The sequence below is a fragment of the Reyranella humidisoli genome (assembly GCF_019039055.1).
In the GTDB taxonomy this organism is placed as follows: domain Bacteria; phylum Pseudomonadota; class Alphaproteobacteria; order Reyranellales; family Reyranellaceae; genus Reyranella; species Reyranella humidisoli.
Map to the genome: position 1 here is coordinate 783,360 of NZ_JAHOPB010000001.1, position 54,240 is coordinate 837,599.

Sequence of the window (54,240 nt, forward strand, 5' to 3'; positions counted from 1 at the left end):
ATGGACGTGCTGAAGCACGGCAATGCCGCCGGCACCTCGCCGCATGGCGGCGTGATCGCGCTCGCGGGCGACGACCACGGATGCCAGTCATCGACCCTGCCGCACCAGAGCGAGCAGGTCTTCGCCGCGGCGATGATCCCGGTCGTCAATCCGGCGACCGTCCAGGAATATCTCGACTTCGGCATGCTGGGCTTCGCGCTGTCGCGCTACTCCGGCTGCTGGGTCGGCTTCAAGGCGATCTCCGAGACGGTCGAGAGCGGCGCCTCGGTGTGGGTCGATCCCGAGCGCATCCAGATCGTGATGCCGACCGACTTCCAGCTGCCGCCGGGCGGGCTCGGCATCCGCAATCCCGATCCGCCGCTGGAGGCCGAGCGTCGCCTGCACGGGCCGAAGATGGCGGCCGTGAACGCGTTCGTGCGCGCCAACGGCTTCGACCGCACCGTGATCGAGCCGACCGAGACCGGCACAAAGGCCCGCATCGGCATCATGACGACCGGCAAGGCCTATCTCGACACGCGCCAGGCGCTGGAAGATCTCGGCATCGACGACGCGCGCGCGCGCGCGCTCGGCATCCGGCTCTACAAGGTGGGCGTCACCTGGCCGCTCGAATCCGAAGGCGCGCGGCGCTTCGCCGAAGGGCTGCAGGAAGTGATCGTCGTCGAGGAGAAGCGCTCCAACCTCGAAGACCAGCTGTTGCGGATCCTCTACCACCTTCCGGCCGACCGCCGCCCGACGGTGATCGGCAAGGCCGACGAGACCGGCCGCATCATCCTGCCCAGCGAGGGCGAGCTGACGCCGACCGGCGTCGCCATGGTGATCGCCTCGCGCCTGATGAAGCACCAGGGCGAATCGCCCGAGCTGCGCCAGCGCCTCGCGCGTCTCGAAGCGAAAGAAAAACTCCTGTCGGCGCCGCCGCCCAAGGTCGCGCGCACGCCGTTCTTCTGCTCGGGCTGCCCGCACAACACCTCGACCAAGGTGCCGGAGGGCAGCCGCGCCATGGCCGGCATCGGCTGCCATGGCATGGCGATCTGGATGCCGGAGCGGCGCACGTCGCTGATCAGCCACATGGGCGGCGAGGGCGTGGGCTGGGTCGGGCAGGCGCCGTTCCATTCCGACAACCACATCTTCCAGAACCTGGGCGACGGCACCTATTACCATTCCGGCCTGATGGCGATCCGCCAGTCGGCCGCCGCCGGCGTCAACATCACCTACAAGATCCTGTTCAACGACGCGGTCGCCATGACCGGCGGCCAGCCGCACGACGGCCCGCTGACGGTTCCCGAGATCACCCGGCAGGTCGAGGCCGAGGGTGCCAAGAAGGTGATCGTCGTCACCGACGAGCCGGACAAATATCCGATGAACGCCGGCTTCGCTCATGGCGTCACGATCCGTCATCGCGACGAGCTCGACGCCGTGCAGCGCGAGCTGCGCGAGATCCCGGGCCTCACCGTGCTGGTCTACGATCAGACCTGCGCCGCCGAGAAGCGCCGCCGCCGCAAGCGCGGCACTTTCCCCGATCCAGATCGCCGCGTGTTCATCAACGACGCGGTCTGCGAGGGCTGCGGCGACTGCTCGGAAAAGAGCAACTGCGTGTCGGTGAAGCCGCTCGAGACCGAGCTCGGCCGCAAGCGGCAGATCGACCAGAGCAATTGCAACAAGGACTTCTCCTGCGTGAACGGCTTCTGCCCGAGCTTCGTGTCGGTGCGCGGCGGCGTTCCGGCCAAGGCCCGGCGCCCGAAGCTGGCGCTGGTTGCCGAGGATCCATTCGCGTCGCTGCCGATGCCGACACTGCGGCCGCTCGACGAAGCCTACGGCATCCTGGTGACCGGCATCGGCGGCACCGGCGTCATCACCGTCGGCGCGCTGATCGGCATGGCCGCGCATCTTGAAGGCAAGGGCTGCACCGTCCTCGACTTCACGGGCCTCGCCCAGAAGAACGGCGCGGTGATGAGCCACGTGCGACTCGCGCCCAAGCCTGAAGACCTCCACGCCGTGCGCATCGCCGCCGGCGGCGCCAACCTGGTGCTGGGCTGCGACATGGTCGTGGCCGCCTCACCGGCCGCGCTGTCGCGCATCGAGCAGGGCATCACCAAGGCGGTGATCAACGGTCACGTCCAGCCGGTCGCGGCGTTCGTGATGAACGGCGACATGGATCTTGGCGCGGAATCCATGATGAAGGCGATCCGCGAAGCTGCCGGCGACGAGGCCACTTCGTTCATCGACGGCACCGGCCTCGCCACGGCGATCCTGGGCGATTCGATCGCCACCAACCTCTTCATGCTGGGCCATGCCTGGCAGAAGGGCCTGGTGCCGCTGTCGTTCGAGGCGCTGATGCGCGCCATCGAGCTGAACGGCGTCGCCGTCGAGAGCAGCAAGCGGACCTTCAACTGGGGCCGCCTCGCCGCGCACAACATCGCCGCCGTGCAGGCGGCCGCCAAGCCCGCGCTGCGCATTGAGAAGCCGGTTGCGCGCACGCTGGCCGAGATCGTGTCGAAGCGCGTCGAGCTGCTGACCGCCTACCAGGACAAGGCCTATGCCGAGCGCTATCGCGCGCTGGTCGACCGCGTCGCCCAGGTCGAGAAGGACAAGGCGCCCGGTCGCCGCGGCCTGGCCGAAGCGGTCGCCAAGTCGCTCTACAAGCTGATGGCCTACAAGGACGAATACGAAGTCGCCCGCCTCTACAGCGACGGCGAGTTCCACAAGAAGCTGAGCCAGCAGTTCGACGGCGACTACAAGATCACCTTCCATCTCGCACCGCCGCTGTTCGCCGACCGCGATCCGGTGACGGGCGAACTGAAGAAGAGCGAATTCGGCTCGTGGATGATGCCGGCCTTCCGCATCCTCGCGTCGCTGAAGCGCCTGCGCGGCGGCACGTTCGACATCTTCGGCTACAGCGAGGAGCGTCGCATGGAGCGTCGCCTGATCGGCGAGCACGAAGCCACGGTCGCAACGCTGCTGGCGACGCTCAGCCAGGACAATCACGCGCTCGCGGTGCAGATCGCTTCCGTGCCGGAAACGATGCGCGGCTTCGGCCACGTGAAGGAGAAGAACGTGAAGGCGGCGAAGGAGCGCGAGGCATCCCTGCTGGCCGCCTACAGGAGCCCCGCAACCCAGTCGATCGCCGCGGAGTAGATTCCGGCGAGGATGGGACGCCCGTGTTCCCTATTGGGGTTGGGGAAGGAACGCGGACGTCCCGGGTACGCGCGTCGTCCGCGAAGGGAGGCAGGCGGGCGACGTACCTGCCGCTATAGGCCGGTTGCCCTGGGGAAGTGAACTACAATCCAGGCGCGAGGACGCACACCTGATTCACCGCAATGCATACGGGTGTTCGCGGCCGAAAGGTCAAGCTCGTCCGGACTGAGGCGAAAAGGATGCGAGGTCGAACTTGGCGCCCGGGCCGCCGCGGCCCAGCCTGTCGAGTGCGCGCTGCCACTTGGCGGCCAGGTCGATGTCGAACACGAGCGCCGCATCGCCGTCCACCACCAGCCAGGCATTGTCCTGCATTTCGCGGTCGAGCTGGCCGGGCGCCCAGCCGGAATGGCCGAGGGCGAGCCAGGCATTCTTCGGCCCGCTGCCGCCGGCCATGTCCTTGAGGATCTCGAGGGAGGCCGTGAGCGCCATGCCGCCGTCGATCAGAAGGGTTTCGTCGCGCTTGTAGTCGGCGGAATGCAGCACGAGCCCGCGCGACGTCTCGACCGGTCCGCCGAACAGGACCGGCCAGTCGGCCACGGTCTTCGGCACGGCGATTCCGAGCTGCTTGTAGACCTGTCCCAGCGGCAGGTCGTCGACCTTGTTGTTCACGATGATGCCGAGCGCGCCGTCGTCGTCGTGCTTGCAGATGAAAACGACACTCTTCTGGAAGCGCTCGTCGGGCATCGACGGCGCGGCTACCAGGAAGCGGCCAACCAGTGTGGCGGCGGGGGAGCTAGACCCGGGCATGGTGAATCATCTCCTGAATCCATGGGGATTGTCCGGTCAAAACACAAGCCCCGACCTGGAACTCGCGCGGGCCGGACACGCCTCGCATGGACAAAAACCCCACCCCGGCCTAGGGTCCGCCGGTCTGAAAAGCCGCGGTTGGGCGGCGTATATTAAGGAGCTAATAATGGCGAAAGTCGGAGACAAGGTCCCCAGCGCCACGCTGCGCACCATGGGCCCTGAAGGCCCCAAGGCCGTGACCACCGAAGAGCTTTTCGCACCCGGCAAGAAGGTCGTCGCCTTCGCGCTGCCCGGCGCGTTTACCCCCACTTGTTCAGCAAAGCACGTGCCCGGGTTCGTGGCCGAAGCAGCTGCTCTGAAGGCGAAGGGTGTCGACACCATCGCCTGTATTTCCGTGAACGACGCGTTCGTGATGGGCGCATGGGGCAAGGACCAGAAGGCCGGCGACTCGGTGATGATGCTGGGCGATGGCAATGCCGAGTTCACGCAGGCGATGGGTCTGACGATGGACGGTTCCAAGTTTGGCCTCGGCACGCGCAGCCAGCGCTATGCCATGGTCGTCGAGGACGGCGTCATCAAGCACCTGTTCGTCGAGAAGCCCGGCGCCTTCGAGGTCTCCGCAGCCGACTACGTGCTGAAGAACCTCTAGCGCCGCACCGCTCGCGCGGCCAAGATCGACGGCGGAGCTCAGGCTCCGCCGTTTTCTTTTGAGGGTCCCATGAACCCGGCCGAACCCCAGCTCTTCAACGGCCTGTTCCAGGTCAACGGCGCCACGCGCCTCTACGGCACGATCGGCGATCCCATCCGCCAGCTCCGCATGACCGGCGTGATGCCCCAGGTCTTCGCCGCCACCGGCGCCAACGCGGTGTGGCTGCCGTTCGAGGGCGGCGCGGACCTGCTGCCGCTGATGCTCGATGCGCTGACCAAGATGCGCAATCTCGGCGGCTTCACCGTCACCATCCCGCACAAGACCGCGATCATCGACCTGCTGGGCCGCGCCACGCCGCGCGCCCGCGCGGCCGGCAGCGTCAACCTCGTGCGCCGCGATCCCGACGGCGTGCTGGCCGGCGACAATGTCGACGGTGTGGGCTTCGTGCGAGGGCTCGAGGCGCAGGGCCATCGCGTGAAAGGAGCCAGCGTCTGGCTGGTCGGCCTGGGCGGCGCCGGCGGCGGCATCGCGGCCGCGCTCTGCGAGGCCGGCGTCGGTCGCCTGCTCGTCACCGAGATCGACGACGCCCGCGCGAGCACGGCGATCGACAGGCTGCTCGCCCACTATCCCAACGTGCCGGTCGCCGAAGTGCAGACCCCACCCAAGGGTATCCACATCGCGATCAATGCGACGCCGCTCGGCCTGCGCCCCGACGATCCGCAGTCGTTCGATCCGGTGACGCTCGACGCCGATGTTGTCGTGGCCGATGTCATCATGAGCCCGGTCGAGACGCCCCTGCTCCAGCGCGCCCGCACGCACGCACGCCGCATCCATCACGGCCGGCACATGCTCGACCATCAGGTCCCGCTCTACCTCGACTGGTTCGGCATCGACGCCAAGGGCGTCGACATCATCCGGCTGGTCCGCTCGATCGGATGAGTCTCTCCGCAGGAAGTCAAAATGCCTTCCTTCCCATTCGAATGGGGAGGTGTCGGCGCAATCGCCGATGGAGCGGTCATAGTGGTCCGTCGCTCTTCGGCGCTCCCGGACATCGCTTCGCGTGGCGGCTTGTAATCAAGCCGCGGCCTGACGCTATCAGGCCGAGCTGCGCTCGGCCTACAAGGTGACGCCGCCGTTCACATGCACCGTCTGGCCGGTGATGTAGCTGGCGGCCGGCGAGCAGAGGAAGGCGATCAGCGCCGCCACTTCCGCGGGCTTGCCGTAGCGGCCCATCGGGATCGACTGGTTCACCTTCTCCATGCCGGTGCGCGGCACGGCGGCGTGCGCGTCGGGATCCTTCTCGATGAAGCCGGGCGCGACGCAGTTCACCGTCGCCCCAGAGCCCGCAATGTCCACCGCAAAGGCCTTGGCGAAGGCTTCGACGCCGGCCTTGGCCGCAGCCGAGGCCGGGAAGGTCATGAGGCCACGCGCGAAGGCATGTGCCACGAAGGACGAGACGCCGACCAGGCGGCCGGCGGCGCCCGCCTTGAGCAGCCACGGCTTGGCGGCCGTCGCCAGTTCGAAGAAGGCCGCCGTCATGGCGTTCTGGCTGGCATCCCACGTCGCGCGGTCGAGTTCGCCGACCTGGGTTCGGTTGGCGAAGCCCGCGTTGCTGACGATCACGTCGAGATGGCCGAACTTCTTCACCGTCTCGTCGACCAGGCGCGCCGCCGTACCGGTTTCGGCCAGGTCGCCTTCGAGCAGAAGCGTCTGGGCACCCGCGCCGGTCGCGAAGCCCGAGACCCGCTCGAGCCCCGCGCGATTGCGGCGCGCATGCAGGGCGAGCCCGGTGTCGGGCGCGGCCAGTGCGCGGGCGGTTGCGGCGCCGATGCCCGACGAGGCACCGGTGATGAGGATGACGCGGGACGGAGAAGCCATGCGACAGGAGTAGAATTCCGCGCCGCTAGCGGCAAGTCTCCCGCACGACGGGCGCCAGGAGCGCCGCGAGGCGACGCGCGCCGGCGGCGGAGAAATGTCCTTCGTCGACGAAGTCGGCTGCTCCGAAGGCATCGGCGGGCAGCGCCACATAGGTGTCGCCCAGCGCCTTCGCCGTCCGTTCGAGCAGGGCGTTCGATTGCTGCAGTAACGGCCAGAGATCGCGATCGCGAACACGGGGCAGCCAGCCGTACAGGCCATCGCCCTTCAGCCGATCGCGGTTGACGACCTGTCCGACCCAGAGGGTCGGCGTGCCACGCGTGCGGTTGATGGCAGAGATCGCGCGGATGTTGCGCTCGAAGATCGCCGCCTGCGCGGGATCCGACCCGCCGGCGGGCTGCAGCGCGTAGGGATCCTTGGCGTAGCGCACCGTGTCGACCTCGGCCGAGACGAGGCGCGCCAGTACCGTGAGCAGCGGTGAGATCGTGACGTTGGAGCCACCCACCCGGCGCACCTTCAGCGAATCGACCTGGCTCGGCAGGTGGAAGTCGGCATAGGCCGGATCGAGGTTGGGAATGTGCGCGTTGCGCAGGTCGTTCCAGCCCACGAAGTAGATCGCGCACCGCGGCGCCTTGCCGAACTTCTCCGGATAGAAGGCGGTCTGCAGCACATGCTCCGCCGTCGTATAGCCCGGCACACCGTGATTGACGACGAGCAACCGGTCGTCGCGCAACGCCTCGTCCAGCCGCTCGGGCCAGGTATCCCCCTCGCCGTTGCCGATATCGTAGGTCGCCGAACCGCCGAAGGTCGCCACGACGCCGCTCCCCGCCAGCCGCGCGGGATCGGGATCGCGACCGCGCGTGCCCTGCGATGAGTGACGGATGGCAAGGCCGGTCGCGCTCTTGAAGGAGAGCCCCGGAACGGGCGCTGCCTGCAAAACGGGATGCCACTCGAAACGCGGAGGTTCGTGGCTGACCGAGGGCAGCAGCGAGGGCGATCCCGGGGGCGATAATGCCCATGAGCCGAGTCCCCAGGCGAACTCGACACAGGCCAGCACGAGCAGCGTTCCCGAAAGGCGCGGCCAGCGGGCCACGAGTATTCCGGCCACCAGCAGGGCGACGAGATAGAGGAAGTAGTCGGTGCGCGGACCAGCAGCCTTCAATTCGTCGATCCGGACCAGCCAGAAGGCGGCGCCGGCCACGACGAGAAGGCCCAGGAGGCCAAGGGAACGGAGGAACTTCGACACGCTGGCCAAGTCTAGGCCAGGCCAGGGCGTTTGGGCAGGCTCGCCGCCTGTGCCAGAAAGGCGGCATGTCTCTGTGGCAACGCCTGCTTGGTGCGACACTGTCCGGCCGCCGCCGGCATGTCTTCTTCGATTACAGTTACCAGGCCCGCGAGCGGGACTGGAGCATGTCGCCCGGCGTCAACACCCTGACACGCAAGGCGTACGAGCAGGCGGACGAGTACAAGGCGCTGCTCGCCCGCTTTGCGGGCCATCGCGCCTGGCTCGAGAAGATTCCGGTCCGCGCCGGCGCGAACGATCCGGCGCCGCGCTGGATCAACGGCTCCTTTCCGGCCCTCGACGCCGTGTCACTCTACGGGCTGCTCGCCCTGCACAATCCCTCGACCTACGTCGAGGTGGGATCGGGCAGCTCGACCAGGTTCGCCCGCCGCGCGATCCAGGATCACGGCCTGCGCACCCGGATCGTCTCGATCGATCCGCAGCCACGCCGCGAGATCGACGCAATCTGCGACGAGGTGATCCGCCGCCCCTGCGAGGATGTCGACATGAGGTTCTTCGCCGACCTACCCGGCGACACGCTCCTCTTCGTCGACAATTCGCACCGCTCTTTCCAGAATTCCGACGTCACCGTCTTCTTCATGGAGATCCTGCCGGTGCTACGGCCCGGCACGATCTGGGGCCTGCACGACATCTTCTTCCCGCTAGACTATCCGCAGGCCTGGCGTGGCCGCTTCTTCAACGAGCAGTATCTACTGATGAGCTACCTGATGGGCGGCGGCGGCGCCGACCGGATCCTGCTGCCCAATGGGCTGATCTTCACCAGTCCGGCGCTTCGGCCTTCGGCGCTGGCGATCTTCGAGGGCCCCCGATTCGACGGCATCGAGAAGCATGGCGGCTGCTTCTGGATGCAACGCACGTGAGGCACTCCGGCGCGGTCTAGGAGACGTTCCGGTACGTCCCGACCGACGGATCGAGGAACTGGTTGTTGGCCTCGCGGATTCGGGCCGCCGCCTCGTCGTACAGGAACGGGAGGAAGGCGTAGCGACGCCCGCGCGACACCGGCGAGACGGCATGCATGAGGGAGCAGGAGAACACCACAGCGCCACCGGGCGGCGGCTTGAAGCCGCGTGGGCCATATTCGGGGAAGCTCACTTCGCCGCCGTCGAAATCTTCATTGAGGTTGATCGAGACTGCGAAACGACGATGCGCCGTGCCCTTGGTCGTGTTGTCGCGATGGGCGGCGAAGTGCCCGCCATCCTCGGCCGTGTAGCAGCCGACCAGATAGCGTTCGATCCGCGTCGCGTCGAAGAAGTGGAGGCGCGCGATCTCTGGCACGATCCGCCGCTTGATGCGCTGCTGGATGGCCAGGATGATCTTCTGGTCCTCGACGAGGCAGTCGCGCCGCCGCTTGCGTGCGGGATCGACCCTTTCCACGGTCTTCCCGTCGACTTCGTTCATGAAGCCCGTGTCACGGCCGCCCGTCACTTCGTGCAGAGAGATGAGGCCGCGGCAGAACGCCGGTTCGAACACGTTCGGCAGGACGAGCACGGGCGCCTGCAGCGCCCCGCCCGTGTGCAGGTGGGGCGGCGGCAGGGCGTCGAGAAAGGCGAACAGTTCGGCGCAGTCGGCGCCACCGGGCTTGAAGGGAATGATCTCAAGCACCCTCAGGGTCGGATCGAGCACGACCCAGAATTGCCGCACCTCGACCTGCGTGCCGGCCGCCGCCTCGCGCGGCAGCGCGCCATAGGCCTTGGAAACCTGGCCGTCGAAATCCCAGAAATGGCGGATGCCCGGCAGGTCCTGCCGGACGCGACCGGTATCGCGGTCCGACGGATCGAGGGACACGCCGAAGAAGCAGATGCGCTCGTCGTCGAACATTTGCCGATGGGCGGCCACGGCGGCGAGCGCGGCGGCGCCGCCGGGCGTCCCACCCGACACATGGAAGCAGAGCACGACGTACCGCCCCGCCACCGTGTCGAAGATGTAGCGCGGATTGCCCTCGGTCGCGGCCTGGAAGCGAGGCGCGGGATCTCCCCGCAGAAGCGTGACGAAGCTGTTTTCCATCCGGGCGCAGGCTATTCGGCTTTGATGCCGGATTCAAAAGCCGCCGCACGAAGCCTTGACCCACATCAAGGTGGAACGCGTGTTCCGCCCGCACAGTCCGCCGCGAGAACGGGAGCACCAATGACGCACAATCACGCAATCGTCTGGATGGACAGCAAGGAAGCCCACGTCTTCCACTTCAACGCGGTGGACGTCGAAAGCGAGGTGCTCAAGGCGCACAATCCCTTCCGCAAGGTCCATCACAAGGCCGGCGCGATCGGGTCCGGCCATGCGGCGATCGAACTCGATTTCCTGGATCGCATCGTCGACGCCGTTCGCGGTACGACGAGCTGGCTTCTCGTCGGGCCCGGGCAGGCCAAGCTGGCGCTCGTCCGGCACCTGGAGGCACACCTTCCCCACGACCTGAAGCGGCTGGCCGGCGTCGAAGCGATGGATCACCCGACCGACGGCGAGTTGGTCGCCCATGCCCGGCGCGCCTTCAAGGCCATCGACCGTATGGGCGGCCCCGTTGCCGAGGCCGGTCGCACACCGCAGTGAGCGGGCCCGGATCATGAAGATGCGCTCGACGGGTCATCCGTCGAGCCACGCGTGCGCGAGCAGGAACAGCGCGCCGAGCATTCCCGAGAAGATCCCGATCATCCACACGAACGCCTCGAACTCGAAGCGATAGAACAACAGCAAGCCGAGACCGAAGGCGATCGCGCCCAGCCCGTCGAGCGACACGACCCATCCCCGTTCGACTGCTCCCCGGATCTTCAGCGCGATCCAGAGCTGCAGCAGGCCGGTACACACGGCCCAGGCCGAAACCAGCGGCACCAGATAGCGGCCCACGAGTTCGGGCGCCACGATCACGGAAGCGGCGCAGGCAACGCCCGCGCCTCCCATCAAGCCCAGCCAGACCCGCGGCGTACCCGGTCCGCCCCTGATGGCCACTGCCCACGTGAGAAGACCATCGACGAGGGAGTAGCCGCCCCACAGATAGACCAGGTGGACGGCCGCCAGGTGCGGCCAGAAGAAGACGAGCGCCGCGAAGGCGATGGCCGCGATCCCCCGCCACTTCAGCAGCGGAGGATCGTCGGTCGGCACCGCCGTCGGTACACTCTCGTCGCGATCCGGAGACACGAGCCCCGCCGATCTCCGGCTACTTCGCGGCTCGTAGCTCCACCTCGGCGATGCCGGCCGCCACGTTCAGGCCCACGCTTCCCTCGACACTGACCGGTTGCAATGAAACCTGGTTGTTGCTGCCCCCGACCAGGACATTGGCGCCGACACCCGCTCCGACCGCGGCCGAGGCGGTCGCGCCGGCATAGACGCCCGCCAGCGCGCCGGCCGAGAGGCTACCGGGGGCGAACACCAGCCAGACGATCTGCGCCTCCTTGGTGAAACCGACGTCCAGGCCGAATTTCTTGACGGTACCCGTGTAGCGCTCCGCCACGCCGTTGCTGCGGCTGAACAGACAGGTGAGGTCCTTGGACGAGCCGAACACGAAACCGACGCCGCCGGAGACGGTGCAGGTGAGCGATCCGGCATTGACGCCGGACTTCGTCTGCGCCGAGGCCGGAGCAGCGAGAGCGGCGAGAACAGCTATTGCGGCCGATACACCGAAAGTGCGGGCGAACATTGTGGACTCCATTCCAAGGGTGACCTGATGCGGCGAGCCTAGTCGATGCTCGCGCGGTCGCCTTGAGACACATCAAGAAAAGCCGGGTCTTCCTCGTGACCTACATCAAGGCCGGCTTCTTCCTGCCGTGCGACCAAGGCCGGGACGAACTGGGGAGGTGGCCATGGGTTTCAAGACCATTCTCGTTCACTGCGATGCGGCCCCCGAGGCCGGCAGGCGCCTCGCCCTTGCGGCCGGAATGGCCCAACGGGAGTCGGCGCACCTGGTCGGCGTGCATGCGCGACCGCCCCTCCAGGTATCCGCCTTCTTCGAAGGCGGCGTCGCCATGGACGCGCTGTTCACGAGCTACGATGCCGCCCTCAAGGCGGAGGCCGGCACCGCCAAGGCCGCCTTCGAAAGCACCGTCAGGGGGCGCCAGCTTTCCCACGAATGGCGGGTCGCCGACGGTTACATCGACGCCGTTCTCGCCAGCCAGGCACGATATGCAGATCTTCTGGTCATCGGACAGGCTGATCCTGATGCCGGAACATCGACCCCGACCGACCTGCCGGAGGCCGTTGCCCTGTCGGCCGGACGGCCCTGCCTCGTCGTTCCGCGCGCCGGTGCCGAAAGGACACCGGGTACGAACGTCCTGCTTTGCTGGAACGCATCGCGCGAAAGCGCGCGGGCGGCGGCCGATGCGCTGCCTCTCCTGCGCGGTGCCAAGAAGGTGACGATCCTGGTCGTCGATCCCCGCAGTTCCCCCGATGGCCACGGCGCCGAGCCGGGCGCCGACGTCGCGGCATGGCTGGCGCGCCACGGTGTTGCGGTGACGGTGCTGCGGGAGGTCGCCGCGGACAATGACGTCGGCGGCGTGATCCTTTCACGGGCCTCGGACGTCGATGCCGATCTGATCGTCATGGGGCTCTACGGGCATGGCCGGATGCGCGAAATGATCCTCGGAGGCGCCAGCCGGGCGGTGCTCGCCCGAACGACCGTTCCGCTCTTCGTCTCCCATTGAGCCCGCCGGCGCCGCTGGGCGATCTTGCCCGCCGCGAGGGCGAGCGCGGGTTTGCTCTGGATCAATGCCCGGCCGCGCCCGGTGGAGAACCATGCGACATGGGAATCGAGGCGCCTCTTGTCCTGGTGGTGGACGACGACGATGCAGTGCGCAGCGCACTTTCTTTCGCTCTGCATGCGGAGGGCTTCTGCGTCCGCAGCTATGCCAGCTCCGCCGGACTCCTCGCCGAATCCATTCCCTGCCGGAACTGCCTTCTGATCACCGACTACAGGATGCCGGAGGTCGACGGGCTCGAACTCATCGAGCGCCTGCGCGGCAGCAAGCCCGACCTGCCGATCATCCTGATCAGCGGCCTGGTCAACCGGGCGCTGCGAGGCAGGGCCGCCCGGCTGGGCGTGAGTGCCGTGCTCGAGAAGCCTCTCAGCGGGCCGGGGCTCGTCGAGACGATCCAGCACATTTTCCATGGCAGCGCCTGAGCCCGGCACCTTGCTGCCGCGGCGGGTCGCCGGATACGTCGTAGCCTACTCGGGTCGCCATCAGATCGGTCTGGCCGCGCTTTCGGTGGCGGTCTTCGCGCTGGCCGCCCTGCCGCTCGAACTGCAGCGCCGCCTCGTGAATACGCTGGTCGACCACGGATCGTTCTCGACCGTGATGTGGCTGGCGGGCGGCTATGCAGGGGTCGCGCTCGCTGAGCAGGTCCTGAAACTCCTCCTCAACGTCTACCGCGGCTGGGTCGCCGAGGACTCGGTGAGAAACCTGCGGAGCAACGTGTCGCTGGCCGCCGAGCGGACCGATCGCACCGGCTCGACCGAGGAGATCGGAGCGCAGATATCGATGATGCTGGAGGAGGCCGAACCGATCGGCGGCTTCACCGGCATCAGTCTTTCGGAGCCGCTGTTGCAGGCGGGCATCCTGGTGAGCCTGATCGGATACATGGTCATGCTCGACTGGCGGCTGGCCCTGCTCGGCCTTGCGTTCTTCCTGCCGCAGACCGTCTTCGTGCCGCTCCTGCAGGCCGGTATCAACCGCAGGGCACGCGAGAGGATCCTCGTGAAGCGGAGCATAAGCGCCGGCGTGGTGGACCATGTCGTCGCCCGGACGGCGGGATGGGCCTGGGCCCGCGGGCCAATCGGCCGCGTCTTCACGCTCAACATGGGAATCTACCGGCGGAAGTTCACGCTCAACCTGCTGATGAACATGATGCACCACCTGGGCGTCGCCTCCGCCCTGTGTCTGGGCGGATGGCAGGTGCTGGCAGGCCGCATGGAGGTTGGGACCGTCGTGGCCATCGTCGGCGGCCTCGGCAAGCTCAACGATCCCTGGGGCGACCTGGTGAACTGGGCCCGCGAGTTTGCCGTCGTCAGCGTGAAATACCGGCTTTTCTCAGAGTTCGTGAACGGTCTTTCGCGGCGGACTACGTAGAATCCCTTAGTCTAAGACCCGAATAGCAGCCGCCATGAACTCAAGGTACCCAACTGACAGTTCGATCGAGATCACCGTCAGGGGGACAAGATGCAAACAACCGCCATTCGTCCGCAGCACTCGACCCCAGCGATCGTCTTCAAGCGCTCAGCCACCCCCGCATGTCGCTCCGGCGCGATCGGCCTCACGCAGCATTTCGCCAAGGGCGACGAGCTGTTCGCCGAAGGCGACGAGGCGGACTACTTCTACAAGGTCGTTTCGGGTTCGATCCGTTCCTACAAGCTGCTCAGCGACGGCCGGCGCCAGATCGACGCCTTCCACCTGCCCGGCGACATCTTCGGCCTGGAGGCCGACAGCGACCACCGCTTCACCGCCGAGGCCGTCGAGGCCACGTCCGTGATCGCCTTCCGCCGGTCCCGCCTCGTCGAACTGACAGCCGACGACCCCGCCTTCGGCGAGCAGGTCATGATGTCGATGATGCGCAGCCTCGAGCGGGCGCAGGACCACATGCTGCTGCTCGGCCGCAAGACGGCGCAGGAGAAGCTCGCCAGCTTCCTGCTGGAAATGGCGGAGCGGCTCTCGCAGCAGGACGGGCATGTCGTCCTGCCGATGCAGCGCGCCGACATCGCCGACCACCTCGGCCTCACCATCGAGACGGTGTCGCGCACCCTGACCCAGCTGGCGCGCAACCACCTCATCGGGCTGCGCTCGGGAAGCCGCGACGTGGACCTGTGCGACATCAAGGGACTGCGTCACCTCCAGGGCTGCTGATCGGGCCCGGCTTTCCCACGCGGCACGCCGCATCAAAGCGCGCCGGAACAGTTTTCCGATCCCTGATGATCGCCGGCGGCCTGCGTGAGCGTGCCGCGTCCATAGACATCCGGATGATCGATCAGCCGCCCCGCGGCATCGGGAAAGCGCGTCCGGTAGACGAGGCGCGTGGGGATCTCGGCGGCCAGTGGCACACGTCGTGTCGCGCCTGCGGCAATCGACGAATCGATTTCCTGTCGCGTCATATCCAGGGCCCAGCCGGCAAGCTCGCGCGCCTGCTCCACGCGGATGCATCCATGGCTGAAGGCACGGCTGGTCTTCTCGAAGTACGACCGGTCGTTCGTATCGTGCATGAAGATCAATTGATCGTTGTCGAGTTCGAAGAGCACCCGGCCGAGTGGGTTGTGCGGCCCGGGCGGCATGAAGCGGGCGCCCTCCCATCGCACCATCGCGGGCGTGGGGGTCCAGGACGGATTGAATTTCACCGCGACGATGGCCGTCGCCAGCTCGGGCGTGGGGGTGGCGCGCCTGCCCACGACCACACGGCTGCGCAGAACGGGGGTGCCGTTCTCGAACGCGACGAGCTCGAACGACGGGATGTTCACCACGACGAACTTGCCACGGACCGGGACATCGACACCGACCGCCCGCAGCGCGGCATTCCTCTCGTCGCGCTGCGGCGGCGCCGCGCTCTCGGCGGGCACCGGCTGGTTGCCGCCGCAAGCCGCAAGCAGGAGCAGCGCAGCTCCGGCGAGGATCAGTGTGAAAGAAAGGCGCATCGCTCTCCCGTCAGAAGCTCTGCCGTGACGCCGCCCAGCGTCCATTTCCCTTCGCGGCTGTATCCGTAGGCGCCCGCCACGATCAGGTTGGCATCGCCACCCCGCGCAATCTCCAGAAGTTGCGACGCGTTGGCCTTCATCGTGGGAACGACCAGGGTTTCCGCCTTGATGTCATGGCGTGCCAGCCAGTTGGCCACGCGCGCGACGCTGGTGCGGGCAAGCGCCTGGTCTTCCGCCGCGTCCATCGTGACGACGGTCACTCTGGTGGCTGCCTTCAGCAGGGGCAGCGCGTCGGCGATCGCCCGCCGGGCCTCCCGCGAGTCCTTCCACGCCACCAGAATGCGGTCGAAAGACGCCGGGTCGCGGGATTGCGGCAGAAGCAGCACCGGTCGGCCCGCCTTCATGACCAGATCGCAGAGATCGGGCTGTCGGGTGGCGTCGAATGGATCGCCCTTCTTGGCCGTTCCCGCGATGATGAGATCGGCGGCGGCCGACTCTCCCGCAAGATGGTCCGCCAGCGGCTCAAGGCAGCTGCGCCCGCTCCAGTCGGCCGGCTGCCTCAGGCTTGCGGTAGCCGTCCGGAAATCCGCCTCCGCTTCCAGCAGATGCCGCTCCCGTTGCCGGCGGTCCTCTTCGAAAAGGCCGGCGGGAACGGGATAGTCGTGGCAAAGGCAATGGATCGGCCGACACGCGGCGCGCCCGAGAAGGACGGCGTCGAAGCGCTTCGCCAGATCCACCGACGCCGCCATCAGCCGTCCGTTCGCGCGGCCCGGTGGCAACGACACCAGTATCGTCCGGTAGTTCATGGGATTGCCTCCGCCGCTTCCGATTGCCGAAGCCCGTTCAGCGGCTCGATCGTTCGCGCCGGTCACCCGACTGGAGGATCAGGGCGAAGACGAGCGCCGCCACGAGATAGACCGCGCCGAGAATCAGGCCGGCATACGAACTGTCGAGCCAACGCGCGAGGAAGCTGAAGGCGGCGAAGCTGAAGAAACCGACGCTGACCGTGCAAAGCATCGCCACCACGCTCCACCCGCCGATTCGCCGGGCGGTCCTGCGGGCGGCGTTGCCTGCCATGGTGGCAGCCATCAAGCCGAGTATCCGCAGCGCCACGCTTATGACGGACGTAGCGCCCGGCAATGCCGCCTTTGTGTCGCTCACCGGCGCACCAACAGGACACCCAGCAGCAGGCCGGCAGCCGCGGCGCAGGCCACCGACGTCCAGGGCCGTTCACGGATCGACCGTTCGAGCTCCTGGCGCCCATCCCGAGCGAGGGCGGCCGCTTGATCCACATCGATCTTGTCGGCGAGCGCCCTGGCCTTGGCCAGCAAACCGCGGGCGGCCTCGTCGGCGCTGTGCAGCGCCTCCTTGCTCTCGGCGTTCACCATGGTCTCGAGGGTCGCCGCCAGCTTCTCCAGCTGCTCGCGCAGCACACCCGGTTCGACGCCGAGATAACCGTAGGTATCCTTCGTCACGGCAGCCTCCCCTCATGGACGCATCATCGTCGCATGCGCGGCAAGCCGGCCCCTTGACGTACATCAACCCGCGATGCCGAACGCTACCGTCGCGGAGCTGCAGGGCCTGCAGCACGGGGATACAGGACCGCAAGCCGGTCGATCGCCAGCAGCAGGACGCCGACGCGGCTGGCGGACGAGGCCCATTCGGCCAGTCTCGGATAGTTGTCGACGAGCCAGTTGAAGGCGATCTGGACCGCCGCGAACGCCGCCGCGGCCTGTGTCACCTCCCCCAGCGACAAGGATCGGTCGATGTACTTCGGTACGCAGAGGATCAATCCGATGATCGGCGCGAGCAGCGTGTTGCCATGCGAGACGAGCGTCGTCCGCACATGCTGGCCGCACAGCGAAGCCCAGGTGCGCAACACCTCTTCCAAGGCGAACCCCACGGGCGCGGCCTGGGCGATCGCGCCAGGTGCCCGTTGGTCGCCCTGTGCCGCGCGGAGCCGGGCCACGGCGAACTTCAATTCCGATTCCGCCTGGTTTTTCCGCTCGATGACATGCGCCATCCGGCGCCCCACGAGGATCATCATTCCCGTCGTCAGGGCTGCATAGAAAACGCTGGCGAAAACCAGGTACCCCGGCAACTCGAAGCCCAGCTCGCGGGGACCGACCGGGAGGCTGCCGCCGATCGTCCAGAGGACGACCACGAAGGTCGACGCGGTCAGGACCGACGACAGGAGTCCGGTGACCAGATCGATCGGCGCATCCGTGGCGATGCGTGCGTCCTCGGCGATGCGGTACTCCGGCAGCTGCGGTTCGTCCGCGCCGGCATCGAGCCGACGGCAGTTGTCGTTGTCGAGCCAGAGCTCGAGCAGGCGATTGGTCAGCCAACCGCGCCACCGCCGCTGGAAGGTCATGCGCGCCCAGACCGCGAAGGCGGCCAGCGCGATGCTGGCGGCCGCGAACTGCGGCAGGAGGTAGGTCTGGTTCCGAATCTCCAAGCCGTTGCGCTGCTCCAGCGCATCGAAGAAGTCGCGGTTCCAGATGTTCAGTCGGTATTGGACGAGCAACTGGGCGATCACGCAGACGACGAGCGCCCCGATGAGAAGCCAGGGCAGCCAGCTTCCCGCGCCGATTCCGAAACCCGCGGCCGTACGCCAAAAACGCCGCAGCGATCCTCGCCCCACGGCGGAGGGCGCGTCTTCCCTCACGCCCCGCTTCTCGTCGCCAGGACTTTGAGACCGAGGAAGGTCGGCTCCGGACGGACGATGACTCGGGTCGCGATCCGGGTGGCGTAGGGCTCGAATCGGCCCTTGCGAACGAACTTCGCCCGGAACGCCGAGTGCTGAAGCACCGAAACGAGGCGAGGCCCGATGCCGCCCCCAAGCAGGACGCCGCCTTTGGCGCCGAACAGAAGCGCCAGATCGCCGGCGAACGACCCGAGGAAGCCGCAGAACATGTCGACCGCCTTGGCCGCCTGCGGGTTGTCACCCTGCAGGGCACCCCGAACGATCTCCTCGGGGGTGAGCACCTCGGCGCCGCCCTCGTGGCCACCGAGCGCCTGATGGAGATTTACCAGCCCGCTTCCCGAGAGCACACGCTCGGCGGACACGTGATCGAAGCGATGGCGGAGGAATTCGACCACCGAGGCTTCAGCCGCATCGCTCGCAGCCAGGGTCGCGTGCCCGCCTTCGCTCGACAGGACATGCGGGGCTTCCGCGCCGGGAATATAGCAGGCCACACCCAGTCCGGTGCCGGGCGCCAGCAGGACGACCGGACTGCCCGGATCGCAATAGCCGTCGCCGATGGTGACGACTTCGCCGTCCGTGAGGTTCGGCACACCCCAGGCGAGAGCGGCGAGATCATTGACGAGCGTAACGTCGCGCAGCGACAGGAGGCGCTGGAGTTGCTCACTCTCCAGCACCCAGGACGCGTTCGTGAGCTTGCAGCGTCCACCCGAGACCGGACCCGCCACCGCGATCACGGCCTCCTCGACGACGACGCCCTCCGCCTGGCCGTTGAGAAAGTGACGGAACGCATCGACGGCGCTCGAATAGGCGCCCGTCGGCACCGATTCGATGGCTCCCAGCCGGTCGCCGTCGAGAAGCGCGAACCGGGTGCGCGTCCCGCCGACGTCAGCCAGGAGACGGCAGGTCACGCCGTCGCCTTCGCGCGGTGCGACGCGATTCGCGCCGCGTACCATCTGGCCGACGCCTTGGGGGTGCGCGCCTGTGTGGCGTAATCCACCCTGACGATGCCGAAGCGGTTCGAATAGCCGGCGCCCCACTCGAAATTGTCGAGCAGCGACCACACGAAATAGCCTCGAACGTCCGCACCGAGCACGGTCGCTTCTTCGAGCGCCTCGAGATACGCCGCGAGATACGCGATGCGCTCGCGGTCGTCGATGGCGCCGGAGGCATCCGCCAGTTCGACCGCGCCCGCGCCATTCTCGGTGACGTAGATCGGCAACCCGTAGCGGTCGCAGGCATCGAGCAGGACGTCGCGAAAGGCGGCGGGGTCGATCTGCCATCCGATGGGCGAGCGCGGCGCGTCGGCCGGCGCGTCGCTCCACGCGAAACCCAGCCTCGACGCGGAATCGGCCCGCGCATAGACCGGCGAATAGTGATTGATGCCCAGCCAGTCGACCGGGCGATGGATGCGCTCCAGGTCGCCGTCGCGGCAGAACGGCGCCATGCGGGACGCGATGGCATCTGGATAGGCGCCCAGCATCTGCGGATCCGCGAACGCGCGATTCCAGTAGCAGTCGAGCATCCTCGCGGCTGCCCTGTCTTCAGGCGTCGCCTGCACCGGACGCGCCGGCTGCATGTTGTGGATGGCGCCCAGCGACGCGCCGATCACGTAGTCGCGCAGCACGTCGATGGCCATCCCGTGCGCCAGGTTGACGTGATGGATCGCCGCGTGATGGCTGGCCGCATCGTCCACTGCCGGCGGGTGCCAGCCGAAGGCATAGCCGAAGAGGGTGAAAACGCTCGGTTCGTTGAAGGTCGCGAAACGCTTGACGCGATCGCCGAGGCGGCTCGCGACGACGCGCGCATAGTCGGCGAACCAGCTTGCGCAGTCGCGGTTGGCCCAGCCTCCCGCCTCCTGCAGGGCTTGCGGAAGGTCCCAATGGTAGAGGCAGACCCACGGCTCGATGCCGGCGGCCAGCAAACTGTCGACGAGCCGATCGTAGAAAGCGAGCCCCGCTTCGTTCGGAGACCCCCTGCCGGACGGAAGGACACGCGGCCACGCGATCGAGAAACGGTAGGCCCCGACGCCGAGGTCCCTCAGCAGGGCGACGTCTTCGCGATACCGGTGATAGTGATCGCAGGCCACGTCGCCCGTATCGCCATTCTGGATTCGTCCCGGCTGGCGGCAGAACAGGTCCCAGACGCTCTCGCCGCGGCCGTCTTCCCGGGCAGCGCCCTCGATCTGGTACGACGAGGTCGACGCGCCCCAGACGAAACCCGGGCGCAGCGGATCGCGCGGCATCGGGGAGGGCGTCGGCCGTGCGGCCGGGTCGGTGGCACGGGTCATGCCGGCCTCACGGCGTGATCGCCACTTTCAGCACGCCGTCGCGCTGATGGGCGAAGAGGTCGTAGGCCATCTCGATGTCGGCGAGCCTGAACCGGTGCGTGACCAGCGCCTCCAGATTCGCACGGCCCGAAGCGACCGCAGCCATCAGGCGGCGCATGCGTTCCTTGCCGCCCGGGCAGAGGGACGTGACGATCTTGTTGTCGCCCAGTCCGGCAGTAAAGGCGTCGAGCGGAATGCGGAGGTCGCCCGAATAGACACCGAGACTCGACAGCGTCCCGCCGGGACGCAGCACCCGCAGGGCGTTCTCGAAGGTCTGCTGGGTGCCGAGCGCCTCGACGGCGACATCGACGCCGCGCCCGTCGGTGAGCTCGCGGATCGCCACGACCGGATCGACCTTGCGGAAGTCGATTACGTGATCGATGCCGAGCTTGCGGGCGACGGCCATCCGCGCCGGAACGGTATCGACGCCGATCACGGTGGTCGCGCCCATCAGCCGCGCCCCGAGCGCCGCGCAAAGCCCGATCGGCCCGAGGGCGAACACCGCCACCGTGTCGCCGATCCGGACCTGGCCGCTCTCGGCGCCGGCGAACCCCGTCGACATGATGTCGGGACACATCAGAACCTGCTCGTCGCTGAGATTGCCCGGCACCGGCGAGAGGTTGGCCATCGCGTCCGGAACCAGCACGAACTCCGCCTGGCAGCCGTCGATCGTATTGCCGAAGCGCCAGCCGCCCGCCGGCTTGAAACCGTGCCGCGTATCGGGTCCATCCTGCGAAGGCTGGCCGCAGAGGCACGCATAACTGTGCCCGCTGGGCGTGATCGCACCGGCGATCACGCGCTGGCCTTCCTTGTAGCCCTTCACCTGCGAGCCGAGCTTCTCGACGATCCCGACCGGCTCGTGGCCGACGATGAGTCCCTTGCGGACGGGATACTCGCCGCGAAGAATATGAACGTCGGTGCCGCAGATCGTCGTGGTCGAGATGCGAACCAGCGCATCGGAGGGCCCGACGTCAGGTACCGGGCGTGATTCCAGGACGATGCGTCCCGGTTCGGCAAAAACGGCCGCCATCATCCTGGCCATGACCTTCCTCCGCGTTTCACGCACGACGATAGTCTCGTGCCGGTCACGGCGGATTGATCTGCCTCAACCAGCCGGAGATCAGGCGACGAGCGCTGCCGACTCCTGCACCTCGTCCGATGTGGCGGGCGCAGCGGCCAGCAGTTCCATCTGCCGCCGGATCTCGCCCTGGTAGTCGGACGAGAACTGCAGGGCCCAGTCCTGCTGGGCTTTGTGCAGCTCAGCCGGTGTACGTGCGCTCATGAAATCCTGGCAGCACTGCAGGTTGCGATTGAGGCGCCGGAAGGCGAACTCGGTCACGCCGCGCTGCCACTCGACGAACGAATCGCCCGCAGCGGACAGGCCGGGCTCGGGGATGATGGATGACCATGGTGCGGACATGTGGACCTCCTTGGAATCAGGGCACCCGTTGCCGTCAGCGACGAAGGATGGCGGGCTTCACCTCGACGACGCGGAACGGTCTCGCAACGCCATCGTGCTCGGTGACGGTGATGTAGTCGCCGACGGTGAATTGATGCCGGTCGAGCTTGAAGATCGGCTCGTCGTCATCCGGGCCCGGCGCATAGGAGAAAACCCAGCCGCCCCGCGTATGGATCAGCGAACCATGCTCGTCGTCGGCTCCGTCCCAGAACCGGCGAACAGTGCAGGCCGACTTGGCATCCGAGAAGCCCGCCGAGTCGAGATGACCCTTGCCATCCAGGGGAGCCACAAGCTCGTAACCGTGCACCGCGCTTCCGTTGGGGAACTCGGGCGTCCGGGCAAGTTCCAGTCGAATCTGTTTCAATTGCATCTGTCATCTCCCGTGTCTCGGTGCGGCGGTCGGGCATCGTCGGCGTCCTTCATTCGCCACCACCAGAGCAGGACGGCCAGCAGGCTGAACGGAAGACAGATGACGAAAACGCGAACGTCGCGAGTAAGACCCGCCAGGATCAGCCCACCGAAGCCCAGAACGCCAATCGAGCAGAAAGCGCTCCAGCGCAGCATGGGTTGCTCCGTGCCGGATACACCCTCCCCATAGGCCGGAAAGCGGGAGCGGCCCTTGATGTGGCTCAAGGCCCGGCTCTTTCGCAGGGGCCGCGGCCCGCCTACATCAGGACGAACATGGCCACCGAGGCGGCACCCATCACCGCGAAGGTGAACCATCCGAGCACGCGCTGCCACCAGCTCGCAACGAACGCTCCCATGATGTCGCGTCTCGACGCGACGACCATGATGGCGGCGATGAACGGGACCACGATCACGCCGTTCAACACCGCCGACCAGACCAGCGCCTTGATGGGATCGAGGGCGAGATAGTCGACCGCGAGGCCGATCCCGATCGCCGCGGCAATGATTGCGTAGAATGGGAGCGCATCGCGCGGACGGTTTTCGAGCCCCGTGGTCCAGCCGAGCACCTCGCCGAAAGCGTAGGCAGCCGATCCGGCCAGCACCGGCACCGCCAGCATCCCCGTCCCGACGATGCCCAGGCTGAACAGCAGGAACGTTGCCTCGCCGGCAATCGGCCGCAGCGCCGCCGCGGCCTGCTCAGTGCTCTGGATATCCGTGATGCCGGCCGCATGGAGGGTCGCGGCGGTCGTCAACATGATGAAGAAGGCGACGAGGTTCGACACCGCCATGCCGACGGCGGTCTCGCGGTTGATGCGGGCGATTTCACGCCCGGCGTGATCGGAAGATACGATCAGGGGCGCCGCTCCGGGGTCGGCTTCCTCGTCCTCGACTTCCTGCGATGTCTGCCAGAAGAACAGGTACGGTGCGATCGTCGTGCCCAGCACCGCCACGACCAGCATCAGCGTCCGGCCGTCGAGATCAAAGGCCGGCACCAGGGAACCGGTCGCCACTGCGGCCCAGTCGAGCCGAACCGTGAACACGATTCCGGCATAGGCCAGCAGCGAGAAGGTCAGCCATTTCAGGAAGCCGACATAGCGGCTGTAGGGGACGAACACGATCGCCAGCAGCGAGACGGCGGCAAAGCCCAGCGTGTAGCCATGCCGGTCCCACGGCAGGAGCATGTTCACGGCAGCGCCCATCGCCGACAGGTCCGCGCCGATGTTGACGGTGTTGGCCACGAACAGCAGGGCGACCGCCAGCAACACGAGCGGGCGTGGAAACACCCGGCACAGATTGGCCGCGAGTCCCCGCCCGGTGACCCGGCCAATACGGGCGCTGACCGACTGGACCGCCACCATCAGGGGCCAGGTGAGGACGACCGTCCAGAGCAGGCCGAACCCGGCCTGGGCCCCGGCCTGCGAGTAGGTCGCGATACCGCTCGGATCGTCGTCGGCGGCGCCGGTCACGATACCGGGTCCGATCCGGCCTGCCGGCCGCGGCGCGGGTCGATCCGTCGATGAAGCGCGCGGCATGTCGGGCTTTCCGTCTGATAAGGGACGCCCCTGCTCGCTTCGGAAGCGTGACATTCGGCGGGCGCTTGTGTCCCACCCCGAAAGCGGACCGTCGTTGATCTGGATCATGGGGACCGGCCTCGCCGTCTCTACCGTATCTCTGCGCCGAGCCACGAGGGGTGCAGCCCCGCGTTTCGAGACCGGAGGATCAGGAGATGATGCATCAGCCCGAGCCACCGGCTCTCGTGCGACTGGGGCGGACGCTATGCGTCCGCGTCGCACAAGCCATCGTCGTGCTTTTCGCGCTGGCCCTGTCGCTGGATGTCCGTGCCGAGCCTGCGGACAACGCGCCGGTCCACCTGCTTTCGCGGTGCGCCGGCAAGGCCGGCGGTAACGTACGACAGGGCGATCCGGCCTTCATGACGCTCGCCCTCGACGGTCGTCCCTGGATGACCATCGACAAGACAGAAGATGCGGACGCGCAGGCCATCCTGACGACGATCACGAGCAATGGCTGGGCGAAAAGGCGCGACGGCACATCGTTCCTCTTTCGCTTCACCTGCGTCCTGAACGCCCAGGGTCAGGCGACGATGTTTCACGCGAGCGCGTTGCTGCGAGACCTCGGCGACCGCCTGCCGCCGGCGATCGTGATCAACGGGTCCGCGACCTATCCCTTGAAGGAACCGCTGCAAAGAGGCATCGAGCTGCAGCTTCAGTTACTCGACACCTCGCAGGATCCGCCGGCGATCCTGACCGAACAGGTCATACGAAGCGGCTGGCATCTGCCGATGGGCTTCTCGCTGCGCCTACCGGCCGGCATGTCCCTGGAAGGCCGGCCCCTCGCCCTGGCCGCCCGCGTCGTGCTCGCGCGCCAGACCCTCTTCGAACTCGTCGAACCGCGCAAACTCGCCCCGGGCGAGCTGACACGGTTCATCGAGCTGACCCTTCTGCCGGTCGGCGACGGCCGACGCTGAGCCACGCAGCCGCGATCAGGGGGACGAAGCGCTGCCCGGATCGGATGTCTTGTCGGGCGGCGCGGTCGCCAGCACCATCCGCACCAGCGCCGACAGGCTGTCGGCCTGCATCTTGGTCATGACGTTGGCGCGGTAGACTTCGACGGTCCGGGCGCTGATACCGAGATCGTAGGCGATCACCTTGTTGGGCTTGCCGTCGACCAGGCCCTTCAGCACGTCGCGCTCGCGCTCCGACAGGAGGGCGAGGCGCGCGCCGATGGCCGAGACACGGGACTCGTGCTCGCTGTCGCGGGCATGACGCGCCAGCGCGGAACGGATCGCGGCAAGCAGGACCTCGTCGTCGAAGGGCTTCTCGATGAAGTCGACGGCACCGGCCTTCATGGCCTGCACGGCCAGCGGCACGTCGCCATGGCCGGTCATGACGATCACCGGCAGACGGGGGCGCAGTTCGGCGAGCCGCTTCTGGAGCTGCAGCCCGTCCATTCCCGGCATGCGGATGTCGGTGACGACGCATCCGTCCTGGATGTCCTGCAGGAGCTGCAGGAACGTGGTCGCCGAATCGTGGACGCGCACGGCCAGTCCCGCCGTGCTGAGCAGGAAGGCCAGCGACTGGCGGACGTCGACATCGTCGTCGATGACATGGACCACCTGGCTAGACATCGTCGCCCTCCCCGCGTCCGGCGATCGACGGCAAGGTGAAGCGAAAGGCGGTGCCCCCGCCTTCCCGTCCGGCGACCGATATCCGGCCGGCATGCGCCTCGACGATCGTGCGACAGATCGAGAGCCCGAGTCCCATTCCCTTGCGCTTGGTCGTGACGAACGGCTGGAAGAGGTTGCGCGCCACCTCGGGAGCGAGGCCGGGGCCCGAATCGGCGACCGAGACCTCGACGAAGCCGCCCTCCCTCAGGACGGTTGCGATCTCGAGCCGGCGCGGCGGCGTGGTCTCGGCCATCGCCTCGATGGCATTGCGGATCAGATTGACCAGCACCTGCTGGATCTGGATGCGATCGGCAAAGACCTGCGTGGCGTTCGGATCGAGCCGGAACACGGTTTCGATGCCCCCTTCGCGCGCACCCACCAGGGCAAGCGTGCTGGCGTCCTCGATCAGCTTGGGCAGGTTCTCGTTCGTGCGCTCGCTGTCGCCGCGCGATACGAACTCGCGCAGGCGCCGGATGATCTGGCCGGCCCGCAGCGCCTGATCCGCGGCCTTGCCGATCGCGTCGCGCAGCACCGCGACCTCCTCGCCGTCGAGCCGCTGCAGAATGCGCTGCGAACCCTTGAGGTAGTTGCTGATGGCCGTGAGAGGCTGGTTGATCTCATGGGCAAGCGTCGACGCCATTTCGCCCAGCGCCGTGAAGCGCGACATGTGCGTCACTTCCGACTGCAGCTCCTTCAGCCGCGACTCCGTCATCTGCTGGTCGGTGAGGTCGCGGATGAAGCCCGTGAAATGATGACGGTCGCCGGTGCGCAACTCGCCCACGGTCAGGTGCATCGGAAAGGTCGAGCCGTCCTTGCGCTGTCCGACGACGATGCGACCGATGCCGATGATGCGCTTCTCGCCAGTCGCCAGATAACGCTCGATATAGGCGTCGTGGCGCTCCCGATCGGGAGACGGCATGAGAATGCTGACGTTGCAGCCCACGACCTCGGCATGATCGTAGCCGAACAGCCGTTCGGCCGTCGTGCTCAGCGACTCGATCAGTCCCTTCTCGTCGATGATCAGCATGGCGTCCGGCACGGTCTGCAGGACCGAGCGCAGCCGTGCCTCGGCCGCCTCCAGCGCCAAGGCTAATGTCGTTTCGCTCATGGAAATGGCTTCTGCATCGATCGGCGGCGCTTGTCGCCGACGATAGCACGCCCGAGGGGCGGGACGAAACTCAGGGCCGGATGAAGGCGAGCGGCGCATCCTCGTCGAGATTGTCGATCGCCGCGCCGAGCTCTGCGGCGATATCCCCGGCCGAGCGGTTGAGCCGGAAGATCCGGATCGCCTCGGACAGCAGGGAACGGGCCACGACATCGCCGTCGATACCCTTGGCCGCCGCCTCGGCGAGTGCGGCCTCGACATGGCGCTGAACGAGAAGATAGGTGCTCATCGAATGACTCCGTCAGATCCCGCTGGAATGGCGTCCCTTGCCTTGGGCAAGGTATTGGTCGAAGGCGGCACACACGAACCGCACCAGCGGCTGCCCGCGATCGGTGACATGCAGCCGATCGCCGTCGAGGCGCACGAGGCCGTCATCGATCAGCGCCGGCAGTTCCGCTATGCCGGCCAGGAAGGGTCCAACCGCGAACTCGTGTCGGCGGCAGATCTCGCCCAGGTCCGCAGAGAAGTTGCACATCAAGCGGTCGATGATCTCGGCACGCAGCCGGTCCGCGGCATGGGTCGCCACGCCCCGCTCGGTCGCAAGCAGGCCCGCCGCGATGGCGGACTGGTACCGTTTGGTATCGGATGCGTTCTGGACGAATCCCTGGGGCAGGCTCGAGATCGCCGAGGCGCCGAGGCCGACGACCGAGGGCAACGCCTCGGCGACATAACCCTGAAAGCTGCGACGCAGCTGGCCGCGGCCCGCCGCCGTCGCCAACGGATCCGCCGGCAGGGCGAAATGATCGAGACCGATCCGATTGTAGCCGGCCGCGACGAGCCGCTCGGCGACAAGATCGGCCATCGCGGCGCGCTCCGGCAAACCGGGAAGGGTCGACACGTCGATGAGCTGCTGCCGCGTCTTCATCCAGGGCACGTGCGCGTAGCCGAACACCGCAAAGCGTTCGGGACGGATCGCGAGGGCGACATCGAGCGTGCGCGACAGCGAGTCCAGCGTCTGGCGCGGCAGTCCATAGACGAGATCGATGTTCACGTGCCGCACGCCGGAGTCCCGGAACCGCCCGATGGCCGCGCCCGTGACCTCGACCGACTGAAGCCGGTTGATGGCCGACTGCACGTCGATGTCGAAGTCCTGCACGCCGACGCTCACCCGCGTGACGCCGGCATCGACCATTGCCGCAACGAAGGCCTCGTCGCAGAATCGCGGGTCGACCTCGACCGACGTTTCGGCGCTGCTGGCCCGGTCGAACCGCCCCGCCAGATGCCGCGAGACCTGGGCCAGGCGCACGGCGCCGAGCTGCGAGGGCGTGCCGCCGCCCCACTGGATCGTGCCCACCAGCAGATGCGGAACGGCATCGGCAACCAGGTCGATCTCACGCATCAGCGCCTGCGCATAGTCGTCGAGCGGCTGCGTCCGGCTCATCGCCGACGTGTTGCAGGCGCAATACCAGCAGAGCTGCTTGCAGAACGGCACATGCAGGTAGACCGTGGCGCGGTCATCGGGCAGGGCCGCGAGCCAGGCGCGATGATCCGACGGCCCCACTGCCGCATGGAATTGTGCGGCGGTCGGATAGCTGGTGTATCGCGGAACGGGCCGGTCGTACGCCGCCAGGCTCCGCCGCGTGAGGTTGGTGCCGTCCACGATCGCCCGCCTCAATGCGAAATGAAGACCGGAACCGTCATGCTGGCGAGCAGCGTGCGGCTGGCGCCACCCAACACCATCTCGCGCACCCGGCTGTGTCCGTAGATGCCCATCACGATCAGGTCGACGTCGAGATCGGCGGCGCGCGACAGGATGACCCCGCCGACATCCGTGTCTGCCGCGACGTCGCGCTGCACCGTCACCTTCACGCCATGACGCGCCAGCCAATGCGCGGCGTCGGCGCCCGGCTCGGCGCCATGCCCGTTGGGTGAAGTGCGCGGGTCGACGACGAGCACCGTCACCTTGCGGGCGGCACGCAGGAACGGCAGCGCGTCGGCCGCGGCCCGTGCGCTTTCGCGGGTCGCGTTCCAGCACAGAAGTACGTTCTGGCCGGGCGGCTTGCGGACGCCCACATGCGGCACGACGAGGCACGGACGGCCGGTCGAAAGAACCACGGATTCCGGCAGGTCCGACGGCGTGGGCGTCTGCGCCTCTGGATCGGTCTGGCCGACCACGAGGAGATCGGCGTAGCGCGCCTGCACGGCGAGCTCGGTGTCGATGAAGCCCTCCGTCACGCGCCATTCGGAGGAGAGGTGCCGCCCCTTGAGCGCCTTGTCGAATGCCTTGCGCGCGGCGCCCTCGTCGGCCTTGGCGCCGGCTTCATAGCTGGCGAAGAGACTGTCCATGGGCATGCCCTCGAAGAAGACCGGGGCCTCCAGCGGCGGACTTGCATGCAGGCCCACCAGATGCGCGGCGTCCCGCTCCGCGAGGTCCGCGGCCACAACGAGTCGCTGGGCGACCTTCGGGCCGGCGTCACAATGGACCAGGATCGTCTTGTAGGTCATCGGCAGCTCCTTGGCAGGCATCGAAATCTGCTGCCCCATGCCCCCGCCCGCCTTGATGCAGGTCAAGACGCTGGAGCCACCGAAAGTGTCCAATCAGGACATGGAAATCGTCTCGCGCCTCATCGCCCTCTGTGGCGAAGGCCTGCATCCTTCAGCGTTCGCGGCGTCCCTGCCGCTGGCCTTGTTCCTGGCCGGCCTCGCGGGCGGTGCGCTGCATTGCGCCGGCATGTGCGGCCCCTTCGTGCTGGGCCAGGTGATGGCCGCCACGGACGCCACGCCCCTGTCCGGGTACGGGGAGTGGCGCCGCGCCTCGGGCGCGGCGCTGGTGCCCTATCATCTGGGACGAGCCACGACCTACACGGCGCTGGGCGCCATTGCCGGCAGCGCCACCGCGCTCTTCGCCGCCACCACCGGCTTCGCCTGGGCCTCCTCGCTCCTGCTCGCGGTCGCGGCGCTGTTGCTGATCGCGCAGGCGGCCGGCCTGGCGATCGGGGGTACGACGACTCCCTGGAGTTCCACCCTGTCGCGGCTCGCCTCTCCGCTGTCGCGTTCCCGCCACCCGGCCGGGCGGTACGGGCTCGGCGTCCTGCTGGGCTTCCTGCCCTGCGGCCTGCTCTACGCCGCGCTTGCGGCCGCGGCTGGCACCGGCTCGGTGACGGAAGGCGCCCTGGCGATGACGGGTTTTGCCCTGGGCACCGTGCCCGCGCTCGTGGCCGTCGGCTGGGGCGGACTGATCATGCGGCGCCGCATACGCGCGGCCGCGACATGGGTGAGCGCTCCGCTGCTGGTGGGCAACGCCTTGGTCATGCTTGCCCTGGCGAGCCAGCGGCTGTAGCCGGCGATCGACTCAGGCGGCGACTACGAGCGCCCTGCCGTACTGCTTCGATGCGCGTCTCGGATCGTGCAGCGGGAATTGCACCCGAATTGAGCCACCTTCGCCCATGCTTCGGCAGGCGACCTTACACCGTAACGAGCGCCTCGAGGGCTGCGGCGATCGCGAGCACGAGCAGAATGGAGGCGTACAGCCACAGACCGATTCCGCTCACGTCCTGGACGAACTCCTGCGGAGTCATTGGCTTCGAATATCTGCTCATGTCCCCTCTCTCGACCCGGCCTCACATCCGCCAAGTCCGCAAGCATCGATACGACCTGTCCCGCCGGCAGAAAATTCCGGGATTCGACTACGGAGAATTACGGAGAGGCAGCGGCGGTGGCTTCACCGGAGGTTGGAGCCGGCTCGAAGACCACCACATCGCGATAGGCGTGCCAGGTGGCGTGCGCCACCACCGGCAGCACGACGACCAGGCCGAGCAGCCCCGGCACCATGGCCATGGCGACCAGCAGGACGATCAGGCCCGCCCACAACAGCATCGGACGCGGGTTGAGGCGCACCGCGGCAACCGAGGTGGCGATCGCCTCGAACACGTTCGAATGGCGGCGGTCGAGCAGTAGCGGAATCGAAAAAGCACCGATGACGAAGGCGAGCGCCGCAAGGGCCGCGCCGATCACCACGCCGGCCGCCAGGAAAGGAAGGCTGCGGGCGGAATGCCAGAGGACGTCGGTGAAACGGTCCCACGACGGCACGCCCTGTCCCTGGAAAAGGGCGAACAGGAGTTGCGCGGCGCGCATCCACGCGAGATGCAGCAGCAGCAGCACGACCCCCATCAGCGCGATCTGGTCGGTATTGCGCCGCCAGGCGGCCAGCGTCGCGGCGCCGTCCACCGGCAGACCCGCGCCGAGCCGGCGGCTGGTTTCGTACAGGCCGACCGCCATGAACGGTCCCACGAAGAAGAAGCCGGCACTGAGCGGCAGGACCAGCCAGGGCTGCTCGAACCACAGCAGCAGCGCGATGGAGGCCCAGCCCGCCGCGACCGCCCCAGCGCCCCACGCGAGGCCGCTCGCCGGCGCCGCCCAGAGATCTTTCCAGCCCGCGGCCAGCCACACCCAGGGCCGGTCTATGGGCACGCGCCGGATCTGCGGCGACGGGCCCGGAAACACTGCAACAGGTTCGCTCATGGTGAGTTTTTCCCGGACATGATGCGACACTTCATACCGGCTGGCGGCGCGAAGCCTTGACCCACATCAAGGGAGATTGCGGGCCACCTCCCTAGTCTCCCCGCGTCAAAGCGGGAGAGATCATGTCGAGTCCAGCCGTGCTGTCAGCCGGTGCGCGAGCAACGCCGCACTATGTCGAGGATCCGATCCGGGCCGCCGTCGTATTGACGATGTTCTGGGGGGTTGCGGCCTTCCTTGTCGGCGTCATCATCGCCGCCCAGCTCGTCTGGCCGCAGCTCAGCTTCGACAGCCCCTACCTCACCTTCGGGCGCCTGCGGCCGCTGCACACGTCGGCGGCGATCTTCGCCTTCGGCGGCACCGCGCTGATCGGCACCGCCTTCCACGTCGTGCAGCGCACCTGCCGCGCCCGCCTTTTCGGCGGCGAGCCGCTCGCCTGGTTCATCCTGCTCGGCTACCAGTTCTTCATCGTCATGGCCGCCACCGGCTACCTGCTCGGCATCACGCAGAGCAAGGAGTACGCCGAGCCCGAATGGTTCGTCGACCTGTGGTTGACGATCGTCTGGGTCGCCTACCTGCTGGCCTATCTCGGCACCGTGCTGAAGCGCGAGGAGCCGCACATCTACGTGGCCAACTGGTTCTACCTCGCCTTCATCGTCACCATCGCGATGCTGCACATCGTGAACAACCTCGCGCTGCCGGTGTCGATCACCGGGACCAAGAGCTACGGTGCCTGGTCGGGCGTGCAGGATGCGATGATCCAGTGGTGGTACGGCCACAACGCGGTCGGTTTCTTCCTGACCGCGGCCTTCCTCGGCATGATGTACTATTACATCCCGAAGGCGGCGAACCGGCCGGTCTATTCCTACCGCCTGTCCATCGTGCACTTCTGGTCCCTGGTGTTCATGTACATCTGGGCCGGCCCGCATCACCTGCACTACACGTCGCTCCCCGACTGGGCGCAGACGCTCGGCATGGTCTTCTCGGTGATGCTGTGGATGCCAAGCTGGGGCGGCATGATCAACGGCCTGATGACGCTGTCGGGCGCCTGGGACAAGCTGCGCACCGATCCCGGCCTGCGCTTCTCCGTCACCGCCGTCGGCTTCTACGGCATGTCGACGTTCGAGGGCCCGGTCATGTCGATCAAGGCCGTCAATTCGCTCAGTCACTACACCGACTGGACGATCGGCCATGTCCATTCCGGCGCGCTGGGCTGGGTCGCCTTCATCGTGTTCGGCACGCTCTACTACATGGTGCCGAAGCTGTGGAACCGGACGGGCATGTGGTCGACGCGCCTGATGGGCTGGCACTACTGGATCTCGACCATCGGCATCGTCCTCTACATCACGGCGATGTGGGTGAGCGGCATCATGCAGGGTTTGATGTGGCGTGCCTACGATGAGCTCGGCTTCCTCCAGTACTCGTTCGTCGAGACGGTCGCGGCCATGCAGCCCTTCTATGCCATCCGGCTGCTGGGCGGGATCTTCTTCCTCACCGGTGGGCTGTTGATGGCCTACAACATGTGGCGCACGATCCGTGGCGAGGCAACGCTCGCCGCCCGTCCCCGCCCTGCCCTCGCAGCCTAGGAGACGCGCGATGTTCATCCGTCACGAATGGATCGAGAAGAACGCCATTCTGATGCTCGTCCTGACGCTGATCACCGTATCGATCGGCGGCCTGGTCCAGATCATCCCGCTGTTCACCATTGAGACGACGATCGAGCGTGTCGATGGCGTGCGACCCTACACGCCGCTCGAGCTGCTCGGGCGCAACATCTACATCCGCGAAGGCTGCTACCTCTGCCACAGCCAGCAGATCCGGCCCTTCAAGGACGAGGTCGAGCGCTACGGTCACTACAGCCTCGCCGCCGAGAGCATGTACGACAAGCCGTTCCAGTGGGGCTCCAAGCGCACCGGCCCGGACCTCGCGCGCGTCGGCGGCCGCTACTCCAACGACTGGCACGTGGCGCATCTCGCCTCGCCGCGCGCCGTGGTGCCGGAGAGTATCATGCCGGCCTACCCGTTCCTGGCCGACAAGCCGCTCGACTACAGCGACATCGCCCAGCACCTGAAGACGCTGCGCGCGGTCGGAACGCCCTACACCGACGAGATGATCGCCAACGCCAAGGCGGACCTGGAAGCACAGGTCAATCCCGACCTCGATCCGACGGCCCTCGAGAAGCGCTATCCGCGCGTCGTCGTCGGCAAGTTCAACGGCAACACGACTTCCATCACCGAGATGGATGCGCTGGTGTCGTACCTGCAGATGCTCGGCACGCTGGTCAGCTTCGGCGACCTGCCGCCCGAGCGGCTGCGGCAGTAGGAGGCGGCCATGACCCTGCAATCGCTGGGTGAGTTCCTGGGCTCGCTGTGGACCGTATGGGCGCTGATCGTCTTCGCCGGCATCGCCTTCTGGGCCTGGCGGCCGCGCAACAAGAAGCGCTTCGAGAAGGATGCGCAGATTCCCCTCAAAGACGACGACCGCTGAAGGACCCGTCATGCCGACCAAGATCGAGAAGGACACACTGTCGGGCCGCGACACGACCGGCCATGAATGGGATGGCGTCAAGGAGCTGAACACGCCGCTGCCGACCTGGTGGGTCTATACCTTCTACGCCACCATCGTCTTCGCGGCCGTCTACTGCTTCCTCTACCCGTCCTGGCCGTGGCTGAACGGACATACCGAGGGCTCTCTGGGCTATTCGAGCCGGGTCGAGCTGACCCAGGCGCTCGAGGCCCAGGCCAAGTCGCGCGCGGTCTATGTCGACCGCATCCGTGCAACGCCGCTCGCCCAGATCGCCAAGGAGCCGGAGCTGCTCAACTTCGCGATGGCCGGCGGCCGCTCGGCCTTCCAGACCAACTGCATGCAGTGCCACGGCGCGGGCGGCGCCGGCAGCCCGGGCTTCCCCAACCTGGTCGACGACGACTGGATCTGGGGCGGCAGCCTCGACCAGATCTACACCACCATCCGGCATGGCATCCGCAACGCCGACGACAAGTCGCGCCAGTCGATGATGCCGCGCTTCGGCGTCGACGGCCTGCTGACCGGCGCCCAGGTGGCCGCCGTCACCGACTATGTCCTCAGCCTCTCGGGCAAGGCGAAGGCCACGCCGGAAGGCGCGAAGATCTACCAGGAGCAGTGCGTCGCGTGCCACGGCGCCGAGGGCAAGGGCAACCAGGAGCTGGGTGCCCCCAATCTCGCCGACGGGTTGTGGCTCTATGGTGGCGACCGCGACTCGGTCTACCGGTCCATCTTCTACGCGCGCAACGGCAGCATGCCGGCATGGAGCGGCCGCCTCGACGAGGCGACCATGAAGATGCTGGCCATCTACGTCCACGCGTTGGGCGGCGGCCGCTAGGCGCGATGCGGGCAGGCGTACCATGGACAATCGCGTCCACGACGACGAAGCGGTTTCCCTGCGCACGCAGAAGGAAGCGTTGCCGCTCTACGTCACGCGCATCAAGGTCTACCCGCGCGCCATCGCCGGGCAGTGGCGGCGCATCAAGTGGGGCGTCCTCGTCCTGCTTCTGGGCATCTATTATCTCGTGCCGTGGATCCGCTGGGATCGCGGCCCGGATGCGCCCAGCCAGGCCATCCTGATCGATCTCGACGGAAGGCGCGGCTGGTTCTTCGACACGGTGATCTGGCCGCAGGAAGTCTACTTCGTCACCGGCCTACTGATCCTGGCCGCCTTCGGCCTGTTCCTCGCCACCTCGCTGTTCGGGCGCGTGTGGTGCGGCTTCACCTGTCCGCAGACCGTGTGGACCGATCTCTTCATGTGGGTCGAGCGGCTGATCGAGGGCGACCGCAACGAACGCATGCGGATGGACCGCCAGCCGATGTCCGTTGCGAAGGCGGCGCGCAAGACGCTGAAGCATGCGGCGTGGCTCGTCATCGCGGCGGCGACCGGCGGCGCCTGGGTCTTCTACTACGTCGATGCGCCGACCACCCTGGTGAAGATCTTCCGGGGCGAAGCCTCCGCCGAGGTCTACGTCTTCGTCGGACTCCTGACGGCGACGACATATGTCCTGGCAGGCTGGGCCCGCGAGCAGGTCTGCACCTACATGTGCCCGTGGCCGCGCTTCCAGGCCGCCATGCTCGACGAGCAGAGCCTGATCGTCACCTACCAGAAGTGGCGCGGCGAGAAGCGCGGCAAGCACAAGGCCGGTGACGGCTGGGAGGGCCGCGGCGACTGCGTCGACTGCAACCTGTGCGTCGCCGTCTGTCCCACCGGCATCGACATCCGCGACGGCCAGCAGATCGAATGCATCGGCTGCTCGCTCTGCGTCGATGCCTGCACGCAGACCATGGACAAGGTCGGCCGGCCGCGCGGCCTGATCCGCTGGGACACGCTGGCCAACCAGCAGGTCAAGGAACGGACCAAGGGCGGACAGCAGGCGCGCTGGCGCCCCATTCGGCCGCGCACGGTGCTCTATGCCGGCCTGCTCCTCGTGGTGGCGGCGATTTTCCTCACGGCCTTCGTGTTGCGCACCACCGCCGAGCTGACGGTCCAGCGCGATCGCAGCCCGAACTTCGTGCGCCTGTCCAACGGCGACATCCGCAACGCCTATACGGTGAAGATCCTGAACAAGCAGCGGCAGGAGCACCGCTACCTGCTGTCCGTGTCCGGCCTGCCGCAGGCGACGCTGGGCGTCGTCGGCGCCGGCACCGAGGGCGGCGAAGCCGAACTCGCCGTGCATCCCGACACGGTCGGCACCTATCGCGTCTTCGTCACGGTGCCCGCTTCGGCCGCGCCGGCCGGCACCCGGCCCATCGCCTTCGACATACGCGAGACCGGAAGCAGCACGCGCGCCGCGCACGATGCGGTGTTCGTCGGACCAGCCCGCTGAGGAGACACGCCATGACAACCGCCACCACGACCGTCGGCCGCGATCGCCATATCCCCTGGCTCTTCGTGCTGGGTTTCGCGATCGTATTCGCGGTCAACGGCACCATGATCTGGTTCGCGGTCGGATCCTTCTCCGGCCTCTACACGCCGAAGCCACGCGACCGCGGACTGCACTACAACGACGTCGTCGCCGCCCAGCAGGCCCGCGACACCCTGGGCTGGCGCGTCGTCACCTTCTGGCATCCGCAGAGTGATCGCCTCGAACTGACCTTGTCCGATCGGTCCGGCGCACCGCTGGCGGGTGCCCGCGTGATGGTCGAGCTGGTGCGGCCGGCCGAGAAGCGCCCGCCGCTCGACGTTGCGATGGCCGCGGTCGACGCCGGCCGGCACGAGGGCCACGTTGCCCTGCCCGCACGCGGCAACTGGGACGTCGATATCGTGGTGGAGCGCAACGGCGAGCGCTTCGCCCAGACGCAACGCATGTTCCTCAAGTGACCGACGCCGCCCTCTTCGCCGCACCGACCGCGAGCCGCACCGCGCAGGCCTGCGCGCATTGCGGCGCGCCGGTGCGCGGGCGGGGCGACGACGCATTCTGCTGCAGCGGCTGCGCGAGCGCGCACGCCATCATCGGCGCGGCAGGCCTGGATGGCTTCTACGCCCGCCTCGAGGAGCGGCGTGCCCGGCGGCCCGAGCCGCTGGAGGCCGACTTCGCGACCCATGCGCGCGAAGCCGGCAAGGACCAGTGCACGCTCGAACTGCTGGTCGACGGACTCGACTGCGCGGCCTGCGTCTGGCTGATCGAGAGCCTGCTCGCCCGCAACCCGGCCGTCACGAAGGCGCGGGTGCATCTGTCGACGCGCCGCCTGTCGCTCGCCTGGCACGGCGCCCCGGCCGAGGCCAATGCCCATGCCGGCCTGGTCGCCGCGCTGGGCTTCCGCCTCGCCCCCTACGACGCGCTCGCCGTCACGGCGGAGGACGACCGCGAAGCACGCGAACTGCTACGGGCCCTGGCGGTCGCGGGCTTTGCCGCGGCCAACGTCATGCTGCTGTCGGTCGCCGTCTGGTCGGGCCACGACGGCTCGATGGGCGAGGCGACGCGCACGCTCTTCCACTGGCTGTCCGCGGCCATCGCCCTGCCCGCCGTCGCCTATGCCGGCCAGCCCTTCTTCCGCTCGGCCTTCGCCGCGCTGCGCGCCGGCCGCACCAACATGGATGTGCCGATCTCGATCGGCGTCACACTGGCCTGCCTCGTCAGCCTGCACGAAGCCTGGGCGGGCGAGCAGCATGCCTATTTCGATTCGGCGATCACGCTGCTCTTCTTCCTGCTGATCGGCCGCTATCTCGACCGCCGCGCGCGCGGCCGGGCGCGGCACGCGGTGCGCGCGCTGATGGCGCTCACCACGCGCACCGCCACGATCCTGTTGCCGGACGGCGGCACGGCATCGCGGCGTGTCGATGCGCTGGTGCCGGGCGACGTGCTGCTGGTCGCCGCGGGCGAGCGGCTGGGCGCCGACGGGCTGGTGAGTGAAGGCGCCTCCACACTCGACGCCTCGCTGGTCACCGGCGAGAGCCTGCCGCTGGCGGTGGCGCCCGGGTCGCGGGTCTTCGCCGGCATGGTCAATCTCGGCGCCGCCCTGCGCGTGCGCGTCACAGCCTCCGGCGAACGCACGCTGCTCGCGGAAATCGTGCGGCTGGTCGAAGCGGCCGAGCGCGGCCGCTCGCGCTTCGTGGCCCTCGCCGACCGCGTGGCGCGCGCCTATGCGCCGGTCGTGCATGCCACCGCGCTGCTCACCTTCCTCGGCTGGTTCCTCCTCGGCGGCCTCTCGTGGGATCGCGCGCTGCTGGTCGCCACCGCCGTGCTGATCATCACCTGCCCCTGCGCCCTGGCACTCGCGGTGCCAGTCGTGCAGGTCGTGGCCAGCACGCGGCTGCTGCGGTCGGGCGTCCTGCTGCTCTCGCCGACGGCGCTGGAGCGGCTGGCGCAGATCGACCATGTCGTGCTCGACAAGACCGGTACGCTGACGCTGGGCCGGCCCGAACTCGTCGACGCGCCGTCCGACCCCGAGGTTTGCCGCAGCGCAGCCGCGCTTGCGGCGGCCTCGCGCCATCCGCTGGCCCGGGCGCTGGCCCGCGCCCTGCCCGACGTGGCGCCCGCCGATGGTGTCGTCGAACATGCCGGCCAGGGACTTGCCACGCATGACAGCCGGCTGGGATCGGCCGCTTTCTGCGGCGTCGCCGCGCCGGTCGACGACGGGCGCTCCGAACTGTGGTTCGTGCGCGACGGAGGCCCGCCGCACCGCTTCGCCTTCGCCGACCGGCTGCGGCCCGACGCGGCCGCCACCGTCGCGGCGCTGCAGGCGCGCGGCCTGCAGGTCGAACTCCTGTCCGGCGACCGACCGGCCGTCGTCGCCGAGGCCGCGCGCGCCGCCGGCATCGCGACCTGGCAGGCCGAGGCCACGCCTGCGGCAAAGGTCGCGCGCCTCGCCACGCTCGCCGCCGAGGGACGCAAGGTGATGATGGTCGGCGACGGGCTGAACGATGCGCCGGCGCTCGCCGCCGCGCATGCCTCGCTGTCGCCCACCAGCGCCGCCGAGGCGACGCAGAATGCCGCCGATGCCGTCTTCCAGGGCGAGGCGCTGGCGCCGGCGATCGAGACGCTGGACGTCGCCCGCCGCGCCGACCGCCTGGTGCGCCAGAACTTGGCGCTGGCGCTGCTCTACAATCTCAGCGCCGTGCCGCTCGCCATCCTGGGCGAGGTCACGCCGCTCGTCGCCGCGGTGGCGATGTCGTCTTCCTCGCTGCTGGTGATCGGCAACGCGCTGCGCCTCGGCGCGGGACACCCGGCAAAAGGACCGCGCTGATGGACAGCCTGCTGGTCCTCGTGCCGGTCGCCCTGCTTCTGGGACTCATCGCGCTCGCCGCCTTTCTGTGGGCGCTCCGCAACGGCCAGTACGATGACCCCGACGGGGCCGCCGGCCGCATCCTGTTCGACGACGACGACAAATAGAGGAGAAACGACATGTCTCACTGGATCATGGGAATCTTCGCCGGCCTGCTCGGCCTCGTGGGCCTGCTGATGGCGGGCGCCGCGCGCGACTTCGGCATCCTGGCCTTCGGCCTGTCGCTCAGCCTGTTCGGCGTCCTGTTCTGCTGGTGGATGATCAAGACCGCCTTCGACGAGGCGGAACGCGGCACCGACACCGCGCGGGAACAGCCGTAGGGCTTACCGACCGCGTGCCAGCCGTCTAGTTGGCTGGCACGGTGACGACCGGCGGCGCCGACCGCACGCCGACATCGGATATCGAGAAGAGAAGCATCACGCTCCCGAAGATCAGCTTCGACCGGATGTCGGTCTCGGCGATCCAGAACCAGCGCCCCTTGTAGGGTACGGCCACGTAGGAATCGGACGGCGCCGACGGCCCGCTCAGGACGTTGATGAGCGGCGGAGTCGTGCCCTCCGAGGCGTGCGCCATGGTGGCCCCGGGCATGGCGCGCCCGCTCGAGACGTCGGCTTCGGGCACCTGTGTCAGGATTCCGAGTTCGAGCATCACCTGGAGCATCGAACGCGTCACCAGCGCGATTTCGTCCGACTTGCCGGAATAGCCGCCGTACCGCACCGAGTAATCGCCGGCAGGGCGTGAAAGGTGGAGAATACTGCGGACTTCGGCAATCTGCGAAGCCACATTGGCCGGGCTGCCCCCAGCCGGAGGGAAGCCGATCAGCGTGTTCTCGCCATCTTTCTTGCGGTTGATCCGGATCTGCAGTGCGTTGGCCTGCTGCAGCTCGTACAGGAGCTGGGTGAGCCGCAGGAATCGTGGATCCGCTGGCCGGGACATCCCCGGCCGCCGCGATTCGTTGGCGATACCGTTGATGGACTCCACGGTGAGCGGCATCACGACGGTCGCATTGTATCCCGCCTGCAGCAGGAACAGCACCGCGCTTGGCGGCATCGGCTCCATCAGCTTGCGGACGAAGTCCGTCCCGGTGAGTGGGGCATAGATTATGGTCGGCCGGTCGATGAAAGTCGCACCGACGGCCGCCGTACCGCCAACAGCGGGCGGCACCACGCCCGTCGCGGCGCTGGTGTAGTTGGCAATTCCGAACCCTGCTCCGCCAGTTGTCTGGAACTGGTAGCCCGCGATGACCTGGCCGATCTCCATGAACATCGGATAGTCGCCGTAACGCAACCGCACGATGTTGAGCAGCGTCTGCTACTTCCAGGAATCCCCGATCGCGGCGGCATAGTCGGCGCGGTCGCGAGGCACGGTTCCCGGCCCGATGCTGCTGCAGCCGCACAGTGCCGCCGCGGCCAGCACGACCAGCGAGCCGCACGGGCGCATGGTCACTGCCTGTCTTTTTGCCAGGGCCAACGCCCGCTGACCTCGAGCTCCAGCGCGAACCCAAGCAGGGTGCGGATGGCGATGATCACCGCCAGGACACCAAGATTATAAAGGGTGGGCTCTATCGCCACGGTTCCGATGATGTCGGCGATGACGAGAAATTCCAGGCCAAGCAGAATCGCCCGCCCGAGGTCGGTGCGCAGACCGTGATAGGCGTCCTCCGGGCTGGCCCCCCGGCGAATGCGGATCAGGCAGGCGCCGATGGCCAGGAACGCACCCGCCAACAGGACGAGGACCCCAATCAGTTCCACGATATGGCCGGCGGTCGAAGCCAGCAGGTCGATTGTCATGGGACGCTCAGCTCGTCTCGACGACGGCTTTGACCCTGCCCTGGCGCACTGCCCTGACGAAGGCGCGGTGGTCGCGCTGCGCCTGGTCCGCATACGCCACGGCAAAGTCACACATCGCGTCGTCGAAAACCTCGCTCGAGCCCAGGTATCCCGCAATCTTGGCAGGATCGCCGGAGCGGGCATGGGCGCGCGCCAATGCCCAGCCGCAGACACGGCTATAGGCGCGCAGATCGCTGGCATCGAAATCCTCGATGATGGCACTGGTCTTCATGTCGCGAAGCTGGCGCACGTAGAAATGCCGCTTGCTCAAGCCGGTACCCCATCCCAGAAACAGGTCGCTCGCCGACTGCATCAGCCTCTGCCCGGCCACCACCCGCTGGCCGTGGTTGGCGTGGGCACTCGCACCTGCATAGGGCTCTAGAACCGAGGCCTTGGCCTCCTTGATCTGCAGGAAGAGAGGATCCTCCTTGCGGGGCTTCCCTTCACGCTGTGAAGCGCGCGGAACGGCCTCCCGCAGCGCCTTTCCCTCGGCGCGACGCTCGTCAGCCGCCTTGTACGGCACGGATGCGATCATGTGACCATGTGCGGTTGCGTCCATGCGTCTCCCCCAGCTTACCCGACGATACGCGCGCCGCCGGATCAAGCCTTGAGATGGATCAATCGCCGATGGAGGCCACGCACTCCGTTCACCTTGATGCCGTCAGCGAACCATGGCGCGGATCGAACGGCGTCTGTCCAGATCTCGCAGCGCTTCGTCGAAGACGTCCGCCACGAGATCCTGGCCGTACCGCAGGGTATCGAGGCCGAGCGGGATACCGACGCAGCTTGACCTGCGCCAATGTTCGCCGACCTAACCGTCCGACCTGCCGGAGGATCCTCCAAGGCCTTGCAGATCGCCCTTGTTCGCGCGCCGACGATCTTCAGGTTCCGGGAAGGAGCGCTCGACGGTTTGCTCCAGCAGGGCGAGCTCGCTCTGCAGCGAGGGTGCGCGCGATGGCGGCAACCGTTCGACAAGATGCTCGAGCATGGCTCGCAGACGGCGAACGACCTGGGTGCTGGAAGCGCCGTACTGCCGCACTTCGGTGACGGCCAGGCTGACGATGTTGTCCCAGTCGGGCGTCGGGAAAACGAGTCTCAGCGTGTTGCCGGCATCGTGAACCCTCGCATTGTCGAGATTCTTCTGTCCGGCGTATCGCAGCAGCCGGTGGATCTGATCGATGGCCAGCACGGCCGTCGTCGGATCGTTGACCGCGGGTGAAAGGGCGCGAGACGCCACGTCGACCATGATGCGGAAGGCGAACATCGGATCCTGACGCATCGTGCGCTCCGGGCCGAAGGCGACCAGCGCATTGAGTGCTTCCTCGCTCAAACGCGCATCGGCGGGATAGAGGCGGGCCAACGGGTCTCCGGTCGAAACGAAATCTCCTATCTGCGGGATGATCTCGATCGTGCAGCCGGCCCTCGTCGCAAGTGCCATGAGCTCGCGCCCGCCAAAGGCCAGAAAGGTCCCCGACGGACCGATCCGTTCGACGATGCGGCCGGGGCGCCCCACAAGTTCCTGGGCCATCCCCTGGCTTTCCGCCCGCGCAGGATCGAAAGCCCCCTGGTAGACGCTGTCCATGGCATCCTTGCCGTCCGCGAACACCTTCTGCAGCACCGTGACCGGCCGCAGGCCGAGCCCGACTTCCTCGACGAACCAGAAGAAGACGGCGATGGCCAGGATGTTCCCGGCGATGGCGAGAAGGATCAGCACGCCGTGACGCACCTGTTCGGTCGTGTTGGCCAGGGCAACCATGGTGATGCCAAAGGCGAAGACGAAGATGCTGGCCGCAACCTTCATCTCCCAGCGGCTGAACGTCATCCTGATGATGCGCGGCGTAATCTGGCCGCTGGCGAGCTGGACGGCCAGCAGCAGCGCCGAAACCGCGTAGACCATGAATGTCAGCATCGAGGAGGCGAAGGCGGCCATGGAGACGCGCATGCCCTCGACATCGCCATCGTCGAAGCGTGGCCAGCTCGGATCGGGAACGAGCCCCAGGACGAGCTTTCCTGCCAGCCATGCGACCAGCAGCGCGAGGGAGGGGAACAGCCAGAACGAAGATCTCGCGAACTCGCCCAGGCGGTAGCGGAAAAGCCAGCTCATGATGGTGCCTTCGACGAGACTTCGGCCGGGACCTTGCCCAGCCAGCCTGAAGCGAGCCAGGTCGCTGCGAGGGTCAGCGGGACACCGAGCGCAACCATGACCGTGGTTCGGGGATCGGGATCGGCCACGAGCAGCGGCGCGAGGGCGGCGCCGAGATTGCGCGTGCAGGCGCCGAGGCAGACGACGCTGCGCCGTGCAGGCGGCAGGCGGATCGCAAGCAGATACCCGCCGGCAATGAGACCGATCGCATAGAGAAGCTGCCCGGCAATGGCAAAGCTACCGATCGCGCCGAAGAAGCCCTGGCCGTGGCGAATGGCGATCGCCAGCAGCAGGACGACCGTCGCCGCACCGGCAATCGGCCGAACGACGGCGAGCAGTTTCTGTGCGATCGGCCGGTGAACGGCACGCAGGGCCATGCCGGCGCCCATCGGAAGAATGAGCAGAACCAGCAGGGGACGCGCGACCGTCCAGGCTTCGACGGAGAGCCCCGGCACGACGACGGGGACGCCGAGCGGCATCATCAGGACGGTACCGAGCGCCGCGACGAGCATGAATGCCGCGGTATAGGAAAGGTCGCCCCCAGCGCGCCGGACCATCATCGGCAGGAAAGGCGCCGCCGGCGCCAGGGAAACCAGCAGCAGGCCGACCGCATAGGGCTCGGCCATCGGCACGACACGCACGATCGCAAACGCAAGCGCGGGCGCGAACAGCCAGTCGACGACCATGACGATCAGGAGGAAGCGCAGATCCCGCAGCGGTGCGAGCGCTGCCCGGCCATCCGTCTCCAGGCCGATCGCCAGGAGGTTGCCGGCCATAAACAGGATCACTGCCGGCCGAATGGCGATCTCCGCGAGGTGCAGAATGCCTTCCATTCCGCACCGATAACCCACCGGTCCGACGCGGGACTTGATCGTTGTCAAAGAGTAGGCATTGCAACGGGCTATCCTGCGGCATGCGACGGATCGTTCCGATTCTGGTGGCCGTCCTCCATCCCGGCTGGGCCTTGGCCGATGAAGGAGGCGCCAGCGTCTGGCTGCCCGGCCAGTTCGCGAGCTTCGCCGCCGTTCCGGGAGACCCAGGCTTTTCCGTCGAGTCGATCATCTACACGCGGAACGCGAGCGCACTGGCAGGAACGAGCTTCTCGCGCGGTGGCGGATTGCTCGCCGGCCTTTCCGTGAACGAGCAGTATGTCTACCTCACCCCGACCTATACGTTCGCGACGCCTGTCCTGAACGGCCAGATGTCACTCGGTGTGACCTTCTCGGCCGGGCAATCGGGCGCCTCCGTATGGGGAGTCCTGGCAGGCCCCGGCGGTCGCTCGCTGTCCACTTCCTCGAGCGACAGCGCATCGGGCATCAGCGATCTCTACCCCATGGGTTCGCTGAAATGGCAGCTCGGCGACCACAATGCCATGGTCTACGTCATGGGCAGCGTACCGACCGGATCGTACGATCCAAACCGGCTTGCCGGTGTCGGCCTCGGTCACTGGGCGATCGACTGGGGTCTCGGCTACACCTTTCTCGCCCCGACCGGCTTCGAGTTCTCGGTGACCGCAGGACTCACCTACAATTTCATCAATCCTCAGACGGGCTATCAAAGCGGCATGGACGCTCACGTCGACCTGGGGGTCTCCTATTCGTTCAGCGAGACGCTCTATGCCGGTGCCGTCGCCTACATCTACAACCAGCTTTCCCCCGATACTGGCGGATCGGCCCGTCTCGGCGACTTCCGATCGAGTGTCGCGGGCGCAGGACCGCAGATCGGGTGGTCTTTCACCGGCGCCGGCATGGCCTTCGACGTGAACCTCCGCGGATACAAGGAATTCGCGGCGCACAATCGGCCGGAGGGATGGAATGCCTACCTCACGCTGTCCATCGGCGCGCTGCCGCGCAAGAAGGCGGATTGATCGCGATGCCGAACCTGATCGATCGCTATCTCGACCCCAGCGAAAGCCTGCTCGAAATCCTGTTCGGTCTGGTGATGGCCTTGACCATGACCGCCGGCGCACGCCTGCTGTCGGAACCGGCCACGCTCGACCTGTCTGAACTGATGCTCGCCCTGATCGGCTGCAACGTAGCCTGGGGAGTCATCGACGCGGTATTCTACCTGATGGGGTCGCTGTTCAACCGCAATCGCCGCGTGAGACTGGTTCGACGACTGCAGGCTGCGACCAGCGACGATCAGGCCATCGCGCTCGTTCGCGACGAATTCGACCTTCGAGGTGAGCCGCCTACCCGGCCGGAGGACAGCGCCGCGTTCCATCGGGCCTTGCTCGAATTGCTGCGTCACGCCGGCTCCGAGCGTGCTCACTTCACACGGCACGAGTTCATCGCCGCCGGGATCGTCCTCCTGCTGGTGTCGGCAACGGCCATCCCTGGGCTGATCCCGCTGCTGCTGGTCGGCGATTCCGACACGGCATTGAGACTCGCCAACGCGGTTCAAGTCGTCCTGCTCTTTGCAATCGGCTATCGCTGGGCCCGGTACTCGGGCGCCCCCGGTTGGCGTGGGGCCCTTATCGTCGGTACCCTCGGCATCGGCCTGGTGCTGGTGGCGGTTGCGCTGGGCGGTTGATCACGCGGTCGCCGCAGAGGAGCGGCGGGTACCGCAAGATCGGTACCTGGTTCGCAATGGCTGAGGAGAAATGGCGTGCCCGGAAGGAGTCGAACCTCCAAACATTCCTAAGTGCTTCTCCTTGCCTGCAAGGCAGCGAACACGCACTCGGCGAACATTCGGTCGACGTCCGGGGCTTCGAACATTCGCCAATGGTCTCCGGCAACAGGGACCACGTCGACACGACTGGTACGGTTCGACCACCCCAAATCTTGGGGAACCTCGGGGGGCCGGGGCTCATCCGAGCGAAAAAGGACGACCGGAACGTCGCACCGTACCGGCCTCAGCCGATTCAGCCACTCGGTGTGGAGGCGGTGAAACAGGCGCAGCAGGATGACGGTCGGCAGGGTCATCCTCCACGACTCCGGCAGGGGCGGGTCGAGCGCCATCAGCGCCCGTAGCGCCGCACGGATTCCTCGCCTGGTGAAGAGATCGTCCGAGAGGATGGCAGCTGCCAGTGTGACCCAGTAGCCGCGCCGGAACCCTCGCCGCAGGCGGGCCACCTGGTCCCGCGGACGACGGCGCGGCACCGGCTCCGCCGGATAGATGACGCCGCTCACGTCCGTGTCGAACACGCCCAACAACACGACTTCGCGGCCTTCGGCGATGAGCTGGGTCATCGTCGCGTACGCAACGTCACCCCCGGCGGAATAGCCGGCGAGAGCGAGAGGACCGTGAGGCTTTTCGCGGATGATCTGCTCGACGGCGAGCCTGACGATGGTTTCGAACCCGGTGTCGGCCCGAGCCAGCACACCGGCGCCGGGATAGCGCAGCATCCTCAGAGTAAGGCGCTCGGCAAGGGAGCGGCAGAAGCCGGCGAGCAAGCCATCGGCGCCGCCGGCTGGCGGGAAGAAGAAAATCACGGGTTCGTCCGCCGCAAGTTCACGCGGCTTCTCCTCGAGGAAGCTCTCGACAGCGCGTGCGATTCCTTCTTCATCCAGCCGGGCGTGGAACCTTTCCAGCGGCAGCGCGCGGCCGGCCAGCCGTTCGAGATGGAAGATCATCTGCGGGAAAGCGAGCGAGTCCCCGCCGGAATCTTCGAAGGACTGTCCGGAGCGCGGCGCCCGGCCGACCGCTGCACGCCAAGCCCGGTTCACCATTGCCCTCGCCCGCGGGCCGGCGGTCGGCGAGGGTGTGGGTGCAGGGACCTCGACGTCCACGGCGGCGCAGGCGAGCAGCGCTGCTTCGTCGACCTTGCGCCCTGGCAACAATGGCAGGCCGTCCAGGACGTGGACGGCCCGCGGGCGCATGTACGGCGGCAGGGTTCGGGCGAGACTGTTGCGGATTTCCGCCGGGAATCCCGCCGCCACGGAACCGCGCGGCACCACGAAGGCGAACAGGTGAGGCTCGTCGTCGACCATCCGCGCGACCACCGCGGCATCCGCGACGGACGGGTCCCGGCGTAGTGCCGCTTCTATCTCGGCGAGTTCGACACGGTTGCCACGGATCTTGATCTGCCGGTCACGCCGGCCGAGCATGACGAAAAGCCCGTCGGACCGGCGCCGAACGAGGTCGCCGGTGCGGTAGGTCTTGAGATGCGGCCGGGAGGAATCGAACTCGAACGGCCCCGGCGCCACGTCGCCGTCGCACCACAGGCCGAGCGACATGAAGGCGCTGCGCACGACGAGTTCTCCCTCCCCGCCATCGGCCACCGGCTGGCCGTGTTCGTCGATCACACCGAAGTCGATGTCGGGCAGGGGATAGCCGACCGGCACGCGGGCCTCGTCGTGCGGCGGCTCGGTCACGAACCACTGAAGCAGGGCCGGTGCTTCGGTCGCGCCGTAGACCGACAGTATCGCGCAGTTCGACGGCAGTACTTTCCGCACCAGCTCGTGGTCGACGCGGAGCAGGACGTCGCCCGAAGTCTGGATGCAGCGCAGACTGGTCAGCGCCTCGCGCGCACCTTCGAGTTGCATCACGCTGCGCCAGACGGCAGGCGTGGAAAACATCATCGTGATGCGCCGCTCGGCGACCGCCCGCAACACCTGCCCCAGACCGATGCGCTGCAGGTCGAGTTTCACGAGGGCCGCGCCGCACAGCATGACTTCGAAGATCTGCTGCAGACCACCGATCGTTCCGGGTGACGCCAGCGACAGAACCTTGTCAGCGGCGTGCAGGTGCACGGCATTCACCAACTCTGCCGCGCGATGCAGGACCGCGCGCTGGCTGAGAATGATTCCCTTGGGCTGGCCAGTGCTACCGGACGTGTAGACGACGAAGCTCGCGGAGTCGGCCGACGCCGGCACGGCCGGCATGGCAGGCGGAACTTCCGCAGCAGCGAAGGCATCCTCGATGGCGAACGGACGTACACCTGCCGGCAGCAGATAGCCCGAAGCGATATCGGCGCGGCTCATGATGACGGCCGAAAGGCCGGCATCCCTTACCACCGCCGCAACCCGCTCCTGAGGATAGTTCCGATCGATCAGGATGCAGGAACGCGATGCGCCGAGGCACGCCAGTACGGCCGCCGGGTACGATGCCTGATTGGGCAGCAATACGCCCACCGCCCCGCCGGAAGGAATGGCCGTATCGATGAGTCCCGCGAGCCAGCACGCGGCCTTCCACATCTCAGCGAAAGTGAATCCGCCATCGCCATCCTCGCAGGCAACGGCATCGGGTCGTCGCTCGGCGATCTCGGCGAACAATTCGATCGCCGGACGCTCGACCCAGCTCTCTTCGAAGCGGCAAAAGGCAACGTCTCGCGGCCCGTTCAGATCGAGATCGGGCACCGGGTGCCGCTGCCATCGGGGACCTGTTGCACTCACATCAGCCGCAGCAGGCGAAGAGGAGGCTGACATAACCACTTTCTTCCGTTTCGCGGTTGGAAGCCACCCGAGCACATGCTGCCAGCATAATTGTTCTGCAGAACGCTGGCATCAACGTCGTTATGAGTGAGCAGAACGTGCCGCCAGCGCTGGAATACGCCGAGCGGGCCTGTATCTTCGGCGCCTCTCCCTGGGCTATTGAAGCACCCGATGACAGGCTCCGACCTCGGCCGACTCTTCACGCCACGCTCGATCGCGGTTCTTGGTGCTTCGGCCAGCCCCGACAAGCTGGGAGGCCAGGTGTTCGGGCGTCTCGCCTCTTCGTTCAAGGGTGACCTGATCGCCGTCAATCCGTCGGAGACCGCCATCGCCGGCCGGCCAGCCGTGCCGTCGCTACGCGACCTGCCATCGCCGGTCGATCTCGTCGTCGCGCTGCTTCCGGGTGAAGCGCTGGTCGAGGCGATCGAGCACTGCCCGCAAGGACAGGCGGCGTTTCTGCTGGCCATTCCCAGCGGCTTCGGCGAGGTCGCGCACGAAGGTCCCGCGCTTCAACGGCGCCTGGCCGAGGCCGCGCACCGAGCCGGCATGCGTGTCGTGGGCCCCAACTGCGTCGGCGTGCTGAACATGGACGCCGGCCTGAATGCCTCGATCATTCCGCTGATGCCACCGGGTGGGCGTCCAGGCCTCGGCATCGCCACCCAGAGCGGCGGCTTCGGCATGGCGACGGCCATGTATGCCTGCGACAACGGGCTGGCGATCTCCTCTTTCTGCGACGTCGGCAACACGGTCGACGTCTCATTGGCCGATTGCGTGGACCACCTCGCAGCCGATCCCGCGACCGGCGTGATCGGCCTGTATGTCGAATCGGTGCGCGATACCGCCGGGTTCCAGCGTGCAGTCGAGCAGGCGGCCCGCCGCAAGCCCGTCATCCTCTGTCCACTCGCGCGCTCTCCGGCAGGCCAGGCAGCTTCGCTCGCTCATGTGGGCATCGCGGCCGATGGGGTCTTGCTGGTGCAAGCGGCACGCGCCGCCATTACGGTCGATTCGGGTCTCGATCTGCTGCACGTCGCCAAGATGCTGCTGTGGCAGGCTCCACGCACGCTGCACGGCCGTCGGCTTGCCGTCGTCACCGGGACGGGCGGGATCGGCACCGAGATCGCCGACCTCGCGAGCGAGCGAGGCCTCGCGGTGCATCGCTTCTCCGATCGCCTGACCAAGGCGATCGCCAACCATTTGCCGCCCTATGCCGCATCGGGCAATCCGGTCGACCTGACGCCGGTATGGCGCGACTATCCGGAACTCTATCCGCTGGTCATCGAGGAGATTGCCCGTTCGGGCGAGGCCGATCTCATCGCCGTCTCCATCACCGACGTTCCAACCACCCGGCCTGACCTCGCAAGAAGCCTCGCTCGGACGATTCCCCGGCTCGGCGTTCCCACGGCGGTCTACTGGGCGTCGCGCGATTCCGACGTCGCAAACATGGCGCCGCTGCAGGCGGCGCGGGTGCCATGCTATCGGGCCACGCGAGAACTCGCGCTGGCGCTCGCCGCGCTGGCGCGCTCCGACACAAGCTGCACCGAGGGCCCCGAGTGACATGTCCGTCAGCATCGCCGAATGACAGATCATCGACCTCGCTTCAGGCAGTCGCCCGACGCCGAAACAGGGGGGCCGTGTTGCCCGTGCGGTGCAGGCAGAGCGCCTTCCCGCTCGCGCGCGGCTGGAAGTAGACGACGCGCCCGGTTTCCCGCCATCCGAGTGCGCGCAATCCCTTGAGGGCATCAGGCCGATCGAACTGCCCTATCGTGAAGGCATGGCGCGCGCCTTGGGCGCGCGCATCTCTCAGCATTGTCCCCAGCACCAGCGCATGTATGCCCTGGCCGCGAAAGGCCGCCGGGGTAAAGGCATCGGTCGTATAGACCTCGCCTGAGCCCAGCCGAAGCGGTCGGCCGGGCAGCGCATCGCCCCACCGGTAGCAGGTCCAGTTCACGTGGGCGAGATGGTCGCCGACAAACGCCAGATAGCAGCGCTCGCCCCGCAAGAGGCGATCACGATAAAGCTGTTCTGCAGCCGTGTCTCCCGGATGGGAACCCAGCCACAGCCAGGGATCATCGGCGTAGAGGCGGCAGATCGCGCCGAGGTCCTCCTCCTTCGCGAGGCGGATCATGGCGTCGAGCCGATTGGGTACGACGGTCACTGGCTCGACGAGGGATCGTTCGAAGAACAGGACGCAGCACAGATCGCCGAGGGGTGCGATGGCTCTGCGAGCGAACTGCCAAACGCGCGTAAGGGTGCCGTGTTGTTGGGCCGCTCCCGGCCTGGTCACCGTTCGGGTCCCTGTGAGGGGACTTGGCTGCACGCCGACAACGGAGGCCAAGGGGAAGCCAAAGTGGCCCTTGGAGCCTCATCAACATACGCATGTGAACGAGGAGAAATGGCGCGCCCGGAAGGAGTCGAACCTCCAGCCTTCTGATTCGTAGTCAGATGCTCTATCCAGTTGAGCTACGGGCGCACGGCCAAGCCCCGAGGGGCCTAGCGAAGAGGGGCGCACCCTAATGAAAGTGGTCCGGCGTTGCAAGCCGAGTAGGACGGGTTTTGGGGCTGCGACGCGGCGCCCCATGTCGGCGGATTCGGGACCCCAAACGGCCCGGGGCGCGGACGCGGACGCCCGCCAAGTCGTTCTGCCGCCTTTGGAAACCGCTCTTGTCGGTTTTGCTTGCTTTAAGTTAGCATGACTGCCATCTGGATTTAGGGGCACGTGCTCCGGCTCGGCACGGCCTGTAGCCGGGCGCCGGATCGGAGCACCTGATCGATGGTACCGGGGCAGGTTCGAGGCCGAAGATGGCGCTAAGTTTTCAACGGTCTGCGCTTGTCCTGGCGATGATCGTTCTGGCCGGCTGCGACCAGGCCAACGTCTTTGCGCCGGCCGGCAGCCCACCGCCGTCGAATTCCAATCCCGCCATCACCCAGACCGGCACGCTGACGGTTCGCAAGAGCATCGAACAGCTGCGCAGCGACCAGGCCGCGCTCAGCAACGGCATCGCCGCGCAGCAGGCCCAGTTCAACGCTACGCGCGGACAGCTGGCCGGCGACGCGCGCAGCTATGCGGGGCTGGTGAGCGGCATCAATTCGCGCCTGCAGGCCGGCACGACGCCGGGCAACCCCGATCTGGTGAACCAGTGGAATGCCGCGCAGGGCAAGCTCGACGCGGTGACGATCGGCGTGGGTTCGCTGAACTCGCTGGCCAGCCAGGTGACCACCCAGGCGTCGGTGGCGGGCTATCTGCTCGAGAACGTGCGCGCGACCTATCGGATCGGCGGCGCGGTCGACGCAGACCATCGCAACCTGCGCGCCATCGAGGCCGAGACCCGGCGCTCGATGCAGCAGATCGACCGGCTGATCGTGGACCTCAACGCCGAGATCGGCCGCGAGAATACCTTCCTGGGCCGCGAGCGCAGCAACCTCGCCGCCCTGTCCTACAACGTGAACGTCGGCCGGCTCGGCGCGCCCCCCGGCGCGGGAGCAGGCGGGCAGCCCGGTACCGTTACGCCGCAACCGACCCGGCGTCCCGTCCCCCTTCAGTAACCAGCCGCTCGCCCGCGTTCAGGGCTGATCTGCCTCGCCGACAGTCGCGCATCCGGGGTCCGGGGCGTACAGTCGCGTGCATGGCTCTTCGCTTCCTCCTGATCCTCGGCATGACCCTCGGCCTGGCGCTGCCGGCCGCAGCTCAGGTCTCGCCTGCCGACCAGACCGCGATCCGCGGCGTGATCGAGGGCCAGGTCGAAGCCTTCCGCCGCGACGACGGCGAGGCCGCCTTCGGCTATGCCTCGCCCAACATCCGCAGCCTGTTCGGCACGCCCGAGACCTTCATGGACGTCGTGCGCCAGGGGTATCGCCCGGTGTACCGGCCGCAGGTCTTCGAGTTCCGCGAAATCGTCACGCTGCACGGGATGCCGACGCAGAAGGTGCATGTGGTCGGGCCCGACGGGCGGCCGGTCACCGCCTTCTATCCGATGACGCAGCAACCCGACGGAAGCTGGCGCATCGAAGGCTGCTACCTCCAGGCGCCTGAAGAACACCAGGCCTGATCGCTCCCATCCGCCGATGTCCCGCGTTTCGCCCAAGGTGCTGGCTCTGCTCGGCGCGCTCACCCTCGTCTGGGGGACCAACTGGCCGCTGTTCCGGATCGCGCTCGACGAGTTGCCGGTCTTCACTTTCCGCACCCTGGTCCTGTCGTCCGCGGTGATCATGCTGACCACGATCCTGCTGGTGCGCCGCGAGAGCTTCGCCGTGCCGAAGGGCAAGTGGCCCGCGCTGATCCTCGCCTCCGCCATGAACATCGGCATCTGGAACATCGCGACGTCGCTGGCCGTGCTCTACATCCCCTCCGGCCATGCCTCGGTGCTGGCCTACACGATGCCGCTGTGGGTCGCGGTGCTGGGCTTCGTCGTGTTCGGCCAGAAGCTCACCGGACGATTGCTCGCGGCCATCGCGATCGGCGCGGGCGCCGTCGCGGCGCTGATGATCCCCAACTTCCAGAGCTACGCGTCCGCGCCGCTCGGCCTGTTTTGGGGCCTGCTGGCGGGCTTCTGCTGGGCCGTCGGCACCTTCGTCGTGAAGCGCACGAACTGGTCCGGCATGGGTCTCTCGCTCACCTTCTGGCAGGTCCTGATCACGCTGCCGCCGATCGCTCTGGGGGCGCTGGTCTTCGACGGGCTGCCGACGCACTGGCCCTCGGCGCAGGCGCTTGCCGCCACGATCTACACCGGAGCGATCCCGATGGCGCTCGGCACCGCGACCTGGTTCACCCTGGTCAAGCTGTTGCCGGCGCAGGTGGCGGCCCTCTCCTCGATCGCGATTCCCATCGTGGCGATCGTGAGTGGAATCCTGATGCTGAACGAACCGCTGTCGACATTGCAGGCCGTGGCCATCGGCTCCACGGTGATCGCGCTCTGGCTCGCTCTGGTGCCGGGCCGACAGCGATAGCCGACAGCGGTAGTTGTCGCCGACCGAGGCAATTCCCACATTGGAGTGGGTATTGGAGGCCCGGGTCATGGCAAAAGGCGATCCACGAGACTGGATGTGGGCCGAAGCGCTGCAGATGCTGGCGCAGGCGGAACGCATGCACCATCAGGTCTTCCGGCCGCAGACGGCCGGCCGGCTGCGGCCCAGCTGGGAACCGCCTGTCGACGTGCTCGAGACCGAACGCGAGGTGCTGATCCTCGCCGCGCTGCCCGGCGTCGACGTCCAGACAGTCGAGGCCGTGATCGAGAACGGCGCGCTCGTCCTGTCGGGCGAGCGCACGGTTCCGGCCGAGCTGCGGACCGCCAAGATCCATCGCATGGAGCTGCCGCAGGGCCGCTTCGAGCGCCGCATCGAGCTGCCGCCCGGCCATTACGGCGAAGTGCGCCGCTTCGAGGTGAACGGTTGCCTCGCGGTGACGCTCGCCAAGGCGGTCGTGCGGAGGCAGCCATGAGCCCGCAGGACGAGGCGGGACAGGCCATGACCGCCGCCATGCCCGAAACGAAGCCTGAGACGAAGCCGTTGCCGTCCGACGCCCTGATCGTCGTGCCGGTGCGCGACCTCGTCCTCTTCCCCGAGATGGTGTTCCCCGTCAGCGTCGGTCGGCCCTCGTCGGTCGCCGCCATCCAGCAGGCCGTGCGCGAACAGCGCCAGATCCTGCTGGTGCTGCAGCGCGAGCCCGCCAAGGAGGATCTCGTGCCTGCCGACCTGCATACGGTCGGCACGGTCGTGAACATCCTGCGCTACGTCACGACACCCGACGGCAATCATCACATCGTCTGCCAAGGCGTGCAGCGCTTCCGCATCACCGACTTCGTCGACGGCCATCCCTTCATGATGGCGCGCGGCCTGCATCTGGCGGAGCCGACCGATACGGGTGCGGAGATCGAGGCGCGCTTCCTCGTCCTGAAGCAGCAGATCCGCGACACGCTAGAACTGCTGCCTCAGGTGCCGCAGGAGTTGCGCCAGACCGTCGAGAACACGACATCCGCCGGCTCGCTGGCCGACCTCGCCGCTTCCTATCTCGATTCCAAGCCGGACGAGAAGCAGGAGATCCTGGAGGCGATCGATCTCGTGCCGCGTCTCGACAAGGT

At 67.4% G+C, this 54,240-nt stretch carries 61 protein-coding genes and 1 tRNA gene (2 of these 62 running past the window's edge); 28 read left to right on the forward strand and 34 right to left on the reverse strand.

The genetic code is table 11. From position 1 onward, the window contains the following. On the forward strand, positions 1 to 3,132 hold the 3' portion of the coding sequence (locus tag KQ910_RS03855; RefSeq protein WP_216957160.1) for an indolepyruvate ferredoxin oxidoreductase family protein. Its footprint begins 390 nt before the window's first position; only the last 3,132 of its 3,522 coding nucleotides appear in the window; its start codon lies beyond the left edge, outside the window; it ends in the stop codon at positions 3,130 to 3,132. A 210-nt stretch (positions 3,133 to 3,342) separates the two neighbouring features. Here KQ910_RS03855 and KQ910_RS03860 read toward each other — a convergent pair whose 3' ends face one another. After that, positions 3,343 to 3,939, reverse strand: coding sequence for a YqgE/AlgH family protein (locus KQ910_RS03860; RefSeq protein ID WP_216957161.1), 597 nt, complete (start codon positions 3,937 to 3,939; stop codon positions 3,343 to 3,345). Positions 3,940 to 4,105: 166 nt separating this feature from the next. On the opposite strand from KQ910_RS03860, the gene KQ910_RS03865 reads away from it, so the two are divergent. Continuing rightward, the gene (locus KQ910_RS03865) at positions 4,106 to 4,588 is read left to right on the forward strand and encodes a peroxiredoxin (RefSeq protein WP_068196771.1); all 483 of its coding nucleotides are present in this window, start codon (positions 4,106 to 4,108) and stop codon (positions 4,586 to 4,588) included. Positions 4,589 to 4,657: 69 nt separating this feature from the next. Further along, positions 4,658 to 5,527 (forward strand): shikimate dehydrogenase family protein, encoded by an 870-nt coding sequence (locus KQ910_RS03870; protein ID WP_216957162.1) that lies wholly within the window; start codon positions 4,658 to 4,660, stop codon positions 5,525 to 5,527. A gap of 177 nt (positions 5,528 to 5,704) precedes the next feature. Here KQ910_RS03870 and KQ910_RS03875 read toward each other — a convergent pair whose 3' ends face one another. Together KQ910_RS03875 and KQ910_RS03880 are read right to left on the reverse strand one after the other, a co-directional pair. Beyond that, on the reverse strand, positions 5,705 to 6,466 hold the full coding sequence (locus tag KQ910_RS03875) for an SDR family NAD(P)-dependent oxidoreductase (protein WP_216957163.1): 762 nt from the start codon (positions 6,464 to 6,466) through the stop codon (positions 5,705 to 5,707). A gap of 25 nt (positions 6,467 to 6,491) precedes the next feature. Next, positions 6,492 to 7,709, reverse strand: a complete 1,218-nt coding sequence (locus KQ910_RS03880) for an SGNH/GDSL hydrolase family protein (protein WP_216957164.1) — start codon at positions 7,707 to 7,709, stop codon at positions 6,492 to 6,494. Between the two features lie 65 nt (positions 7,710 to 7,774). On the opposite strand from KQ910_RS03880, the gene KQ910_RS03885 reads away from it, so the two are divergent. Further along, entirely contained in the window at positions 7,775 to 8,626 is an 852-nt protein-coding gene (locus tag KQ910_RS03885) for a class I SAM-dependent methyltransferase (protein ID WP_229600316.1), read from the forward strand. A gap of 16 nt (positions 8,627 to 8,642) precedes the next feature. Here the strand turns inward: KQ910_RS03885 and KQ910_RS03890 are convergent, their stop codons facing one another. Continuing rightward, positions 8,643 to 9,770 (reverse strand): 2OG-Fe(II) oxygenase family protein, encoded by a 1,128-nt coding sequence (locus tag KQ910_RS03890; protein ID WP_216957165.1) that lies wholly within the window; start codon positions 9,768 to 9,770, stop codon positions 8,643 to 8,645. A 120-nt stretch (positions 9,771 to 9,890) separates the two neighbouring features. On the opposite strand from KQ910_RS03890, the gene KQ910_RS03895 reads away from it, so the two are divergent. Beyond that, entirely contained in the window at positions 9,891 to 10,307 is a 417-nt protein-coding gene (locus KQ910_RS03895) for a translational machinery protein (protein ID WP_216957166.1), read from the forward strand. Between the two features lie 33 nt (positions 10,308 to 10,340). Here KQ910_RS03895 and KQ910_RS03900 read toward each other — a convergent pair whose 3' ends face one another. Both KQ910_RS03900 and KQ910_RS03905 read right to left on the reverse strand, forming a co-directional pair. Further along, positions 10,341 to 10,892, reverse strand: coding sequence for an HdeD family acid-resistance protein (locus tag KQ910_RS03900; RefSeq protein ID WP_216957167.1), 552 nt, complete (start codon positions 10,890 to 10,892; stop codon positions 10,341 to 10,343). A gap of 19 nt (positions 10,893 to 10,911) precedes the next feature. Beyond that, positions 10,912 to 11,391 carry a DUF992 domain-containing protein gene (locus KQ910_RS03905; protein WP_216957168.1) on the reverse strand — a complete coding sequence of 160 codons (480 nt, stop codon included), beginning with the start codon at positions 11,389 to 11,391 and terminating at the stop codon, positions 10,912 to 10,914. A gap of 163 nt (positions 11,392 to 11,554) precedes the next feature. Between KQ910_RS03905 and KQ910_RS03910 the strand changes: the two genes are divergently transcribed. The 4 genes from KQ910_RS03910 (at position 11,555) to KQ910_RS03925 (ending at position 14,584) form a co-directional block, all read left to right on the forward strand. Then, a complete protein-coding gene (locus KQ910_RS03910) occupies positions 11,555 to 12,391 on the forward strand; it encodes a universal stress protein (RefSeq protein WP_216957169.1) in 837 nt (278 codons plus the stop codon). Between the two features lie 98 nt (positions 12,392 to 12,489). Next, entirely contained in the window at positions 12,490 to 12,867 is a 378-nt protein-coding gene (locus tag KQ910_RS03915) for a response regulator (RefSeq protein ID WP_216957170.1), read from the forward strand. Then, positions 12,854 to 13,813: an ABC transporter transmembrane domain-containing protein gene (locus tag KQ910_RS03920; RefSeq protein ID WP_216957171.1), complete on the forward strand. Its 960-nt coding sequence runs from the start codon at positions 12,854 to 12,856 to the stop codon at positions 13,811 to 13,813. Before KQ910_RS03915 ends, KQ910_RS03920 begins: the two co-directional genes overlap by 14 nt. A gap of 90 nt (positions 13,814 to 13,903) precedes the next feature. Continuing rightward, positions 13,904 to 14,584, forward strand: a complete 681-nt coding sequence (locus tag KQ910_RS03925; protein WP_216957172.1) for a helix-turn-helix domain-containing protein — start codon at positions 13,904 to 13,906, stop codon at positions 14,582 to 14,584. Positions 14,585 to 14,616: 32 nt separating this feature from the next. Here the strand turns inward: KQ910_RS03925 and KQ910_RS03930 are convergent, their stop codons facing one another. The 12 genes from KQ910_RS03930 to KQ910_RS03985 all read right to left on the reverse strand — a co-directional run bounded on the left by KQ910_RS03930 (position 14,617) and on the right by KQ910_RS03985 (position 23,795). Then, positions 14,617 to 15,363: a L,D-transpeptidase family protein gene (locus KQ910_RS03930; RefSeq protein ID WP_216957173.1), complete on the reverse strand. Its 747-nt coding sequence runs from the start codon at positions 15,361 to 15,363 to the stop codon at positions 14,617 to 14,619. Continuing rightward, positions 15,342 to 16,169, reverse strand: a complete 828-nt coding sequence (locus KQ910_RS03935; protein ID WP_216957174.1) for a universal stress protein — start codon at positions 16,167 to 16,169, stop codon at positions 15,342 to 15,344. Before KQ910_RS03935 ends, KQ910_RS03930 begins: the two co-directional genes overlap by 22 nt. Before the next feature lie 37 nt (positions 16,170 to 16,206). After that, entirely contained in the window at positions 16,207 to 16,524 is a 318-nt protein-coding gene (locus tag KQ910_RS03940; RefSeq protein WP_216957175.1) for a hypothetical protein, read from the reverse strand. Beyond that, positions 16,521 to 16,838: a glycine zipper domain-containing protein gene (locus tag KQ910_RS03945; RefSeq protein ID WP_216957176.1), complete on the reverse strand. Its 318-nt coding sequence runs from the start codon at positions 16,836 to 16,838 to the stop codon at positions 16,521 to 16,523. The genes KQ910_RS03940 and KQ910_RS03945 overlap by 4 nt, the downstream gene beginning before the upstream one ends. A gap of 83 nt (positions 16,839 to 16,921) precedes the next feature. Further along, on the reverse strand, positions 16,922 to 18,031 hold the full coding sequence (locus KQ910_RS03950; RefSeq protein WP_216957177.1) for an SbmA/BacA-like family transporter: 1,110 nt from the start codon (positions 18,029 to 18,031) through the stop codon (positions 16,922 to 16,924). Then, complete coding sequence (glk, locus tag KQ910_RS03955) at positions 18,028 to 18,978, reverse strand: glucokinase (protein WP_216957178.1); 951 nt, start codon at positions 18,976 to 18,978, stop codon at positions 18,028 to 18,030. The genes KQ910_RS03950 and glk overlap by 4 nt, the downstream gene beginning before the upstream one ends. Then, positions 18,975 to 20,357 (reverse strand): GH1 family beta-glucosidase, encoded by a 1,383-nt coding sequence (locus KQ910_RS03960; protein WP_439653314.1) that lies wholly within the window; start codon positions 20,355 to 20,357, stop codon positions 18,975 to 18,977. The genes glk and KQ910_RS03960 overlap by 4 nt, the downstream gene beginning before the upstream one ends. 7 nt (positions 20,358 to 20,364) lie before the next feature. After that, positions 20,365 to 21,438: a zinc-binding dehydrogenase gene (locus KQ910_RS03965; protein WP_216957179.1), complete on the reverse strand. Its 1,074-nt coding sequence runs from the start codon at positions 21,436 to 21,438 to the stop codon at positions 20,365 to 20,367. Between the two features lie 78 nt (positions 21,439 to 21,516). After that, positions 21,517 to 21,816 carry a hypothetical protein gene (locus KQ910_RS03970; protein ID WP_216957180.1) on the reverse strand — a complete coding sequence of 100 codons (300 nt, stop codon included), beginning with the start codon at positions 21,814 to 21,816 and terminating at the stop codon, positions 21,517 to 21,519. A gap of 34 nt (positions 21,817 to 21,850) precedes the next feature. After that, positions 21,851 to 22,225, reverse strand: coding sequence for a hypothetical protein (locus tag KQ910_RS03975; protein WP_216957181.1), 375 nt, complete (start codon positions 22,223 to 22,225; stop codon positions 21,851 to 21,853). Beyond that, complete coding sequence (locus tag KQ910_RS03980; RefSeq protein WP_216957182.1) at positions 22,216 to 22,488, reverse strand: hypothetical protein; 273 nt, start codon at positions 22,486 to 22,488, stop codon at positions 22,216 to 22,218. The genes KQ910_RS03975 and KQ910_RS03980 overlap by 10 nt, the downstream gene beginning before the upstream one ends. Before the next feature lie 32 nt (positions 22,489 to 22,520). Further along, entirely contained in the window at positions 22,521 to 23,795 is a 1,275-nt protein-coding gene (locus KQ910_RS03985) for an NRAMP family divalent metal transporter (RefSeq protein WP_216957183.1), read from the reverse strand. A gap of 194 nt (positions 23,796 to 23,989) precedes the next feature. Here KQ910_RS03985 and KQ910_RS03990 point away from each other — a divergent pair, with 194 nt between their 5' ends. Continuing rightward, entirely contained in the window at positions 23,990 to 24,748 is a 759-nt protein-coding gene (locus KQ910_RS03990; protein WP_216957184.1) for a YbaY family lipoprotein, read from the forward strand. A 15-nt stretch (positions 24,749 to 24,763) separates the two neighbouring features. Here KQ910_RS03990 and fixJ read toward each other — a convergent pair whose 3' ends face one another. From fixJ to KQ910_RS04010, 5 genes are all read right to left on the reverse strand, one after another. After that, positions 24,764 to 25,408 (reverse strand): response regulator FixJ, encoded by a 645-nt coding sequence (fixJ, locus tag KQ910_RS03995; RefSeq protein ID WP_216957185.1) that lies wholly within the window; start codon positions 25,406 to 25,408, stop codon positions 24,764 to 24,766. Continuing rightward, the gene (locus KQ910_RS04000; RefSeq protein WP_439653315.1) at positions 25,401 to 26,555 is read right to left on the reverse strand and encodes a two-component system sensor histidine kinase NtrB; all 1,155 of its coding nucleotides are present in this window, start codon (positions 26,553 to 26,555) and stop codon (positions 25,401 to 25,403) included. Before KQ910_RS04000 ends, fixJ begins: the two co-directional genes overlap by 8 nt. A 70-nt stretch (positions 26,556 to 26,625) precedes the next feature. After that, positions 26,626 to 26,841 carry a hypothetical protein gene (locus KQ910_RS26640; RefSeq protein WP_229600318.1) on the reverse strand — a complete coding sequence of 72 codons (216 nt, stop codon included), beginning with the start codon at positions 26,839 to 26,841 and terminating at the stop codon, positions 26,626 to 26,628. 12 nt (positions 26,842 to 26,853) lie between these two features. Next, entirely contained in the window at positions 26,854 to 28,212 is a 1,359-nt protein-coding gene (gene hemN, locus KQ910_RS04005; RefSeq protein ID WP_216957187.1) for an oxygen-independent coproporphyrinogen III oxidase, read from the reverse strand. An 11-nt stretch (positions 28,213 to 28,223) separates the two neighbouring features. Further along, a complete protein-coding gene (locus tag KQ910_RS04010) occupies positions 28,224 to 29,078 on the reverse strand; it encodes a universal stress protein (protein ID WP_216957188.1) in 855 nt (284 codons plus the stop codon). Between the two features lie 16 nt (positions 29,079 to 29,094). Here KQ910_RS04010 and KQ910_RS04015 point away from each other — a divergent pair, with 16 nt between their 5' ends. Continuing rightward, positions 29,095 to 29,892 (forward strand): sulfite exporter TauE/SafE family protein, encoded by a 798-nt coding sequence (locus tag KQ910_RS04015; RefSeq protein WP_216957189.1) that lies wholly within the window; start codon positions 29,095 to 29,097, stop codon positions 29,890 to 29,892. A 124-nt stretch (positions 29,893 to 30,016) separates the two neighbouring features. Here the strand turns inward: KQ910_RS04015 and KQ910_RS26895 are convergent, their stop codons facing one another. Both KQ910_RS26895 and KQ910_RS04020 read right to left on the reverse strand, forming a co-directional pair. Then, on the reverse strand, positions 30,017 to 30,151 hold the full coding sequence (locus tag KQ910_RS26895) for a hypothetical protein (RefSeq protein ID WP_255560179.1): 135 nt from the start codon (positions 30,149 to 30,151) through the stop codon (positions 30,017 to 30,019). Between the two features lie 97 nt (positions 30,152 to 30,248). Further along, positions 30,249 to 31,073 carry a DUF2189 domain-containing protein gene (locus KQ910_RS04020; protein WP_216957190.1) on the reverse strand — a complete coding sequence of 275 codons (825 nt, stop codon included), beginning with the start codon at positions 31,071 to 31,073 and terminating at the stop codon, positions 30,249 to 30,251. Positions 31,074 to 31,195: 122 nt separating this feature from the next. On the opposite strand from KQ910_RS04020, the gene ccoN reads away from it, so the two are divergent. The 9 genes from ccoN to KQ910_RS04065 are packed head-to-tail and all read left to right on the forward strand — an operon-like array spanning position 31,196 to position 39,139. Further along, positions 31,196 to 32,656, forward strand: a complete 1,461-nt coding sequence (gene ccoN, locus KQ910_RS04025; RefSeq protein ID WP_216957191.1) for a cytochrome-c oxidase, cbb3-type subunit I — start codon at positions 31,196 to 31,198, stop codon at positions 32,654 to 32,656. Between the two features lie 10 nt (positions 32,657 to 32,666). Then, positions 32,667 to 33,392, forward strand: a complete 726-nt coding sequence (ccoO, locus tag KQ910_RS04030; protein WP_216957192.1) for a cytochrome-c oxidase, cbb3-type subunit II — start codon at positions 32,667 to 32,669, stop codon at positions 33,390 to 33,392. Positions 33,393 to 33,401: 9 nt separating this feature from the next. Next, entirely contained in the window at positions 33,402 to 33,557 is a 156-nt protein-coding gene (locus KQ910_RS04035) for a cbb3-type cytochrome oxidase subunit 3 (protein ID WP_082751840.1), read from the forward strand. Between the two features lie 10 nt (positions 33,558 to 33,567). Then, the gene (ccoP, locus tag KQ910_RS04040) at positions 33,568 to 34,428 is read left to right on the forward strand and encodes a cytochrome-c oxidase, cbb3-type subunit III (protein WP_216957193.1); all 861 of its coding nucleotides are present in this window, start codon (positions 33,568 to 33,570) and stop codon (positions 34,426 to 34,428) included. Between the two features lie 22 nt (positions 34,429 to 34,450). Further along, entirely contained in the window at positions 34,451 to 35,920 is a 1,470-nt protein-coding gene (gene ccoG / locus KQ910_RS04045; protein WP_216957194.1) for a cytochrome c oxidase accessory protein CcoG, read from the forward strand. An 11-nt stretch (positions 35,921 to 35,931) separates the two neighbouring features. Further along, positions 35,932 to 36,414 carry a FixH family protein gene (locus KQ910_RS04050; protein WP_216957195.1) on the forward strand — a complete coding sequence of 161 codons (483 nt, stop codon included), beginning with the start codon at positions 35,932 to 35,934 and terminating at the stop codon, positions 36,412 to 36,414. Beyond that, positions 36,411 to 38,780, forward strand: a complete 2,370-nt coding sequence (locus tag KQ910_RS04055) for a heavy metal translocating P-type ATPase (RefSeq protein ID WP_369408285.1) — start codon at positions 36,411 to 36,413, stop codon at positions 38,778 to 38,780. Before KQ910_RS04050 ends, KQ910_RS04055 begins: the two co-directional genes overlap by 4 nt. Then, complete coding sequence (gene ccoS, locus KQ910_RS04060) at positions 38,780 to 38,926, forward strand: cbb3-type cytochrome oxidase assembly protein CcoS (protein ID WP_216957196.1); 147 nt, start codon at positions 38,780 to 38,782, stop codon at positions 38,924 to 38,926. The genes KQ910_RS04055 and ccoS overlap by 1 nt, the downstream gene beginning before the upstream one ends. Positions 38,927 to 38,938: 12 nt before the next feature. After that, positions 38,939 to 39,139: a hypothetical protein gene (locus tag KQ910_RS04065; protein WP_216957197.1), complete on the forward strand. Its 201-nt coding sequence runs from the start codon at positions 38,939 to 38,941 to the stop codon at positions 39,137 to 39,139. A gap of 25 nt (positions 39,140 to 39,164) precedes the next feature. Here KQ910_RS04065 and KQ910_RS04070 read toward each other — a convergent pair whose 3' ends face one another. The 6 genes from KQ910_RS04070 to KQ910_RS04090 form a co-directional block, all read right to left on the reverse strand. Beyond that, entirely contained in the window at positions 39,165 to 40,112 is a 948-nt protein-coding gene (locus KQ910_RS04070; protein ID WP_216957198.1) for a hypothetical protein, read from the reverse strand. A gap of 18 nt (positions 40,113 to 40,130) precedes the next feature. Beyond that, on the reverse strand, positions 40,131 to 40,265 hold the full coding sequence (locus tag KQ910_RS26900; RefSeq protein WP_255560180.1) for a hypothetical protein: 135 nt from the start codon (positions 40,263 to 40,265) through the stop codon (positions 40,131 to 40,133). After that, positions 40,262 to 40,609: a DUF1622 domain-containing protein gene (locus KQ910_RS04075; RefSeq protein WP_216957199.1), complete on the reverse strand. Its 348-nt coding sequence runs from the start codon at positions 40,607 to 40,609 to the stop codon at positions 40,262 to 40,264. The genes KQ910_RS26900 and KQ910_RS04075 overlap by 4 nt, the downstream gene beginning before the upstream one ends. 7 nt (positions 40,610 to 40,616) lie before the next feature. Next, entirely contained in the window at positions 40,617 to 41,207 is a 591-nt protein-coding gene (locus KQ910_RS04080) for a DUF2252 family protein (protein WP_216957200.1), read from the reverse strand. A gap of 252 nt (positions 41,208 to 41,459) precedes the next feature. Then, positions 41,460 to 42,752 (reverse strand): DUF2254 domain-containing protein, encoded by a 1,293-nt coding sequence (locus tag KQ910_RS04085; RefSeq protein WP_216957201.1) that lies wholly within the window; start codon positions 42,750 to 42,752, stop codon positions 41,460 to 41,462. Next, positions 42,749 to 43,624 (reverse strand): bile acid:sodium symporter family protein, encoded by an 876-nt coding sequence (locus KQ910_RS04090; RefSeq protein ID WP_216957202.1) that lies wholly within the window; start codon positions 43,622 to 43,624, stop codon positions 42,749 to 42,751. Before KQ910_RS04090 ends, KQ910_RS04085 begins: the two co-directional genes overlap by 4 nt. Before the next feature lie 80 nt (positions 43,625 to 43,704). Here KQ910_RS04090 and KQ910_RS04095 point away from each other — a divergent pair, with 80 nt between their 5' ends. Both KQ910_RS04095 and KQ910_RS04100 read left to right on the forward strand, forming a co-directional pair. Then, positions 43,705 to 44,658, forward strand: a complete 954-nt coding sequence (locus KQ910_RS04095; protein WP_216957203.1) for a SphA family protein — start codon at positions 43,705 to 43,707, stop codon at positions 44,656 to 44,658. A 5-nt stretch (positions 44,659 to 44,663) separates the two neighbouring features. Beyond that, entirely contained in the window at positions 44,664 to 45,323 is a 660-nt protein-coding gene (locus tag KQ910_RS04100) for a VIT1/CCC1 transporter family protein (RefSeq protein WP_216957204.1), read from the forward strand. A 107-nt stretch (positions 45,324 to 45,430) separates the two neighbouring features. Here KQ910_RS04100 and KQ910_RS04105 read toward each other — a convergent pair whose 3' ends face one another. Continuing rightward, entirely contained in the window at positions 45,431 to 48,091 is a 2,661-nt protein-coding gene (locus KQ910_RS04105; RefSeq protein ID WP_216957205.1) for an AMP-binding protein, read from the reverse strand. Positions 48,092 to 48,337: 246 nt separating this feature from the next. Between KQ910_RS04105 and KQ910_RS04110 the strand changes: the two genes are divergently transcribed. After that, entirely contained in the window at positions 48,338 to 49,720 is a 1,383-nt protein-coding gene (locus tag KQ910_RS04110; RefSeq protein WP_216957206.1) for a CoA-binding protein, read from the forward strand. Positions 49,721 to 49,763: 43 nt separating this feature from the next. On the opposite strand, the gene KQ910_RS04115 is transcribed toward KQ910_RS04110, so the two are convergent. Continuing rightward, positions 49,764 to 50,321, reverse strand: coding sequence for a GNAT family N-acetyltransferase (locus KQ910_RS04115; RefSeq protein WP_216957207.1), 558 nt, complete (start codon positions 50,319 to 50,321; stop codon positions 49,764 to 49,766). 238 nt (positions 50,322 to 50,559) lie between these two features. Beyond that, a tRNA-Arg gene (locus KQ910_RS04120) sits at positions 50,560 to 50,636 on the reverse strand. Positions 50,637 to 50,965: 329 nt separating this feature from the next. Between KQ910_RS04120 and KQ910_RS04125 the strand changes: the two genes are divergently transcribed. The 5 genes from KQ910_RS04125 to lon all read left to right on the forward strand — a co-directional run. After that, on the forward strand, positions 50,966 to 51,709 hold the full coding sequence (locus KQ910_RS04125; protein ID WP_216957208.1) for a hypothetical protein: 744 nt from the start codon (positions 50,966 to 50,968) through the stop codon (positions 51,707 to 51,709). 80 nt (positions 51,710 to 51,789) lie between these two features. Beyond that, positions 51,790 to 52,212 carry a DUF4864 domain-containing protein gene (locus KQ910_RS04130; protein ID WP_216957209.1) on the forward strand — a complete coding sequence of 141 codons (423 nt, stop codon included), beginning with the start codon at positions 51,790 to 51,792 and terminating at the stop codon, positions 52,210 to 52,212. Positions 52,213 to 52,228: 16 nt separating this feature from the next. Beyond that, positions 52,229 to 53,110 carry a DMT family transporter gene (locus KQ910_RS04135; protein WP_216957210.1) on the forward strand — a complete coding sequence of 294 codons (882 nt, stop codon included), beginning with the start codon at positions 52,229 to 52,231 and terminating at the stop codon, positions 53,108 to 53,110. A 67-nt stretch (positions 53,111 to 53,177) separates the two neighbouring features. Then, complete coding sequence (locus KQ910_RS04140) at positions 53,178 to 53,600, forward strand: Hsp20/alpha crystallin family protein (RefSeq protein ID WP_216957211.1); 423 nt, start codon at positions 53,178 to 53,180, stop codon at positions 53,598 to 53,600. Positions 53,601 to 53,626: 26 nt separating this feature from the next. Continuing rightward, positions 53,627 to 54,240, forward strand: partial view of an endopeptidase La gene (lon, locus tag KQ910_RS04145; RefSeq protein ID WP_216963583.1) — the 5' portion only. It continues 1,762 nt past the right edge of the window; the window shows 614 of its 2,376 coding nt (coding positions 1–614); it begins with the start codon at positions 53,627 to 53,629; its stop codon lies off the right edge, out of view.

What these genes read in the sequence shown, in the direction of transcription:
- KQ910_RS03860 (WP_216957161.1), bottom strand. Translation starts at nt 3,939, where the DNA reads ATGCCCGGGTCTAGCTCCCCCGCCGCCACACTGGTTGGCCGCTTCCTG.
- KQ910_RS03865 (WP_068196771.1), top strand. Translation starts at nt 4,106, where the DNA reads ATGGCGAAAGTCGGAGACAAGGTCCCCAGCGCCACGCTGCGCACCATG.
- KQ910_RS03870 (WP_216957162.1), top strand. Translation starts at nt 4,658, where the DNA reads ATGAACCCGGCCGAACCCCAGCTCTTCAACGGCCTGTTCCAGGTCAAC.
- KQ910_RS03875 (WP_216957163.1), bottom strand. Translation starts at nt 6,466, where the DNA reads ATGGCTTCTCCGTCCCGCGTCATCCTCATCACCGGTGCCTCGTCGGGC.
- KQ910_RS03885 (WP_229600316.1), top strand. Translation starts at nt 7,775, where the DNA reads ATGTCTCTGTGGCAACGCCTGCTTGGTGCGACACTGTCCGGCCGCCGC.
- KQ910_RS03890 (WP_216957165.1), bottom strand. Translation starts at nt 9,770, where the DNA reads ATGGAAAACAGCTTCGTCACGCTTCTGCGGGGAGATCCCGCGCCTCGC.
- KQ910_RS03895 (WP_216957166.1), top strand. Translation starts at nt 9,891, where the DNA reads ATGACGCACAATCACGCAATCGTCTGGATGGACAGCAAGGAAGCCCAC.
- KQ910_RS03905 (WP_216957168.1), bottom strand. Translation starts at nt 11,391, where the DNA reads ATGTTCGCCCGCACTTTCGGTGTATCGGCCGCAATAGCTGTTCTCGCC.
- KQ910_RS03910 (WP_216957169.1), top strand. Translation starts at nt 11,555, where the DNA reads ATGGGTTTCAAGACCATTCTCGTTCACTGCGATGCGGCCCCCGAGGCC.
- KQ910_RS03915 (WP_216957170.1), top strand. Translation starts at nt 12,490, where the DNA reads ATGGGAATCGAGGCGCCTCTTGTCCTGGTGGTGGACGACGACGATGCA.
- KQ910_RS03920 (WP_216957171.1), top strand. Translation starts at nt 12,854, where the DNA reads ATGGCAGCGCCTGAGCCCGGCACCTTGCTGCCGCGGCGGGTCGCCGGA.
- KQ910_RS03925 (WP_216957172.1), top strand. Translation starts at nt 13,904, where the DNA reads ATGCAAACAACCGCCATTCGTCCGCAGCACTCGACCCCAGCGATCGTC.
- KQ910_RS03930 (WP_216957173.1), bottom strand. Translation starts at nt 15,363, where the DNA reads ATGCGCCTTTCTTTCACACTGATCCTCGCCGGAGCTGCGCTGCTCCTG.
- KQ910_RS03935 (WP_216957174.1), bottom strand. Translation starts at nt 16,169, where the DNA reads ATGAACTACCGGACGATACTGGTGTCGTTGCCACCGGGCCGCGCGAAC.
- KQ910_RS03960 (WP_439653314.1), bottom strand. Translation starts at nt 20,357, where the DNA reads ATGACCCGTGCCACCGACCCGGCCGCACGGCCGACGCCCTCCCCGATG.
- KQ910_RS03965 (WP_216957179.1), bottom strand. Translation starts at nt 21,438, where the DNA reads ATGGCCAGGATGATGGCGGCCGTTTTTGCCGAACCGGGACGCATCGTC.
- KQ910_RS03970 (WP_216957180.1), bottom strand. Translation starts at nt 21,816, where the DNA reads ATGTCCGCACCATGGTCATCCATCATCCCCGAGCCCGGCCTGTCCGCT.
- KQ910_RS03975 (WP_216957181.1), bottom strand. Translation starts at nt 22,225, where the DNA reads ATGCAATTGAAACAGATTCGACTGGAACTTGCCCGGACGCCCGAGTTC.
- KQ910_RS03985 (WP_216957183.1), bottom strand. Translation starts at nt 23,795, where the DNA reads ATGCCGCGCGCTTCATCGACGGATCGACCCGCGCCGCGGCCGGCAGGC.
- KQ910_RS03990 (WP_216957184.1), top strand. Translation starts at nt 23,990, where the DNA reads ATGATGCATCAGCCCGAGCCACCGGCTCTCGTGCGACTGGGGCGGACG.
- fixJ (WP_216957185.1), bottom strand. Translation starts at nt 25,408, where the DNA reads ATGTCTAGCCAGGTGGTCCATGTCATCGACGACGATGTCGACGTCCGC.
- KQ910_RS04000 (WP_439653315.1), bottom strand. Translation starts at nt 26,555, where the DNA reads ATGAGCGAAACGACATTAGCCTTGGCGCTGGAGGCGGCCGAGGCACGG.
- KQ910_RS26640 (WP_229600318.1), bottom strand. Translation starts at nt 26,841, where the DNA reads ATGAGCACCTATCTTCTCGTTCAGCGCCATGTCGAGGCCGCACTCGCC.
- KQ910_RS04010 (WP_216957188.1), bottom strand. Translation starts at nt 29,078, where the DNA reads ATGCCTGCCAAGGAGCTGCCGATGACCTACAAGACGATCCTGGTCCAT.
- KQ910_RS04015 (WP_216957189.1), top strand. Translation starts at nt 29,095, where the DNA reads ATGCCCCCGCCCGCCTTGATGCAGGTCAAGACGCTGGAGCCACCGAAA.
- KQ910_RS26895 (WP_255560179.1), bottom strand. Translation starts at nt 30,151, where the DNA reads ATGAGCAGATATTCGAAGCCAATGACTCCGCAGGAGTTCGTCCAGGAC.
- KQ910_RS04020 (WP_216957190.1), bottom strand. Translation starts at nt 31,073, where the DNA reads ATGAGCGAACCTGTTGCAGTGTTTCCGGGCCCGTCGCCGCAGATCCGG.
- ccoN (WP_216957191.1), top strand. Translation starts at nt 31,196, where the DNA reads ATGTCGAGTCCAGCCGTGCTGTCAGCCGGTGCGCGAGCAACGCCGCAC.
- ccoO (WP_216957192.1), top strand. Translation starts at nt 32,667, where the DNA reads ATGTTCATCCGTCACGAATGGATCGAGAAGAACGCCATTCTGATGCTC.
- KQ910_RS04035 (WP_082751840.1), top strand. Translation starts at nt 33,402, where the DNA reads ATGACCCTGCAATCGCTGGGTGAGTTCCTGGGCTCGCTGTGGACCGTA.
- ccoP (WP_216957193.1), top strand. Translation starts at nt 33,568, where the DNA reads ATGCCGACCAAGATCGAGAAGGACACACTGTCGGGCCGCGACACGACC.
- ccoG (WP_216957194.1), top strand. Translation starts at nt 34,451, where the DNA reads ATGGACAATCGCGTCCACGACGACGAAGCGGTTTCCCTGCGCACGCAG.
- KQ910_RS04050 (WP_216957195.1), top strand. Translation starts at nt 35,932, where the DNA reads ATGACAACCGCCACCACGACCGTCGGCCGCGATCGCCATATCCCCTGG.
- ccoS (WP_216957196.1), top strand. Translation starts at nt 38,780, where the DNA reads ATGGACAGCCTGCTGGTCCTCGTGCCGGTCGCCCTGCTTCTGGGACTC.
- KQ910_RS04065 (WP_216957197.1), top strand. Translation starts at nt 38,939, where the DNA reads ATGTCTCACTGGATCATGGGAATCTTCGCCGGCCTGCTCGGCCTCGTG.
- KQ910_RS04075 (WP_216957199.1), bottom strand. Translation starts at nt 40,609, where the DNA reads ATGACAATCGACCTGCTGGCTTCGACCGCCGGCCATATCGTGGAACTG.
- KQ910_RS04080 (WP_216957200.1), bottom strand. Translation starts at nt 41,207, where the DNA reads ATGGACGCAACCGCACATGGTCACATGATCGCATCCGTGCCGTACAAG.
- KQ910_RS04085 (WP_216957201.1), bottom strand. Translation starts at nt 42,752, where the DNA reads ATGAGCTGGCTTTTCCGCTACCGCCTGGGCGAGTTCGCGAGATCTTCG.
- KQ910_RS04090 (WP_216957202.1), bottom strand. Translation starts at nt 43,624, where the DNA reads ATGGAAGGCATTCTGCACCTCGCGGAGATCGCCATTCGGCCGGCAGTG.
- KQ910_RS04095 (WP_216957203.1), top strand. Translation starts at nt 43,705, where the DNA reads ATGCGACGGATCGTTCCGATTCTGGTGGCCGTCCTCCATCCCGGCTGG.
- KQ910_RS04100 (WP_216957204.1), top strand. Translation starts at nt 44,664, where the DNA reads ATGCCGAACCTGATCGATCGCTATCTCGACCCCAGCGAAAGCCTGCTC.
- KQ910_RS04110 (WP_216957206.1), top strand. Translation starts at nt 48,338, where the DNA reads ATGACAGGCTCCGACCTCGGCCGACTCTTCACGCCACGCTCGATCGCG.
- KQ910_RS04125 (WP_216957208.1), top strand. Translation starts at nt 50,966, where the DNA reads ATGGCGCTAAGTTTTCAACGGTCTGCGCTTGTCCTGGCGATGATCGTT.
- KQ910_RS04130 (WP_216957209.1), top strand. Translation starts at nt 51,790, where the DNA reads ATGGCTCTTCGCTTCCTCCTGATCCTCGGCATGACCCTCGGCCTGGCG.
- KQ910_RS04135 (WP_216957210.1), top strand. Translation starts at nt 52,229, where the DNA reads ATGTCCCGCGTTTCGCCCAAGGTGCTGGCTCTGCTCGGCGCGCTCACC.
- KQ910_RS04140 (WP_216957211.1), top strand. Translation starts at nt 53,178, where the DNA reads ATGGCAAAAGGCGATCCACGAGACTGGATGTGGGCCGAAGCGCTGCAG.